General features: G+C 63.6%; 52 protein-coding genes, 4 tRNA genes and 2 pseudogenes (2 of these 58 only partly in view). 42 read left to right on the top strand and 16 right to left on the bottom strand.

What is annotated here, in order from left to right:
- Positions 1 to 754: the 3' portion of a class C sortase gene (locus CKV91_RS00580; RefSeq protein ID WP_021104176.1), read on the top strand. 77 nt of this gene lie to the left of the window's left edge; the window shows 754 of its 831 coding nt (coding positions 78–831); the start codon falls outside the window, past its left edge; its stop codon occupies positions 752 to 754.
- Between the two features lie 87 nt (positions 755 to 841).
- On the opposite strand, the gene CKV91_RS09945 is transcribed toward CKV91_RS00580, so the two are convergent.
- Together CKV91_RS09945 and CKV91_RS00570 are read right to left on the bottom strand one after the other, a co-directional pair.
- A complete protein-coding gene (locus CKV91_RS09945) occupies positions 842 to 2851 on the bottom strand; it encodes a TM0106 family RecB-like putative nuclease (RefSeq protein ID WP_325168510.1) in 2010 nt (669 codons plus the stop codon).
- Positions 2852 to 2861: 10 nt separating this feature from the next.
- Positions 2862 to 3509 carry a demethylmenaquinone methyltransferase gene (locus CKV91_RS00570; protein WP_231933814.1) on the bottom strand — a complete coding sequence of 216 codons (648 nt, stop codon included), beginning with the start codon at positions 3507 to 3509 and terminating at the stop codon, positions 2862 to 2864.
- Positions 3510 to 3807: 298 nt separating this feature from the next.
- Between CKV91_RS00570 and CKV91_RS00560 the strand changes: the two genes are divergently transcribed.
- Positions 3808 to 4452 carry an ABC transporter ATP-binding protein gene (locus tag CKV91_RS00560; RefSeq protein ID WP_021104179.1) on the top strand — a complete coding sequence of 215 codons (645 nt, stop codon included), beginning with the start codon at positions 3808 to 3810 and terminating at the stop codon, positions 4450 to 4452.
- A complete protein-coding gene (locus tag CKV91_RS00555) occupies positions 4449 to 6194 on the top strand; it encodes a DUF6297 family protein (protein ID WP_021104180.1) in 1746 nt (581 codons plus the stop codon). Before CKV91_RS00560 ends, CKV91_RS00555 begins: the two co-directional genes overlap by 4 nt.
- A 44-nt stretch (positions 6195 to 6238) precedes the next feature.
- Here the strand turns inward: CKV91_RS00555 and CKV91_RS00550 are convergent, their stop codons facing one another.
- Positions 6239 to 7405, bottom strand: coding sequence for a chorismate-binding protein (locus tag CKV91_RS00550; RefSeq protein WP_169712407.1), 1167 nt, complete (start codon positions 7403 to 7405; stop codon positions 6239 to 6241).
- A gap of 391 nt (positions 7406 to 7796) precedes the next feature.
- Here CKV91_RS00550 and CKV91_RS00545 point away from each other — a divergent pair, with 391 nt between their 5' ends.
- From CKV91_RS00545 to CKV91_RS00450, 20 genes are all read left to right on the top strand, one after another.
- A complete protein-coding gene (locus CKV91_RS00545; RefSeq protein WP_065860420.1) occupies positions 7797 to 9074 on the top strand; it encodes a geranylgeranyl reductase family protein in 1278 nt (425 codons plus the stop codon).
- A gap of 106 nt (positions 9075 to 9180) precedes the next feature.
- Complete coding sequence (locus CKV91_RS00540) at positions 9181 to 9540, top strand: NADH-quinone oxidoreductase subunit A (RefSeq protein ID WP_021105047.1); 360 nt, start codon at positions 9181 to 9183, stop codon at positions 9538 to 9540.
- A 19-nt stretch (positions 9541 to 9559) separates the two neighbouring features.
- Positions 9560 to 10117 carry an NADH-quinone oxidoreductase subunit B gene (locus CKV91_RS00535; protein ID WP_021105046.1) on the top strand — a complete coding sequence of 186 codons (558 nt, stop codon included), beginning with the start codon at positions 9560 to 9562 and terminating at the stop codon, positions 10115 to 10117.
- Complete coding sequence (locus CKV91_RS00530) at positions 10114 to 10833, top strand: NADH-quinone oxidoreductase subunit C (RefSeq protein WP_065860421.1); 720 nt, start codon at positions 10114 to 10116, stop codon at positions 10831 to 10833. Before CKV91_RS00535 ends, CKV91_RS00530 begins: the two co-directional genes overlap by 4 nt.
- The gene (locus tag CKV91_RS00525; RefSeq protein ID WP_065860422.1) at positions 10833 to 12143 is read left to right on the top strand and encodes an NADH-quinone oxidoreductase subunit D; all 1311 of its coding nucleotides are present in this window, start codon (positions 10833 to 10835) and stop codon (positions 12141 to 12143) included. Before CKV91_RS00530 ends, CKV91_RS00525 begins: the two co-directional genes overlap by 1 nt.
- Positions 12140 to 12907, top strand: a complete 768-nt coding sequence (nuoE, locus tag CKV91_RS00520; protein WP_021104188.1) for an NADH-quinone oxidoreductase subunit NuoE — start codon at positions 12140 to 12142, stop codon at positions 12905 to 12907. The genes CKV91_RS00525 and nuoE overlap by 4 nt, the downstream gene beginning before the upstream one ends.
- Positions 12908 to 12936: 29 nt before the next feature.
- Positions 12937 to 14271, top strand: a complete 1335-nt coding sequence (gene nuoF / locus CKV91_RS00515) for an NADH-quinone oxidoreductase subunit NuoF (RefSeq protein ID WP_152332777.1) — start codon at positions 12937 to 12939, stop codon at positions 14269 to 14271.
- Positions 14268 to 16691, top strand: a complete 2424-nt coding sequence (locus CKV91_RS00510; RefSeq protein WP_021105043.1) for an NADH-quinone oxidoreductase subunit G — start codon at positions 14268 to 14270, stop codon at positions 16689 to 16691. The genes nuoF and CKV91_RS00510 overlap by 4 nt, the downstream gene beginning before the upstream one ends.
- Complete coding sequence (nuoH, locus tag CKV91_RS00505) at positions 16688 to 18058, top strand: NADH-quinone oxidoreductase subunit NuoH (RefSeq protein WP_021104192.1); 1371 nt, start codon at positions 16688 to 16690, stop codon at positions 18056 to 18058. The genes CKV91_RS00510 and nuoH overlap by 4 nt, the downstream gene beginning before the upstream one ends.
- Positions 18058 to 18609 (top strand): NADH-quinone oxidoreductase subunit NuoI, encoded by a 552-nt coding sequence (gene nuoI / locus CKV91_RS00500; protein ID WP_021104193.1) that lies wholly within the window; start codon positions 18058 to 18060, stop codon positions 18607 to 18609. Before nuoH ends, nuoI begins: the two co-directional genes overlap by 1 nt.
- An 11-nt stretch (positions 18610 to 18620) precedes the next feature.
- Positions 18621 to 19472, top strand: coding sequence for an NADH-quinone oxidoreductase subunit J (locus tag CKV91_RS00495; RefSeq protein WP_036956918.1), 852 nt, complete (start codon positions 18621 to 18623; stop codon positions 19470 to 19472).
- Positions 19469 to 19768: an NADH-quinone oxidoreductase subunit NuoK gene (gene nuoK / locus CKV91_RS00490; protein WP_021104196.1), complete on the top strand. Its 300-nt coding sequence runs from the start codon at positions 19469 to 19471 to the stop codon at positions 19766 to 19768. Before CKV91_RS00495 ends, nuoK begins: the two co-directional genes overlap by 4 nt.
- A gap of 74 nt (positions 19769 to 19842) precedes the next feature.
- Positions 19843 to 21687 carry an NADH-quinone oxidoreductase subunit L gene (gene nuoL / locus CKV91_RS00485; protein WP_065860569.1) on the top strand — a complete coding sequence of 615 codons (1845 nt, stop codon included), beginning with the start codon at positions 19843 to 19845 and terminating at the stop codon, positions 21685 to 21687.
- 13 nt (positions 21688 to 21700) lie between these two features.
- Positions 21701 to 23212 carry an NADH-quinone oxidoreductase subunit M gene (locus CKV91_RS00480; RefSeq protein ID WP_065860423.1) on the top strand — a complete coding sequence of 504 codons (1512 nt, stop codon included), beginning with the start codon at positions 21701 to 21703 and terminating at the stop codon, positions 23210 to 23212.
- Positions 23212 to 24822 carry an NADH-quinone oxidoreductase subunit NuoN gene (gene nuoN, locus CKV91_RS00475; protein WP_065860570.1) on the top strand — a complete coding sequence of 537 codons (1611 nt, stop codon included), beginning with the start codon at positions 23212 to 23214 and terminating at the stop codon, positions 24820 to 24822. The genes CKV91_RS00480 and nuoN overlap by 1 nt, the downstream gene beginning before the upstream one ends.
- A 236-nt stretch (positions 24823 to 25058) precedes the next feature.
- The gene (locus CKV91_RS00470) at positions 25059 to 26033 is read left to right on the top strand and encodes a polyprenyl synthetase family protein (protein WP_065860424.1); all 975 of its coding nucleotides are present in this window, start codon (positions 25059 to 25061) and stop codon (positions 26031 to 26033) included.
- A 99-nt stretch (positions 26034 to 26132) separates the two neighbouring features.
- Positions 26133 to 26927, top strand: a complete 795-nt coding sequence (gene cobF / locus CKV91_RS00465) for a precorrin-6A synthase (deacetylating) (RefSeq protein WP_021104201.1) — start codon at positions 26133 to 26135, stop codon at positions 26925 to 26927.
- 242 nt (positions 26928 to 27169) lie between these two features.
- Positions 27170 to 28039: an HpcH/HpaI aldolase/citrate lyase family protein gene (locus CKV91_RS00460; RefSeq protein ID WP_231933764.1), complete on the top strand. Its 870-nt coding sequence runs from the start codon at positions 27170 to 27172 to the stop codon at positions 28037 to 28039.
- A 306-nt stretch (positions 28040 to 28345) separates the two neighbouring features.
- A complete protein-coding gene (gene aspA / locus CKV91_RS00455) occupies positions 28346 to 29839 on the top strand; it encodes an aspartate ammonia-lyase (protein ID WP_065860425.1) in 1494 nt (497 codons plus the stop codon).
- A 5-nt stretch (positions 29840 to 29844) separates the two neighbouring features.
- Complete coding sequence (locus CKV91_RS00450) at positions 29845 to 31140, top strand: anaerobic C4-dicarboxylate transporter (protein ID WP_095141037.1); 1296 nt, start codon at positions 29845 to 29847, stop codon at positions 31138 to 31140.
- Positions 31141 to 31219: 79 nt separating this feature from the next.
- Here the strand turns inward: CKV91_RS00450 and CKV91_RS00445 are convergent, their stop codons facing one another.
- The 11 genes and pseudogenes from CKV91_RS00445 to CKV91_RS00400 all read right to left on the bottom strand — a co-directional run bounded on the left by CKV91_RS00445 (position 31220) and on the right by CKV91_RS00400 (position 42678).
- Positions 31220 to 33208 carry a M13 family metallopeptidase gene (locus CKV91_RS00445; RefSeq protein WP_065860426.1) on the bottom strand — a complete coding sequence of 663 codons (1989 nt, stop codon included), beginning with the start codon at positions 33206 to 33208 and terminating at the stop codon, positions 31220 to 31222.
- 65 nt (positions 33209 to 33273) lie between these two features.
- Positions 33274 to 33852 carry a hypothetical protein gene (locus CKV91_RS00440; RefSeq protein ID WP_065860573.1) on the bottom strand — a complete coding sequence of 193 codons (579 nt, stop codon included), beginning with the start codon at positions 33850 to 33852 and terminating at the stop codon, positions 33274 to 33276.
- A gap of 178 nt (positions 33853 to 34030) precedes the next feature.
- On the bottom strand, positions 34031 to 34597 hold the full coding sequence (locus CKV91_RS00435) for an adhesin (protein ID WP_231933762.1): 567 nt from the start codon (positions 34595 to 34597) through the stop codon (positions 34031 to 34033).
- Between the two features lie 455 nt (positions 34598 to 35052).
- Complete coding sequence (locus tag CKV91_RS00430) at positions 35053 to 35631, bottom strand: hypothetical protein (RefSeq protein ID WP_065860427.1); 579 nt, start codon at positions 35629 to 35631, stop codon at positions 35053 to 35055.
- Positions 35628 to 35726 (bottom strand): annotated as a pseudogene (locus tag CKV91_RS10135) (PKD domain-containing protein); the annotation flags it as partial. The gene CKV91_RS00430 and the pseudogene CKV91_RS10135, both read right to left, overlap by 4 nt.
- 117 nt (positions 35727 to 35843) lie before the next feature.
- Positions 35844 to 36401: a hypothetical protein gene (locus CKV91_RS00425; protein ID WP_065860428.1), complete on the bottom strand. Its 558-nt coding sequence runs from the start codon at positions 36399 to 36401 to the stop codon at positions 35844 to 35846.
- Positions 36398 to 38542 carry a PKD domain-containing protein gene (locus CKV91_RS00420; RefSeq protein ID WP_065860575.1) on the bottom strand — a complete coding sequence of 715 codons (2145 nt, stop codon included), beginning with the start codon at positions 38540 to 38542 and terminating at the stop codon, positions 36398 to 36400. The genes CKV91_RS00425 and CKV91_RS00420 overlap by 4 nt, the downstream gene beginning before the upstream one ends.
- A 345-nt stretch (positions 38543 to 38887) precedes the next feature.
- Positions 38888 to 39007, bottom strand: coding sequence for a PIN domain-containing protein (locus CKV91_RS09540; RefSeq protein ID WP_197691369.1), 120 nt, complete (start codon positions 39005 to 39007; stop codon positions 38888 to 38890).
- Between the two features lie 256 nt (positions 39008 to 39263).
- Positions 39264 to 39506, bottom strand: coding sequence for a type II toxin-antitoxin system Phd/YefM family antitoxin (locus CKV91_RS00410; RefSeq protein WP_095140893.1), 243 nt, complete (start codon positions 39504 to 39506; stop codon positions 39264 to 39266).
- 164 nt (positions 39507 to 39670) lie between these two features.
- Positions 39671 to 40780: a 2-oxoacid:ferredoxin oxidoreductase subunit beta gene (locus CKV91_RS00405; protein WP_065860429.1), complete on the bottom strand. Its 1110-nt coding sequence runs from the start codon at positions 40778 to 40780 to the stop codon at positions 39671 to 39673.
- Positions 40780 to 42678 (bottom strand): 2-oxoacid:acceptor oxidoreductase subunit alpha, encoded by a 1899-nt coding sequence (locus tag CKV91_RS00400; protein WP_065860430.1) that lies wholly within the window; start codon positions 42676 to 42678, stop codon positions 40780 to 40782. The genes CKV91_RS00405 and CKV91_RS00400 overlap by 1 nt, the downstream gene beginning before the upstream one ends.
- A 195-nt stretch (positions 42679 to 42873) precedes the next feature.
- Between CKV91_RS00400 and CKV91_RS00395 the strand changes: the two genes are divergently transcribed.
- The 5 genes and pseudogenes from CKV91_RS00395 (at position 42874) to CKV91_RS00375 (ending at position 46963) form a co-directional block, all read left to right on the top strand.
- Positions 42874 to 43392 carry an NADH-quinone oxidoreductase subunit B family protein gene (locus CKV91_RS00395; RefSeq protein ID WP_065860578.1) on the top strand — a complete coding sequence of 173 codons (519 nt, stop codon included), beginning with the start codon at positions 42874 to 42876 and terminating at the stop codon, positions 43390 to 43392.
- Positions 43389 to 44024, top strand: a complete 636-nt coding sequence (locus tag CKV91_RS00390; protein ID WP_065860431.1) for an NADH-quinone oxidoreductase subunit C — start codon at positions 43389 to 43391, stop codon at positions 44022 to 44024. Before CKV91_RS00395 ends, CKV91_RS00390 begins: the two co-directional genes overlap by 4 nt.
- Positions 44021 to 44263, top strand: a pseudogene (locus tag CKV91_RS09620) (4Fe-4S dicluster domain-containing protein); the annotation flags it as partial. The gene CKV91_RS00390 and the pseudogene CKV91_RS09620, both read left to right, overlap by 4 nt.
- 319 nt (positions 44264 to 44582) lie before the next feature.
- A complete protein-coding gene (gene mptB / locus CKV91_RS00380) occupies positions 44583 to 46010 on the top strand; it encodes a polyprenol phosphomannose-dependent alpha 1,6 mannosyltransferase MptB (RefSeq protein WP_021104854.1) in 1428 nt (475 codons plus the stop codon).
- The gene (locus tag CKV91_RS00375; RefSeq protein ID WP_021104855.1) at positions 46007 to 46963 is read left to right on the top strand and encodes an enoyl-CoA hydratase/isomerase family protein; all 957 of its coding nucleotides are present in this window, start codon (positions 46007 to 46009) and stop codon (positions 46961 to 46963) included. Before mptB ends, CKV91_RS00375 begins: the two co-directional genes overlap by 4 nt.
- Before the next feature lie 82 nt (positions 46964 to 47045).
- On the opposite strand, the gene CKV91_RS00370 is transcribed toward CKV91_RS00375, so the two are convergent.
- Complete coding sequence (locus CKV91_RS00370) at positions 47046 to 47933, bottom strand: exodeoxyribonuclease III (protein ID WP_021105023.1); 888 nt, start codon at positions 47931 to 47933, stop codon at positions 47046 to 47048.
- 93 nt (positions 47934 to 48026) lie between these two features.
- Between CKV91_RS00370 and CKV91_RS00365 the strand changes: the two genes are divergently transcribed.
- Positions 48027 to 48108, top strand: a tRNA-Tyr gene (locus tag CKV91_RS00365).
- An 86-nt stretch (positions 48109 to 48194) separates the two neighbouring features.
- On the opposite strand, the gene deoD is transcribed toward CKV91_RS00365, so the two are convergent.
- Positions 48195 to 48905: a purine-nucleoside phosphorylase gene (gene deoD / locus CKV91_RS00360; protein ID WP_065860433.1), complete on the bottom strand. Its 711-nt coding sequence runs from the start codon at positions 48903 to 48905 to the stop codon at positions 48195 to 48197.
- Between the two features lie 151 nt (positions 48906 to 49056).
- Here deoD and CKV91_RS00355 point away from each other — a divergent pair.
- The 13 genes from CKV91_RS00355 to rplJ form a co-directional block, all read left to right on the top strand.
- Positions 49057 to 49129 (top strand) — tRNA-Thr (locus tag CKV91_RS00355).
- A gap of 61 nt (positions 49130 to 49190) precedes the next feature.
- Positions 49191 to 49262 (top strand) — tRNA-Met (locus tag CKV91_RS00350).
- Positions 49263 to 49331: 69 nt separating this feature from the next.
- Positions 49332 to 49502: a 50S ribosomal protein L33 gene (gene rpmG / locus CKV91_RS00345; RefSeq protein WP_021104858.1), complete on the top strand. Its 171-nt coding sequence runs from the start codon at positions 49332 to 49334 to the stop codon at positions 49500 to 49502.
- Between the two features lie 124 nt (positions 49503 to 49626).
- On the top strand, positions 49627 to 50055 hold the full coding sequence (locus CKV91_RS00340) for an FAS1-like dehydratase domain-containing protein (RefSeq protein WP_021104859.1): 429 nt from the start codon (positions 49627 to 49629) through the stop codon (positions 50053 to 50055).
- Positions 50048 to 50491 (top strand): MaoC family dehydratase, encoded by a 444-nt coding sequence (locus CKV91_RS00335; RefSeq protein WP_065860434.1) that lies wholly within the window; start codon positions 50048 to 50050, stop codon positions 50489 to 50491. Before CKV91_RS00340 ends, CKV91_RS00335 begins: the two co-directional genes overlap by 8 nt.
- Positions 50488 to 51648 carry a UDP-N-acetylmuramate dehydrogenase gene (locus tag CKV91_RS00330; protein WP_065860435.1) on the top strand — a complete coding sequence of 387 codons (1161 nt, stop codon included), beginning with the start codon at positions 50488 to 50490 and terminating at the stop codon, positions 51646 to 51648. The genes CKV91_RS00335 and CKV91_RS00330 overlap by 4 nt, the downstream gene beginning before the upstream one ends.
- A 125-nt stretch (positions 51649 to 51773) precedes the next feature.
- Positions 51774 to 53045, top strand: coding sequence for an aminotransferase class I/II-fold pyridoxal phosphate-dependent enzyme (locus CKV91_RS00325; protein ID WP_021104862.1), 1272 nt, complete (start codon positions 51774 to 51776; stop codon positions 53043 to 53045).
- Positions 53046 to 53161: 116 nt separating this feature from the next.
- Positions 53162 to 53234 (top strand) — tRNA-Trp (locus tag CKV91_RS00320).
- 73 nt (positions 53235 to 53307) lie between these two features.
- The gene (secE, locus tag CKV91_RS09615) at positions 53308 to 53991 is read left to right on the top strand and encodes a preprotein translocase subunit SecE (RefSeq protein WP_021104863.1); all 684 of its coding nucleotides are present in this window, start codon (positions 53308 to 53310) and stop codon (positions 53989 to 53991) included.
- Positions 53992 to 54016: 25 nt separating this feature from the next.
- Entirely contained in the window at positions 54017 to 54949 is a 933-nt protein-coding gene (gene nusG, locus CKV91_RS00310) for a transcription termination/antitermination protein NusG (RefSeq protein WP_065860436.1), read from the top strand.
- 262 nt (positions 54950 to 55211) lie between these two features.
- Positions 55212 to 55643: a 50S ribosomal protein L11 gene (gene rplK, locus CKV91_RS00305; protein ID WP_065860437.1), complete on the top strand. Its 432-nt coding sequence runs from the start codon at positions 55212 to 55214 to the stop codon at positions 55641 to 55643.
- Positions 55644 to 55729: 86 nt separating this feature from the next.
- Entirely contained in the window at positions 55730 to 56428 is a 699-nt protein-coding gene (gene rplA, locus CKV91_RS00300) for a 50S ribosomal protein L1 (RefSeq protein WP_021104866.1), read from the top strand.
- A 434-nt stretch (positions 56429 to 56862) separates the two neighbouring features.
- On the top strand, positions 56863 to 57346 hold the 5' portion of the coding sequence (gene rplJ / locus CKV91_RS00295) for a 50S ribosomal protein L10 (RefSeq protein WP_021105018.1). It continues 128 nt past the right edge of the window; 484 of the gene's 612 nt are visible here — the first part of the coding sequence; the start codon lies at positions 56863 to 56865; the stop codon falls past the right edge of the window.

Below are 57346 nucleotides of genomic sequence, written 5' to 3'. Positions count from 1 at the left end.
GGGCCTCATCCAGTTCCCGAAGAACGTGGAACAGGGCGGACGTACTCACCACATTGGCCTGTGGCGCGGATACTTGGTGGCGCTGATGGTACTGGCCATCTCATCGTTCGTCCTTCCGACGGCGAGTCAGTACCTCAGCAACGCCAAGGCTCGGCATCGGATTGAGGCCGTGCAGGCAAGGACCACGGCGGCGCAGCAGGCCCGGATCGATCGGCTTCTGGCTGATGCGCATGACTACAACCGGTCGTTGCCATTGGACTCGTACTTGCGCATCGGTGATCCCGCAGCTGGGAACCCGGCTCGGGGGACCACCACCCAGAACCGCTACGACCAACTGCTCTCCCTCGACGGTGAGGCAGTGATGGGTGGTCTGTCCATCCCCGCGATTGACGTGCAGCTACCAATTCTGCACGGTACGGACCCCGATGCCCTCAGCGACGGTGCTGCTCATGTGTACGGGACGGCACTGCCCGTGGGGGGTGAGAGTACCCATACCGTACTGACGTCTCATGCGGGATGGTCTGGTCGGCGTCTGTTCACCGATCTCGACCGACTGACGATCGGTGACTCTTGGACGGTGACCGTGGCTGGTGAGAAGCTCACCTACAAGGTGGTGGCGCGCAAGGTCGTCGTCCCGACGGATCTCACGAGTCTCAAGCCCCAGCCGGGTCGGGATCTGATGTCCTTGGTGACATGTACACCGGTGGGCGTCAACTCGCACCGGCTGATCGTCACAGGCGAACGCGTCTCGTAGTCGACGACCCGAGTGCTGGAGTCGGAACCAGGTCATCGGGCGCGGCGGTGGACTGCTGGAGCATGACTTTGGTAAGCGTCCGGGACGCTACCTCCTGCCGTATTCCTTCCGCAGCCAGCCACGCACCGCGTGGGTGGCACGCACGTCGTCCTCGTTGTACTGGAGAACTCGGGTGCGTGAACTCTCACGCACCTGCGGATCGGGGGAGTGGACGGCCTCGTCCCACCAGGTCTGCGAGTTGAGACCGCCAGGTTCGGGGTCACGCCAGTGGAAACCGGCCCCTTCCTGGGCGACGGCCTTCAACCCGATCCCGTGCACCCCGAAGAAGTGCTGACGTATGACGCGAAAGATGTCGACGAAACATCCGGAGTGCAGCAGGTGTTCCACCGAGGCTGCCATGTGCGGATCGGTCGCCACCGCGCCGAAATGACGCAGATGAGTGATCTCGTAGTCCGAGTAGTGCACGATGATGCAGTCGGGAACCCGCTGGACGACGTGGTCCAGCCACGAGATCGCCTCCTTCGCGAGGCTGATCTCGGCTGCATCGTCCTGGTCGGAGAAGCTGGAGAAATGCACGTAGTAGCAGATGCTCGGATCCGCGGTCTCCGGCAGGAGGCCCTGCGGATCATCCACCCACATGCCCCACAGGTAGACCCGGTCGTCGAAGGAGGTCTCGATGTCGAAGTCGATCTCGACCTGCCCGGAAGGCAGGACGATGGGGTCATCGTTCCTTCGGGCCAGTGTGCGTCCCTGGTGCAACAGGGTGGCGCGTTGGGCAGCCAGTCGCAGTCGGGTCTCGGCGCGTGGCCGATGCTGCACCTGCGGCAGGTAGAGCGGTAGGACGACGTCCAGATCCGCCGCGGCGAGATCGTGAATGGTCTCGATGCCGAGGTCGCGCAGTGTCGTGATCTCGCGCACGTCCAGGGGTGCTTTCGTGACACGCAACGATATGTCGTCGGGATCGAGCTGGGACTCACACACCGGCCACCACGGGCACTGTGCGCACTCCGGTACCACGATCGGACGAAGCATCGGTGCCCGGCGAGGAGAGGTGGAGCTGTCCGCGGTGGGCTCGGACGTGACGCCAGGTTGGTTGGTCGGGTGGCTCGCTGGCGCGTCCCCGCTCGGCGTCGAGTCATGCCTGGTGGCCGTGCGTCTGCTCCGAACGGAGTCGCTCGAGGCGCCCCGAACGGAGTCGCTCGAGGCGGTACGTGCCATGGCGTGTCTCGCGACGCTCACCCGGAAACTGTGCTCATGGTCGTAACGATCCAGCACACTGCGTCGTCTCCAGTGCTGGGATGCGGATTCTGCCGCCGACGAGCTCGTTGGTGCGGGAACGTAGGTGCGGATGAAGCGATGATCGAGGTCCAGCCAGCAGACAGCGAGGTGGGGGGAGTCCTCCGCGCACGTGGGCAGGTTTGCCAGCATGGTGACGTCGTCGGTTCCGATGAACCCGGCCAGACGACGTCGGCCAGACATCCCATCTGGTGGGCTCGCCACCAGACCAAGGTCGTCCAGCAGGCGCCAGTGGTGCGCCCCCTGCAACAGGGTGTGTTCCCGTCCGGGGCGAAACACCTGGGTGGTGCTGAGGTGGGCTTGACGCGGATCGGGCTCCTGCAGCGGCGTCACCCAGGTGAATTCCGCAGTGGTGGTGTTGCGTTGCAGCAACGACTCGTGCGCGATGACCACCGGTAGATAACCCGGCTGGCCGTCGGGGCGATCCGCCACTCGCACCAGCACGTCGGGACTTCCCGAGCGGTGCCCCTGCAGCGACGAGGGCAGCTGCGGGTCGATGATCAGTGCTGCCCCCCGCTCGAGCACCTTGCGGGTCATGGCGCGGTGATGCTGTGGCGAGGAGCCGCGCCACTTTCGCAGGTCCACCGCGTGCGGAATCTTGGCCAGTTCGTCGCACACGGATGTCACGAATCCCCGGGCGGCGTCGCTGAGGGGTGATGGCTGTGATTGCGGCTGGGCGTCCTGGGTGGGCGGCAGTGTGATGCTCGGGTCGAAGGCGTGCTGCGTCCTCACCGGACAGGAGCGCGCCGCCCAGGAATCCAGCAGGATCGGTGTGGGATTGGGATGTGTTGCAGAGCTCACCTGGCGGACCTCAGGCTTTCCAGGCCCGGTGCAGAGCCAACACACCGCCAGCCACATTGCGCCACGAGACGGCCCTCCAGCCACATTGCGCCATGAGATCTGCCAGGTGCTGCTGATCGGGCCAGGCCAGGATCGACTCGGCAAGGTAGTCGTAGGCGTCCCGGTTCGAACTCGCCAGTCGTGCCAACGCAGGGATTGCGGCCAGGAGGTAGTCCCGGTACAGATGGCGAAACACCTTTGCCGTGGGGGTGGAGAACTCACACACCACCAGCCGTCCACCGGGTCTGGTGACGCGCAGCATCTCCCGAAGTGCCCCCTCGGTGTCCTCGACATTGCGCAGCCCGTAGGAGATGGTCACGGCATCGAAGGTGTCGTCGGCATAGGGCAGGGCAGTGGCGTCACCGGCGACGAAGTGCAGATCGGGCTGACGTTGGTGGCCCACCTCGAGCATTCCCAGGGAGATGTCGGTGGGGTAGACCTCGGCGCCGCAGGCGGCGAATGTGGCGGACGAGGTGCCGGTTCCCGCTGCCAGGTCCAGGATCTTCTGCCCGGGGCCCGGCTCCACCGCGTCAACCACGTACTGACGCCATTGATCGACCGCTCCCAGGGTCATGAGGGTGTTCATGAGGTCGTAACGTCGCGCCACGCCGTCGAACATGGAGGCGACGTCGGCGTGATGTTTGTCCAAGGTGGCCCGGGTGGTATGCACTCATCCAGTCTCGCACACGAACGTGCCGGCAGTCTTCCACACGAACGTGCCGGCAGGCCTGCACCGAAGGCCCCGGACCGGTGGATGGTGGTCACCGTCCATCAGGATCCCCAGATCATGATCGACGGTCCTGGTCGTGTGCAGGTGGGTGGCAGCTGTCCACAGGGGAGGTGTCATCTGCTGACGGCGATCGGATCACCTGTGGATGAGTTTTTGGTTCCCGTGGGGATGGTTGGAGAATAACGCCATGGCTTCTCGCAACGCAGTCCTGGTCGCCAAGGACGTCACCAAGTCCTATGGGGATCACACCATCGTCAACTCGTTCTCCCTGACCGTGCATCCGGGGCAGGTCGTCGCCCTCACGGGACGCAACGGTGCAGGAAAGTCGACCGTGCTGCGTTGCCTCGTCGGGGCCGATCGGCCCACCTCCGGCACCATCGAGGTGCTGGGTCGCCCAGTCTCCGAGACCGATCCCGAGTTCCGACGCAGTGTCGCCACGGTCATCGACGACCTCGACTTCTTCCCCGACCTGTCCGTCGTGGAACATCTGGACCTGCTCGCTCGTGCCCACGGGCTCGTCGATGCCGACGAACTCGTCGACGAGGTGCTCGAGGAGGTGCAGTTGGTGGCGCAGTCGGGGCAACTGCCCGGAACCCTGTCGTCGGGTCAACGTCGACGACTTGCGTTGGCCACTGCCCTGGTGCGCCCCCGCAAATTGCTCGTCCTCGACGAGCCCGAGGCAAGACTTGACGTCGAAGGTGTTGCCTGGCTCTCCCAACGTCTCAAGAAGGAACTCTCCCAGGGGCTGGCCATCGTCATGGCCAGCCACGAGCCCGCCCTGGTCGACGAACTCGGGGCTCAGGTCGTCGAGTTGGGAGGACAGCGCGGATGAGTAGGCACAATCGTCACCGTAGGTCCGGCAAGAAGGCTCAACACACGTCCACCGCGGCTGCGACACCCGCCCCCAAGGACGTCCCCACCGTCAGCGACGTTCCTGCTGTCACACTCGTCGTCTCACACAGCCCTGACGAGTACTGGCAGGGGCAGGCCGACGAACGTCAGCTTGAACTGCTCATGGGCGATTGGCGTCGGGGCCGAACCACACGCAACATCTGGCAGGCCCTGGGGGATGCCTACGTCCTGTTGTTCTCGCTCGCCATCATCCTCGCCATGCTCATCAGCCTCATCGTGCAGGCCCAGGGGCAGGCCGCTGGATGTTCCAGCTCGGGTTGTCAGGCAGCACGAAACGTCCTGCCACTGGCTGTCGTCACCGCCGTCATGGGCTTCGCCCTGGTCGTCTCGCGGATCTTCGGTCCGGTCCTGGCATCGACGGCGGAAGGATTCTGGCTGTTCGACGCACCGGTCGACAGGTCCCGCTTCCTGCGCAAGCGGCTACGGATCGCCGAGATCGTGAGCCTGATCGGTGGGGCCATCGCAGGTGCCCTGGTCTCGGCACTGTCCGGACTCAGCGCCCGGGCCATCATCGCCTGGACCGTCGCCACCGGGTTGAGTGCAGCGGCGCTGGTGGCCTTTGCCGCTGCAGAGCAGGGGGCAGAACGGGTACGTACCGTGCGGGTGCTGCAGAGCGTTGCCATGGTTCTGGCTGGGTTGCTCCTGCTCGCCCTGGTGTCCACCGCCACCGGCTGGTACCCGATGAGCATCTCGGCCGAGTTGTCGGTGCTGATCGCCTGGTCCGTCGTGGCCGGAGCTGCCCTGGTGCTCATCGTGGCACTCGTCGTGGCCAACGGACGGCTCAACTCGATCAGGCGGGCCCGTCTCATGTCGGGTGGGTCACTGGTCTCTGGTATGCAGGGTGCCGCCTTCGCCCTGGACTTCGCCCTCATCCGCGACATCCTTCAGGAGCGAGAAGCCGTCGAACGCGGTCAGGTGCGCGCCACTCGAGGCCGTGGCATGGGGCTTCATGCCCTGGTTTGGCGAGATGTGCAGCGGTTGTTGCGTTTCCCCAAGCCCCTGGTGACGTTGGCCGCGACGATCGTCGTCCCCTACGCCCTGCAGGCCTTGGGGCTTGGGCGGCTCACCTCGCCGTTGTCGGCCTTGGTCCTGGTTGCTGCCATGGTGCCCTTCTTCACCAGCCTGCGCGTACTCAGCCGCACCAAGGGGCTCATGAGGATGATGCCGTTCACCACGTCCCAGGTGCGTACTGCGGCGTCCATCGTGCCAGCGATCCTTGCCCTCGTCTGGGCCCTGGCCACCATCCCCGCCTTCCACGGGATCGGTGATGCCGCTCGGATGGACTGGTTCCACGCCGTGCTCCACGCCCTGGTGACGGCTGCTGCCGGATTCATCGGTGCCATCCGCTGGGTCTCGGCCAAACCAGCTGACTACTCGACACCGATGGTCGCCACCCAGGCTGGCGCCATGCCGCCCAGCCTCATGTTCAACCTGTTGCGTGGGTTGGACATGGTGGCCCTCATCACCATCTGGCTCGTGCTCGGCCTGTCCCCGTGGATCGGTGTGGTCGCCGCGATCCTCGCCTACTCCTTCCTGCGTATGGGAGGCCTTGACCAGCAGGAGCTGCAACAGATGCAGGAGGAGTCCCGCCGCCAGCTCGCCGAGCAGAAGCGGATCGCCCAGAACGAACGTCCCGTCAGGAAGAAGGTTGTGCGCCGCTGACCACGGCGCATCGTGGTGGATACCGTGTGGTGAGAAGGCCAGCGTCAGTGCGCGTTGAGCACATCCATGAGGACTCTGACCCGGGTGCGCAGATCCTCGGCCATGTCCTCGGGGGTGGTGGACGAGGAAATGGGAATCCCGGTGAACAGGTGAATACGGCTGGGATCCGTGGCGTCGATCTGGCCACCACGGGTGTCGGAGAGCCACTGGCCGTTGCCCATGGTGTCGATCCAGCCCACCGGGCCGCTGACTCGGCCTCGATCCACTTCCTCCGCCTCCGACAGCACGGCTCGTGCTCGATCCGCAGGGGTCCCCGTGACGAACGCGGTGGGGTGGATGTTGGCTGCCACCGACAGGGAGGAGGCTGATCCGTCCGCCACGCCGGTGATGTCGGAGGCGAGGTAGTTTCCGTCCGGTGCGGTGACGATCCCGGGGTGTTGGGGGCGATGCCACGACTTGCTGAACGACGCCAGCGTCCTGCGTACGGATTCCACGGTCTGGGTATGTTCGGCGGCGATCGGCCCCTGACCAGTCAGGGCGTCGAGGATGTGGCACTCGGTGGAATCATGTTGGCGTGGAGCGTGGGTGAGCGCTCGAGACGTGATGAGATCGTCACGGACCTGTGCCAGGAGTTTTGACGTCGTCCCAATGGTTCCTGAGACGAGATAGGTCCACGACTGGGGAAACAGTTTGGTGAGCAGTGCGACTGGCCATCGAGGGTCGATGGGTGCCGTACAGCCGACCAACAGATCACGCATGATGATGAGCTGCTCTATACCGCCGGAGAAGAACAGCTCCTGGGCCTGACGAGCGAGCTGCAACCAGCGATCGTCGTCGATGGTGCCTGGGTGGGTGTCGTCAATGTGTGGTCGTGACGGGAGCATCTGGCGCATGGGTGGGTCGTCGTCGACGTCGCCATAGGAGAGCTGGGTGATCCAGCTGATTCCGTAGCGGCGGCCGACGATGGTGCGTGGAACGATCATCACCGAGCGAGCCGAGGTGCGATCCGGGTCGAAGACGAACGAGCCGAAGGCAACCGGTCCGGTGCCGTAGACGCCGGGAAGCTCGGTCTCGTTCTCCAGGTCGGCGCAGAACTCCTCCCACCACACGTCGGCGGCGAGCATGCTGTCGGGTGCGAACCGGGCGATGTGCCCGATACCGACAACCCCATCCCCTCTGTGGAGGATGCACGTGCTGTCCCTCGGCGTCATGAACGACTCCAAGGAGCCTGGATCGTCAATGACCACCGTTCGAGCGCGAAGATGACTGCTGTCCGGGTTGAGGATCACGCGGTCGAGGATACCCGCGGCTGTTTCGCACAACGGAATTGGGCACCGCGTGCCCCGCAGGCGATGGGGTGCCGCAGAGGATGGGATTCGGGGCCGGATGGATGGATTGGCTCGGGTGGAACGCCGGGACTGGCTTTCCGAGGGTCGAATGGACATGGCTCCAGCACACGAGCCCTACCATTAACCCAATTATGAAACAATTTCCTTTCTAAAATAGAGGAGAGGGAATCCGGGCACATGTGAAAATGCCATGATTGTGACGAATCGCTCATTTCACCATAGACTTTCATGGACGAGTGACGAGGAGGTTTTCATGGCGGATGTGGACGGCCGTGGGGTGTGCGCCGACGCCCTCGTCGTGGGCGCTGGACCTGGCGGATCGGCCACTGCTGCGCATCTTGCCCGCCAGGGACTGCACGTCGTGCTCCTGGAGAAGGCCACCTTTCCCCGTGACAAGGTCTGTGGTGACGGGTTGACACCGCGTGCTGTCCGACAGCTCATCAGGCTGGGTATTGACGTCAGCGAGGAAGCTGGGTGGAAGCACACCCAGGGGCTGCGTATTCACGGTGGAACCGTGCCTCCCTTCGTCCTTCCATGGCCGGAGCTGGCCGACTACCCGAACTTCGGTATGGTGTGTCGGCGTGCCAAGCTCGACGAGATGCTTGCCCGGCATGCCGAGTCGCTCGGAGCCGAACTCATCACGGGGGCCAACGTCAGGACCCCGATCATGGACGAACGCACTGGTCGCATCGTCGGCGTGCGGACCACTGATGGGCGTGAGTTCCATGCCCCCGTCGTCGTTGCTGCCGATGGCAACTCCTCACGCCTGGCCCTGGCCATGGGGCGCGAGCGCCGCCCAGATCGACCCATGGGTGTGGCGGTGCGCGCCTACTTCACCTCGCCACTCTCCCAGGGGGACCACCTGGAGAGCTGGCTGGAGCTGTGGGACGGCAAACCCCACGAGTCGGATCTGCTGCCCGGTTACGGCTGGGCGTTTCCGGTGGGGGACGGCACCGTCAACGTCGGGCTCGGAATGCTCAATTCCTCCGACGCCTTCCAGAAGACCGATTACCGATCCCTCATGACGCGCTGGCTGTCCCACCTGCCTGCGCAGTGGGGTCTCACCCCCGACAATCAGGAGGGGCCGATCCGTGGGGCTGCCCTGCCGATGGCCTTCAACCGCACCCCTGCCTACGATCGTGGTCTGTTGCTCGTCGGTGACGCAGGTGGCATGGTCAATCCCTTCAATGGCGAGGGCATCGATTACGCCATGGAGGCCGGTGAGCTTGCTGCCACGGCCATCGCCCAGGCCCACTACCGTGGCATGGGGTCCCGATCTGCCGAACGTGCCCTTCAGGGATACTCCATCGCACTGCGTGAGCGCTTCGGTGGCTACTTCCGGCTGGGAACGATCTTCGTCAAGCTCATCGGAGACCCACGAGTCATGCGACTGTGCACCACGTATGGGTTGCCGCATGCCGCACTCATGAGATTCGTCAACAAGCTTCTCGCGAATCTCACCGACTCGCGAGGTGGGGACGTTTCTGACCACGTCATCAATGCCCTCACCAGATTGGCACCGTCAACATGAGAGAATGTGCCAAAAATGCAGCGCTCACGCCTAAAGTATTGCTGGCCGGATCCCATGGCTCGTGCTCCGGTCACAGACATCATGTCGGACGAGGTGGTACCAACCGATGAACGAATACCTGCCCTTGGTGGGCCTTCCCATTCTTGCCCTGCTGTTCGTGGTGGTGACGATTTCCGTCAACCTGCTGCTGAGCCCCACCCGGAAGAACGCCTCGAAGCACCAGACCTTCGAGTGCGGCATCCAGCCCACCCCGCAGCCGCCGGGTGGTGGACGTTTCCCGGTGAAGTACTACGTCATCGCGATGCTCTACATCGTCTTCGACATCGAAATCGTGTTCCTGTACCCCTGGGCCGTGACCTTCAACCAGCTCGGTGCATTCGGCCTGATCGAGATGCTGCTGTTCATTGCAACGGTCTTCGTCTCTTACATCTACATCTTCCGTCGCGGCGGACTTGACTGGGACTGAGCAGGAGAGGAAGGAAAACATGGCCGAGTACGACGCCGACGTCCCCGCCGGCATCATGATGACCTCGTTGGAGGCTGTCGTGGGATGGCTGCGCAAGACCTCCTTCTGGCCGCTGACGATGGGTCTGGCCTGCTGCGCCATCGAGATGATCTCCTACGGTGGTCCTCGTCAGGATGCGGCCCGCTGGGGCCATGAGGTGTTTCGCGCCTCGCCGCGTCAGGCCGATCTCATGATCGTGTCGGGACGGGTGAGCCAGAAGATGGCCCCGGTCGTGCGCCAGCTCTACGACCAGATGCCCAATCCCAAGTGGGTCATCTCGATGGGCGCCTGCGCCTCCTCCGGTGGCATCTTCAACAACTACGCCATCATCCAGGGCTGCGACCACATCGTCCCGGTCGACGTCTACCTCCCCGGTTGCCCGCCGAGCCCCGACATGCTCATCGACGCCGTGTTCAAGATCCGTGAGCAGATTCAGCACTGGCCACTGCTGGGACACATGGCCGAGGTGGAGAAGACCAAGGAGAAGAACGCGCTGGAGGCCCCAGCCACCATCGAGATGAAGGGACTCATGCGATGAGCTCCAACGATGTCGAGCACACCGACGGTGCCGAGGTTGCCGCAGCCGAAGCGGGTATCATCAGCCCGGTGATGCGTACCACCACGGGGATGTGGGGGTCGGACTCCGGTCCGAGCGACACCTCGGGCTACGGCGGCACGGTCCAGGAGTTCAGCCTGCCCGGTGCCTCCGAGCGTCCGTTCGGCGGCTGGTTCGACGAGGTTGCCGATCGGATGGAGCAGCTCGTCCCGGGATTCTCCACCGGACTCACGACGATCCACCGCGGCGAGATCACCTTCTTCGTCCACTCTGGGAAACTGCTGGAACTCGTCAAGCAGCTGCGCGACGACGAGCAGCTGCGCTTCGAGAACTGCGCCTGTCTCACATGCGTGCACTACCCACAGATGGAAGGTGAGGAGTTGCACGTCATCTACAACCTGCGCTCCTACACCTACAACCGTGAAATTCGTCTCGAGGTGGGGCTGGCCGATCCGCAGGACGAGCATCCGCACATCGACTCGGTGACGGGGGTGTACCCGCACGCCGACTTCCAGGAGCGTGAGGTCTGGGACATGTTCGGTGTCATCTTCGACGGGCACCCGGCACTGACTCGCATCCTCATGCCGGACGACTGGGTCGGGCACCCCCAGCGCAAGGACTATCCGCTTGGCGGCATCCCGGTGGAGTACAAGGGTGCCATCGTTGCGCCGCCGGATCAGCGCAGGAGCTACAACTGATGAGTGAGAACATTGCGGCCAAGGAGTACCTGGCCCAGGGCGGTGACTGGCAGCAGATCGTCTCCGAGGCTGCCGAGCGAGGTGACGAGACCGTCGTCATCAACTTCGGGCCGACCCACCCCTCGACCCACGGAGTGATGCGCCTGGTCATCGAACTTGACGGCGAGACCGTCAAGGACATGCGTGTGGGCATCGGATTCCTCCACACCGGGATCGAGAAGTCCATGGAGTACCGCACCTGGACCCAGGGCGTCGCCTATGCCACCCGCGCCAACTACGTCGCGAACTTCTTCAACGAGCTGGTCTACTGCTTGGCCGTGGAGAAACTGCTCGGCATCACCGATGAGGTCACCGAGCGTGCCAACGCGCTGCGCGTCATGATCACCGAGGTGAACCGGATCTCCTCGCACCTGGTCGCCGTGGGCACCGGGTCGATGGAGCTGGGTGCCACCTCGGTCACCGAGGTCGGTCTGAGGGAGCGTGAGATCTGTCTGGAGTTCAACCAGGCCGTCACCGGCCTGCGCATGAACAACGCGTGGATCCGCCCCGGTGGTACCGCCACGGATCTGCCGGACAACGGGATGGATCTGCTTCGCGACCTCATCGCCCGTATGGAGGACAATCTCCACGAGCTCTCCGAGTTCACCCTGCAGAACCCGATCTTCAAGTCGCGCATGAAGGGCATTGCCCGCATGGAACTGGCGCAGTGCATGGCGCTGGGCATCACCGGGCCCACCCTGCGCGCCACCGGCCTGCCCTGGGACCTGCGCAAGACGAACCCCTACATTGGCTACGAGGACTACGAGTTCGACGTGCCGACCGCCGACACCGCCGACTGCTACGGACGATTCGTCATCCGTCTGGAGGAGATGAACCAGTCGGTCCGTATCCTCAAGCAGGTCGTCAAGAAGCTCGAGGACACCCAGGGCCAGCGTCACATGGTCGACGATCCCCACATCGCCTGGCCCGCCGAACTGGCCATCGGACCCGACGGGCAGGGCAACTCCCACGAACACATCAAGCACATCATGGGGGAGTCCATGGAAGCCCTCATCCACCACTTCAAGGTGATCACCGAGGGCTTCAAGGTGCCGACCGGCGAGGTCTACCAGTCCATCGAGGGCGTGGCCGGTGAGCTCGGCTGCCACCTCGTCTCCGACGGGGGAGTGCGCCCCTACCGCGCCCACATCCGCGACACCGGATTCATCAACGTGCAGTCTCTGCCGGCGATGTGCGAGGGTGGCATGCTCTCCGACGTCGTGCCGGCGCTGGCATCCATCGATCCCGTGATGGGAGGAGTTGACCGATGAGCGAGGAGTTCGACTTCCCGTACGCCGAGGAGTTCCGCTCGGACTTCACCGGATCCGGTGGCGTCGACCAGACGGACCGGTCCACGAACATCACCGACGAGACGATCGAGGAGATGCGCTCGTTGGCGGCCCGGTACCCCGAGCCGCGCTCGGCCCTGTTGCCGATCCTGCACCTGGTGCAGTCGGTGGACGGACGGGTCTCTCCCGCCGGCATCGAGGCCGCTGCCGAGGTGCTGGGCATCACCGAGGCCCAGGTCTCCGGTGCTGCGACGTTCTACACCATGTACAAGCGTCGTCCGGCTGGCCAACACCACATCGGGGTGTGCACCACCGCCCTGTGCGCCATCATGGGCGGCGACATCCTCATGGATCGGGTCGAGAAGAAGCTCGGCGTCAAGGAGGGGCAGACGACCCCCGACGGCAAGTTCTCCCTGGAACGCATCGAGTGCAACGCTGCCTGCGACTTCGCCCCGATCATGATGGTCAACTGGGAGTTCATGGACAACATGACCCCGGCCAAGGCCGACGAGCTGCTCGACAGGCTCGCCGCCGATCAGGAGGTTCATTCCACGCGTGGGGCGAGGATCACCAGCTGGCGCGACTCCGAACGGGTGCTGGCCGGGTTCCCCGACGGGCGGGCCGACGAGGGCCCGAGCGCCGGGGAGGCATCCCTGCGTGGCGTCACGGTGGCCAAGGAGCGTGGCTGGAGCGCCCCCGATCCCGCCAGGATCAGCGTTCCGCAGCAGACCGAGGAGGGCAAGTGAGCATCGACACAGCATCTGGCCCAGCCCGTGTGACCCCCGTCCTGTCCGCCCACTGGGGTGAGGAGAGGTCGTGGAAGCTCGTCAACTACGAGCGCACCGGTGGCTACGTCGGCCTGCGCAATGCCCTGCAGATGGCACCGGAGGAGGTTGCCGGTCAGGTCAAGGAGGCCAACCTCCGTGGCCGTGGTGGCGCCGGGTTCCCCTCGGGCGTCAAGTGGGGATTCGTCCCCAAGGACAATCCCAACCCCACCTATCTGGTGGTCAACGGTGACGAGTCCGAGCCGGGCACCTGCAAGGACATGCCCCTCATGATGGCCTCCCCCCACACCTTGGTGGAGGGGGCGATCATCGCTTCCTACGCCATCCGCGCGAAGATGGCCTTCCTCTACATCCGCGGAGAGGTGCTGCACGTCATCCGACGGGTGCAGCAGGCAGTACGCGAGGCGTACTCGGCCGGATACCTGGGCAAGAACATCCTGGGCTCGGGCTACGACCTGGACATCGTCGTGCACTCCGGTGCCGGCGCCTACATCTGTGGCGAGGAGACCGCCCTGCTGGACTCCCTGGAAGGACGGCGTGGCCAACCCCGACTGCGTCCACCGTTCCCGGCCGTCGCCGGCCTGTACGCCTCCCCGACGGTCATCAACAACGTCGAGTCCATCTCGTCGGTGCCCTCGATCCTGGCCAACGGTGCCGCATGGTACAAGTCGATGGGCAGTGAGAAGTCCAGCGGTTTCACCATGTACTCGGTCTCGGGCCACGTTGCCCACCCCGGCCAGTACGAGGCCCCGATGGGGGTCACCTTGCGCGAACTCATCGATCTTTCCGGGGGCATGCGTGCCGGCCACGAGTTGAAGTTCTTCACCCCGGGCGGTTCGTCCACCCCGATGCTCACTCCCGAGCACCTGGACACCCCGCTGGACTACGAGAACCTCGCGGCGGCGAAGACCATGCTGGGCACCAAGGCGCTGCAGTGCTTCGACGAGACCACCTCGGTGGTGCGTGCCACCTTGCGTTGGGTGGAGTTCTACAAGCACGAGTCGTGTGGGAAATGCACCCCGTGCCGCGAGGGCACCTGGTGGCTGGTGCAGATGCTGCGCAAGATCGAGGCCGGTGAGGGTGAACCCGGCGACGTCGACAAGCTCATGGACGTCGTCGACAACATCGGTGGCAAGTCGTTCTGTGCCCTGGCCGATGGTGCCGTGGGCTGCGTACGTGGCGCCGTCGGCAATTTCCGCGATGAGTTCGAGGCAGGGTGCAAGGGCATTCCCGCCTGGCAGCTGCTGCCCTATGAGAGGAGCGCCATCTTCTCCGCCGAGGACATGGGCAGTGGCGTCTCCAGCGAGTTCGGAGTGAAGGCATGAGTGTGGACACGAAGAACGACGAGGTCGTCGCCAAGGAGAATCTCGTCACCCTCACGATCGACGGCGAGCCGGTGAGCGTGCCGAAGGGCACCCTCATCATTCGAGCCGCCGAGCAGAACGGCACCGTCATCCCAAGGTTCTGCGACCATCCGCTGCTGGACCCGGCCGGAGCCTGCCGTGAGTGTCTGGTGGAGATCCCCGACGCCGGAAATGGCCGCGGATTTCCCAAGCCACAGCCAGCCTGCACGATGCCGGTGGCCGAGGGCATGATCGTCAAGACGGCGGAGTCCTCCGAACTGGCCCGCAAGTCCCAGGCGGGAATCCTCGAGCTGCTGCTCATCAACCATCCGCTGGACTGCCCCATCTGCGACAAGGGCGGTGAGTGCCCGTTGCAGAACCAGGCCATGTCACACGGACGTGGTGAGTCACGGTACGAAGGCGTCAAACGCACCTACCCCAAGCCCATCAACATCTCGGCCCAGATCCTGCTGGACCGGGAGCGGTGCGTGCTGTGCCAGCGCTGCACCCGGTTCTCCGACCAGATCTCCGGTGACCCGCTCATCCATCTGCTGGAGCGCGGTGCCGTCTCCCAGATCGGGCCGTACACCGAGACCCCCTACGACTCGTACTTCTCGGGCAACGTCATCCAGATCTGCCCGGTGGGAGCGCTCACCAGCGCCGAGTACCGATTCCGCAGCCGCCCGTTCGACCTCGTCTCCACGACGACGACGTGCGAGAACTGTGCTGCCGGGTGCGAGCTGCGCACCGATCACCGGCACTACCAGGTCAAACGTCGCAATGCCGGCAACCGCCCCGAGGTCAACGAGGAGTGGAACTGTGACCGTGGCCGGTTCGGGTTCCTCTCCGCGCGCGGTGACGACCGCATCACCACTCCGATGGTGCGTCGGAACGGCACGCTGGAGCCAGCCTCCTGGGCCGAGGCCATTGACGCAGCCGTCGCCGGACTGACGAGGGCAAGGTCTGCCGGTGTGCTCACCGGTGGACGTCTCACCGTCGAGACGAACCTGGCCTGGTCGCGTTTCGCACGCACCGTGCTGGGCACCAACGACATCGACTTCCGGGCTCGCGCCACCAGCACCGAGGAGGATGCCTTCCTCGCCAGCCAGGTTGCCGGGGCAACGTTGGAGGGGTCGGTGACCTATGCAGACCTGCAGAAGGCCGGCAAGGTCGTCCTGGTGGATCTCGAGCCCGAGGACGAGTGCCCGATGATCTTCCTGCGTCTGCGCAAGGCATGGCGCAAGATGAAGCTGCCGGTGCTCACCGTGGGCAGTCATCTCAGCCGGGGTTCCCGCAAGCTCGGCGCCACTCTGGTGCCGACTGCGCCCGGTGACGAGGCCGCGTCGCTGGTACGTCTTGCCGAACAGGGAACCATTGACGAGGACACCGTCATCCTCGTCGGTGAGCGCGCCGCGACTGCACCAGGAGCACTCGCCACCGTCATCGACCTGTGCCGTACCCGCGACGCCCGGATGGCCTGGGTGCCACGCCGCGCCGGTGAGGTCGGTGCCGTGGAGGCTGGCTGTCTGCCCACCCTGCTGCCCGGCGGACGTCCTGTCACCGACGCCAAGGCTCGGGTGGACGTCGCAGCTGCATGGGGGGTCGAGTCGCTGCCCGATCAGCCCGGCCGCACCACTCCCCAGATGCTCGATGCCCTGGTTGATGGCAGTCTCGAGGCGGTCATGGTCTCCAGTGTCCAGCTGTCCGACCTGCCCGATCCACAGGCCGCCCGACAGGCATTTGACAAGGCTGGCTTCGTCGTCAGCCTGGAGCAGCGTTGCAGCGAGGTGACCGAGCGTGCCGACGTCGTCTTCCCGGTGTGTCTGCTGGAGGAGACCTCTGGGACCTTCCTCGACTGGGAGCACCGCCCCGGTCGGGTGCGCGTCATCAACAAGCAGCCTCGCACCCCGATGAACGAGATTCGCGTGTTGGCAGCCCTGGCCGACGCGATGGGCACCCCGTTGGGGATGCGCACCGTCAGCCAGGCCCATCAGGCCTGGCTCGAGCTGGGTGACTGGGAAGGACGCGGACAGTCCGAGTCCACCGTGGTCGCCCCGCCCGCCCCCGAACGACATGGTGGTCTCGTCCTCGACACGTGGCGGGAACTGCTCGACGACTCCGCCTGCCTCGATGGCTCGCAGGCCCTGCGCCGGACTGCCCGTCCGCTGGTGGCGCGCGTGAGCCCGAGGACCGCCTCCGATCACGACCTCGGCAATGCTGACGTGTTGAATGTCACGTTTGCCGCCGGTGACTCGGTGGAGGTGCCCGTGAGCATCGAGGAGTCCATGATCGACGGCGTCGTGTGGGTGCCTGCGCACTGCGGCACCGGTTCGGCTCCGGCTCGAGCTGGGCAATCCGTTCAGATCGACAAGGTCCATGGTGACAAGGGAGGTGTGGCATGAATCCGTTCGCAGTAGCCCCATTCGGACAGGACCCGTGGTGGCTCGTGCTGGTCAAGGTGGTCCTTCTCTTCGTCATCCTGTTGGCGTGGACCATCGTCAACGTGTGGTTCGAGCGTCGCGTTCTGGCGAAGATGCAGAACCGCATCGGTCCCGTCATGAACTCGGCGTGGGCCGGCGGTGTGTTCCAGGCCGTCGGTGACGGGCTGAAACTCGTCTTCAAGGAGATCGTCAAGCCCAAGGGGGCGGACAGCTTCGTCTTCAGCCTGGCGCCGATCATTGCCGGCGTCGCGGCATTCAGCTCGTGGGCGGTGATCCCGCTGGGCGGTCAGGTGTCGATGTTCGGGCACCAGACCAATCTGCAGATCACCGACGTGCCGGTCGCCGTGCTGTTCATCCTGGCCATCTCGTCCATCGGTGTGTACGGCATCGTGCTGGCTGGATGGTCGTCGGCCGGCAGTTACTCGATGCTTGGCTCGCTGCGGTCCTCGGCGTCGATGATCTCCTACGAGGTCGCGATGAGCCTCACGCTCGTGTCGGTGTTCATGTTCTCCGGGACGATGTCCACCTCGGGAATCGTCGAGGCCCAGGCCACCCCGATCATGTTCGGTGATGCGAGCCTCGGAGTCCCCGGCCACTACTGGCTCATGCTCCTGCCCAGCTTCCTCATCTACGTCATCACGATGTTCGGCGAGTCGAACCGACTGCCCTTCGACATGCCCGAATGTGAGTCCGAGCTCGTCTCCGGCTACAGCACCGAGTACTCCGGTTTCCCCTACGGCATGTACTACCTGGCCGAGTACATCAACATGGCCACCCTGTCAGCCGTGTGCGTCACCCTGTTCCTCGGTGGCTACCGTGCCCCGTGGCCGTTCAACCACATCGGCGTCATCGACTCCGGCTGGTGGGGGCTGTTGTGGTTCTTCATCAAGGTGCAGCTGGTCATCTTCTTCTTCGTGTGGGTGCGCGCCGCGATTCCGCGGTTCCGGTACGACCACTACATGCAGATGGGGTGGAAGGCACTCATCCCGATCGCCCTCGTGTGGCTCGTCATCGTGGCCGCACTGCGCTCGATCGGCTCCCAGGGTGCCTCCTACAACCCGCTGTTCATGGTGTTCGCCGGTATCGGCGTGGCAGCCCTCATCGCGTGGGCCTTCGGTGGGGACGCAGGTGAGCCCGAGAAACAGTCGGTCAGTGAGGAGTTCGACGCCTTCGCCGGTGGCTACCCGGTGCCTCCGCTGCCTGGTCAGAAACTGGTGACGGCCAATGCCATCGTCTCCGGTGAGACCGTCTCGGCACCTGGTGGCGAGAACGTGCCGCTGGCCGGAGCCACGTCGAACGTGCCCGAGACCCCGAAGGGAGACAACTGATGGGAGCCTGGTCAGGGTTCGGAATCACCTTCCGGACGATGTTCCGCAAGACCTTCACCCAGGAGTATCCGAAGAAGGGCAAGGAGAAGGTCATGGCGCCCCGGTTCCACGGGCGTCATCAACTCAACCGCTGGCCCGACGGGCTGGAGAAGTGTGTCGGCTGCGAGCTGTGCGCCTGGGCCTGCCCAGCCGACGCCATCTACGTCGAGGCCGGTGCCAACACCGACGAGGAGCGCTACTCCCCGGGTGAACGGTACGGACGCGTCTACCAGATCAACTATCTGCGCTGCATCCTGTGCGGGATGTGCATCGAGGCGTGCCCCACCAGGGCGTTGACGATGACCAACGACTTCAAGATGGCAGACACCACTCGCGCCAAGCACATCTGGACCAAGGATGAGTTGCTGGCCCCGCTGGTCTCCGGCATGGAGCAGCCCCCGCATCCACGTCGTCTCGGTGACGACGAGAAGGACTACTTCCTGGGGTTGCCTGCCACCGGAAAGCCGGACACTCGTACGGCACGTCATGACTCGCAGGGGGCCGTGAAATGAACACATTGACGATGGCCCTCACGCCGTGCACCGTGGCCGTGCCCATGGTGACGGCGTCGCACTGGGCCTTCTGGACGCTCGCACCCATCATGGTGCTGGCCGCGCTCGGTATGGTCGTGGCCAGGAAGCCGGTGCACTCGGCACTGTTCCTGGCCGTCATCATGATCAGCCTCGCCGTGCAGTATGCCAGCATGCAGGCACCCTTCCTCTTCGTGGTGCAGATCATCGTCTACACCGGTGCGATCCTCATGCTGTTCCTCTTCGTCGTGATGCTCGTCGGCGTCGACACCTCGGAATCGTTGGCCGACACCCTGCGTTCCCACCGCGTGGCGTCGACCATCGCCGCCATCGGCATCGGTGCCATGCTCGTCGTTGCCGTGGGACATGCCGTGACGGTGGGCAACATCGGTACCGACGCCGCAGTCGGTCTGGAGAAGGCCAATGCGGCCCACGGCGACAACGTCCACTCGCTGGCCGTGCTCATCTTCACCCAGTACGTCATCCCCTTCGAGGCGACCTCGGCGCTGCTCATCACCGCTGCGCTCGGCACGATGGTGCTGGCCCACGGCGAGCGTCTGCACCGCAAGAAGGGGCAGCCGGAGCGCATGTCCGATCGTATGGATGCCTACCTCAACGACGGCGCCCAGCTGGCTTCCCACCCGGCCCCGGGCGTGTACGCCCGAAGCAATGAGATCGGTGCCCCCGCCCTGCTGCCCGATGGCACGGTGGCCCAGGCCTCGGTCTCCGAGGCCCTGGCCAGCCGTGGCGGCATCATTGACGCCGGTGAGCTCAAGGCTCCCACGGCCAGCGCATTCGCCACGATCAGTGCCTCTCGTCGTGAGGTCGAAGGAGAGCTGGAATGAACCCGAACTACTACCTGATCCTCTCGGCGATCCTCTTCGCCTTCGGGGTGCTGGGCTTCCTGCTGCGTCGCAACGCGATCCTGTCGCTGATGTCCGTGGAGCTCATGCTCAATGCTGCGAACTTGGTGCTCGTGACGTTCTCGCACGTCCACGGTGCCCTTGACGGCCAGATCGGGGCGTTCTTCGTCATGATCGTGGCTGCTGCCGAGGTGACGGTCGGCCTGGCCATCATCGTCACCATCTACCGATCTCGTCGCTCGACCTCGGTCGACGACGTCAACCTACTGAAGTACTGAGGAGTGTCGGCGTGTACTTGTTGGAAACCGTTGCTCCGGTGCCGGCCGATGGTCTGTTCAGCCTTGCCTGGCTGATGATCGCCGTGCCGCTGGTCATCGCCGGGCTCCTGCTCGTGCTGGGCAGGCGCTCCGACGCCTGGGGGCACGTCCTCGCGACCCTGGCCCTCATCTTCTCGTTCGTCGTCGGGCTGGTGCTCTTCATCCAGCTGCTGGGGCGTGACGAGGGCCGGCGTGCCGTGTCCGTCCCGGTCTACTCGCTCATCGACACGGGCGCCTGGGACCTCAAGGTGGGCCTGCTCGTCGATCAGCTGTCGATCCTCTTCGTCCTGCTGGTCACGTTCGTGGGATCCCTCATTCACATCTACTCGATCGGTTACATGGCGCAGGATCCCGACCGCCGTCGGTTCTTCGCCTACCTCAACCTCTTCATCGCCTCGATGCTGACGTTGGTGCTGGCCGACAACTACCTTCTCGTCTTCTTCGGATGGGAGGGCGTGGGGCTGTGCTCCTACCTGCTCATCGGCTTCTGGTTCCAGAAGCCGAGCGCAGCGGCTGCCGGCAACAAGGCCTTCATCATGAACCGCATCGGTGACCTCGGCATGGTCATGGCGATGTTCACCTTCCTGGCCCAGCTGGGGACGCTGAACTTCGCCGAGGTGAGTGCCAAGGCTTCGAGCCTGTCAAGTGGGTACGCCACCCTGCTGGGCTTCCTCCTGCTGCTGGCTGCCTGTGGAAAGTCTGCCCAGGTGCCGTTGCAGGCCTGGCTCATGGATGCCATGGAGGGCCCGACCCCGGTGTCGGCGCTCATCCACGCGGCGACGATGGTCACTGCCGGCGTCTACCTCGTGGTGCGGTCACACGCCGTCTACGCACAGACCGAGGCAGCCTCCCTGGCCGTGGCGATCGTCGGCACTGTCACCCTGCTGTTCGGCGCCTGGATCGGTTCGGCGCACAAGGACATCAAGCGTGTCCTCGCCGGTTCGACCATGTCGCAGATCGGCTACATGATGCTTGCCGCGGGTCTGGGACCGGCCGGTGCCGCGCTGGCCATCTTCCACCTGCTCACCCACGGGGCCTTCAAGGCCAACATGTTCCTCGGCTCCGGGTCGGTGATGCATGGCATGGGTGAGGACACGGACATGTACCACTTCGGTGCCCTGCGCAAGGCCATGCCGATCACCTTCTGGACGTTCGCCTGTGGTTACCTCGCCATCATCGGCTTCCCGGGCTTCGCCGGATTCTTCTCCAAGGACCCGATCATCGAGGCCGCGTGGGAACGTGGTTGGGCATTCGGCCTGCTCGCCCTCGTCGGTGCCGGGATCACCGCGTTCTACATGACCCGACTCATGGTGCTCACCTTCGGAGGCGAGAAGCGCTGGAGGAGTGACGTTCACCCGCACGAGTCGCCCAGCACGATGACGATCCCGCTCATCGTCCTGGCCATCCTCTCGGTGGTCGCTGGATTCGCCATGAACGGGTGGATCGCTGGCTGGCTCGCCCCTGCCACGGGTGCTGAGGTGCCCGAGGGCGGTGTGTTCCACTGGAGCCTCATCGGCATCATCAACCTCGTCGTCGTGGCCGTGGGCATCCTGCTCGGATGGTTCCTCAACCGAGCCAGGGTTCCCGGCGAGGAGCCGGCAACCAGCAATCCGTTCGCGCTGGCCAGCCGTCACTACCTCTACGGTGATGCCATCAACAATGCCGTCGTCATTCAGCCGGCTCGTGGCATCGGTCGCGGTGTCGGGCTCTTTGACAAGGGCATCATCGATGGGCTGGTCATGGGCGGCAGCGCCGTCGTGGCTGCCTGTTCCCAGGGGCTGCGCAAACTGCAGAACGGTGCCGTGCGTACCTATGGCCTGACGATGGCGTACGGCGTCATCATCGTGTGCCTCGTCGTGATCCTCGGTCGGATGGCCTGAGGGAGGAGATGAGATGAGTTTCCCGATCCTGACGATCCTGGCCCTGCTGCCCCTCATCGGCGGTGCCATCGTCCTTGGTGTCAAGGGCCGCAGCGGACGTGCCACCGGCTTGGTGATCTCAATCGTCACCGCCGTGCTGGGCGTCATCGCGTTCATCGCAGCTGCCAACGGCACCGACGTCTCCGAGAACTACCACTGGATCAAGGCCATCGGTGCCTGGTACGCGCTCAGCTCCGACGGGCTGGGCATGACCCTGGTGCTCATGACGGTGATCCTGGTCCCCGTGGTCCTGCTGGCCGAGTGGAACATTGGTGAGAAGAAGCCCAGCGACGGCACCCAGACCTGGGGAGCCAACGTCTTCTCCGGGCTCGCCCTCATGACCGAGGGATTGGCGATCTACTGCTTCACCGCGGTCGACGTCCTGTTCTTCTACCTCATCTTCGAGGCCTCGCTGGTGCCGATGTACTTCCTCATCTCCGGATGGGGCGGTGCGCGACGCCGCAGGGCAGCCATCAAGTTCCTCATCTACTCCCTGGCTGGCGGTCTCGTCATGCTCTTCGGCGTCATCGGCGTCGGGGTGCACGGCAACAGCTTCCTCCTCGGCGAACTGGTGAAGGTGAACTTCGACGGGTCGATCGGCAAGTTTCTCTTCGTGGCCTTCTTCATCGCCTTCGCGATCAAGGCCCCGATGGTCCCGGTGCACACCTGGCTGCCCGATGCCGCCGAGCAGGCGACGCCCGGTGCCTCCACCCTGCTGGTGGGTCTGCTGGACAAGATCGGCACCCTCGGAATGATCCGCATCTGCCTGGGCCTGTTCCCGCAGGCCTCGCAGTGGGCCACCCCGTTCGTCCTCGTGCTCGCCGTCATCTCGGTGCTCTGGGGTGCGACGATGGCCGTCACCTCCAAGGACCTCATGAGGTTGGTGTCGTACACCTCGGTGAGCCACTTCGGGTTCATGATCATCGGCATCTTCGCCGTGACGACGACCTCGCTCACCGGATCGATCTTCTACATGTTCAACCACGGCTTCTCCACCGCAGCGCTGTTCCTGGTGCTCGGATTCCTGGTGAAGCGTCGTGGATCGGCCCAGGTCGACGCCTTCGGTGGCGTGCAGAAGACGGCCCCCGTGCTCGCCGGAATGTTCCTTTTCGCAGGTTTGGCGACGATGTCCCTGCCCGGTATCTCGAACTTCATCGGCGAGTTCATGGTGTTGGCCGGGGCATGGTCCAGGCATCCGGTGTACGTCGCGGTGGCCACCCTGGGCATGGTGCTCGGTGCGGTCTACATCCTCCTCACCTACAAGAGGACGATGACCGGCCCGCTCACCCAGGCCACCAAGGAGCACGTCACCACGGACCTCACTGGTTTGGAGAAGGCTGCGCTGACACCATTGGTGATCCTGCTGCTGGTCTTCGGTTTCTTCCCACGACCCATGCTGCACGTAATTGAACCCGTGGCCCACCAGACCATGTCGATCGTCGGCGTGACTGATCCGGCTCCGGCTGCTGAGGAGGGTGTGAAGTGATTTCCCCTACCATGACCGGCGCTGTGACGGCGTCCCCACTGGTGCTTCCGGCACCGCAGATCGAGTGGTCGAACCTGGTCGCGATCTTCGTACTCTTCGGTGGTGCTGCCCTGTCGGTGTTGCTGGAGGCGCTGGTACCGCGTCGGGCCCGTCGCACTGTGCAGATTGCCCTCACCATACTGGTGCTCATCGCCGCGCTCGTCGCGGTGATCGTGCCGTGGAGCAGGGGAGACCACCTGCTGGCTGGCGAGAGTGCGCTCGCCCTTGACGGTCCAACCTGTGCCACGTGGTCGATGCTCATGGTGTTCGGGCTGGGAACGGTGCTGCTCTTCGCCGAGCGTATGGGTGGGGCTCAGACCTCATTCGTCGCCAATGCCTCATCGGTGCCCGGTTCCGCCCTGGAACGTGAGTCCGAGGAGGCTCGTCGTGAGCACACCGAGGTCTTCCCGCTGCTGCTGTTCTGCCTGTTCGGCATGATGCTCTTCGCTGCGAGCAATGACCTCATCCTCATGTTCGTCGCCCTGGAGATCTTCTCCCTGCCGCTCTACCTGCTCACCGGCCTGTCCCGGCGACGCCGCCTGGTGTCCCAGGAGGCCTCGGTGAAGTACTTCCTGCTCGGGGCCCTGAGCTCGGCGATCTTCCTGTACGGCATCGCCTTGGTCTATGGGGCGGCTGGTTCGTTCCAGTTGGGCATCATCGCCCAGGCGAGCATGACCCAGATCAGTGGATCCAAGATCTTTGCGGCCGGCATGATCCTGTTGGCCGTCGGACTGCTGTTCAAGGTGGGTGCCGTTCCGTTCCACAACTGGACCCCGGACGTCTACACCGGTGCCCCGTCCCCGGTGACGGCCTTCATGTCGATCGCCACGAAGATGGTGGCCGTCCTCGGGCTCATGCGCGTCATGTACGTCGCCCTGGGTGCCATGCGGTGGGACTGGCAGCTCCTGCTCGCCGTGGTTGCGGTGGCCTCCATGGCGGTTGGCGCCATTGTCGGTCTCTCCCAGACCGACATGAAGCGCATGCTCGCCTACTCCTCGATCGCCCACGCCGGGTTCATCATGGTCGGCGTCGTCGGGGCCTACACCCTGCAGACCGGGCAGCGCCCCGACCAGACTGGTTCGGTCTCCTCGGTGCTCATCTACCTGGCCGGCTATGGTCTGGCGACCATCGGATTCTTCATGGTCATCCTCATGGTGCGCAAGGCTGGTGGCGAGTCCACCGAGATCGACTCCTGGGCAGGTCTGGGACGCCGTCACCCGATGCTGGGTGCCCTCATCGTGCTCTTCATGCTGAGCTTCGCGGGTATCCCGGCCACTGCCGGGTTCACGGGCAAACTGTTCGTGTTCCTTGCCGGTTGGCGCGGCGGGTACGCCTGGCTGGTGCTGCTCGGTGTGATCTTCTCGCTGGTGGCCGCCTACTTCTACCTGCACGTCATCTACGTCGTCTTCTTCAAGACGCCGGGCGAGCAGGCGCAGGACGTCGAGGTCGGTGACCCGAGCGTCGGCGGCTGGATCGTCCTGGTCGTCTGCGCCCTGGGCACCCTGATCCTGGGTCTGTACCCCCAGCCGATCATCGAGATGGTCAACCACGCGAGCGTCTTCCTCCGCTGACGTCCCACGCGAGCACAGGGCCGATACGGATCAGAGGTCGATACGGATACAGGGCTCGATATGAATACAGGGGCCGGAGCCTTCGGGCTCTGGCCCCTGTCTTGTGCCTTGCAACGGGCATTCCCGGCAACCGTTGAGTGTACGCGGGGCCCGCTGAGGGATTAGGCTAGAAGAACCGGCGTCCACCGACGTCACCCCGACTACACCCGCTGGGTCTCCCGGCGACGAGGAGTACCGTGTCGCAGAACGTGAGTAACGAGTTCACCGACAACGTCACCGCGAAGCTCGCACTGGTCGAGGAGGAGCTGTCTCGGCAGGCAGGCGCTGACACCCCGTTCGTCACCGAGGCCGCCAACCACATCATCTCCGCTGGGGGCAAACGTTTTCGCCCGTTGCTGGTGACGCTGTGTTCCCAGTTCGGCAAGACCGTGGCCGACGTCGATCTGGTACGTGCCGCCGTCGTCATGGAACTCACCCATGTGGCCTCCCTCTACCACGACGACGTCATGGACGAGGCCTCGATACGCCGGGGTGCGGAGTCGGCCAACTCCCGCTGGGGCAACTCGGTGGCCATCATGGTCGGAGACTTCCTCTTCGCTCGGGCCTCCGAGACGGTCGCCAAACTTGGCACCGAGTACGTCGCCCTGCAGGCACGGACCTTCTCCCGGCTCGTCCAGGGACAGATTGCCGAGACCCGCGGCCCCCAGCCCGACGAGGACCCATTGGAACACTATCTGCAGGTGGTGTCCGACAAGACCGCCTCGCTCATCTCGGCCGCTGCCGTCTTCGGGGCCATGGTCTCCGACGCCTCGGCCGAGATCGTCGAGTCACTGCGTGAGTTCGGCGAACAGATCGGTTCGGTGTTCCAGCTCTCCGACGACATCATCGACATCACGTCGACACGGACCGGCAAGACACCGGGCACCGATCTGCGTGAGGGGGTTGCCACCCTGCCCACACTCATGCTGCAGGCCTCCACCGACCCGGCGGACGACGAGCTCAAGGATCTGTTGACGGCCGACCTCATGGACCAGCACAACCTCGACCGTGCCCTGGCAGGGTTGCGTGCCAGTCACGTCATCGACGAGGCTCGAGCTGTGGTGCAGCGGCGTGCCGATCTCGCCCGTGGCCATCTTGCCATCCTTCCCGCAGGCGATGCCCGTACGGCGTTGGAGACCCTGTGCGACGAGGTGGTTTCCCGGTCGTCCTGAACCCGGACCTTGCCAGTCTGCGTCCCATCTCCTCGCCGTGACCGCTCCAGCGTCTGCCCTCTGACAGCTCATCGTTCTTCCGACACCAAGGAGTTTCTCGTGGCCCGTCATCTCGATCTCATCGGCATTGGTCCCGGCAATCCGGACTGGATCACCCTGGCTGCCGTCAAGGCCATCCAGTCATTGGACGTGCTCTTCGTCGTCCTCAAGGAGCGTGAGGTCGACGACCTCGTCGAGTTTCGACGAGAGGTGCTCAGGCGGCACCGCCCGGACGCCGAGGATCCCTCGGCGCCGCACCCGCTGCGCCTTGTCGAACTGCAGGACCCACCTCGTCCCTGGCAGTCCACCCCGGACTATCCCAAGGCTGTCGCCACGTGGCGTGCCCAGCGCCTTGGGCAGTGGACCCAAGCCGTCGAAGGAGCTCTGGAGGACGGGCAACGGGGCGGATTCCTCGTGTGGGGAGATCCCAGCCTGTTCGAGTCGACCCTGGCCATCGTCAACCGGCTCATCGCCGAGGTGGACTCCCGCGGCGGTGTGCCGATCGAGCTCAACGTCATCCCAGGCATCTCCAGCTCCCTGTCGTTGGCCACCCGTCACCAGATCGCCCTCAATCGGCAGGGCAGGGCCGTGCAGATCAGTCCGGCTCGTCTGCTTGAGGAGGGCATGCCCGAGGGTGTGGACGACGTCGTCGTCATGCTGGATGGCAAGCAGACCTTCAGCCTCATCGACCCCACTGGTCTCGACATCTACTGGGCGGCCTACATCGGCAGCCCCGACGAGATCCTCATCAGTGGGCCGTTGGCGGACGTCAAGGATGAGATCCTGCGGGTGCGCGCTCAGGCCAAGGAGGAGCACGGTTGGCTCTTCGACACCTACCTGCTGCGACGCCGCTGAGCGATTGACCGGGCGCCGCCACTTCCGGCGGCTTTTGCAGGAAGAACCCACCACGGCAGAACGTGGTCTGGGGGGCGATGGGCTCTCCCGAGTCCCAGGAGGACGGGCTCTCCAGCCCTTGCCTGCTCCGATGACTCGTCATCGCAGAGCGCACCGTGTCATGCGGTCGACTACTCGTCATGCTCCCGGCACACGTGATGTGCACTCCAGCTCCGGGCCGGGGATGCGGCACAATGAGAACCATGGATCCTGTGTTGCGTCCCCGTCGTTCCGTCCTCTTCATGCCCGGTGCCAACCAGCGCGCGTTGGAGAAGGCCAAGTCACTGCCATGTGACGGCATCATCATCGATCTGGAGGACGCCGTTGCCCCCGATGCGAAGGTGACTGCCCGCAGCAATGCCGTGGCAGCCGTCGAGAGTCGCAGTTACGGCTATCGTGAAGTCGTCGTGCGCGTCAACGGCATGGACACCCCGTGGTACGCCGATGACCTTGCCGCCGCCGTTGCCGCCCGGCCGGACGGCATCGCCGTACCCAAGGTGAGTTCCGCCGATCAGGTACGCCGCATCGCAGCAGACCTGGACGCTGCCGGCGCTGACCCGCAGCTCGCCATCTGGGCCATGATCGAGACCCCGCAGGCCGTTCTGGACGCCCGTGAGATCGCCCAGGCCTCCGAACGGCTGGCCGTGCTCGTCATGGGTACCAATGACCTCGTCAAGGAGCTGCACTCGCGACACGTGCCTGGGCGTGCCCCCCTGACGACTGCCCTGCAGCTGTGCGTCCTGGCTGCCCGTGCCGCCGACGTCATCATTCTGGACGGCGTCTACAACGACGTGCGAGGCGCGGAGGGATTCGCTGCCCAGGTGAACGAGGCCGTCCTCATGGGATTCGACGGCAAGACCCTCATCCACCCTTCCCAGGTGGCACCTGCCAACGACGGGTTCGCCCCCAGCCCGGCCGAGGTCGAGGACGCACGTGCCCTCATCGCAGCGTGGCAGGAGGGCAATGGGGGAGTGGCCACATATCGCGGCCGGATGATCGAGCAGCTGCACGTTGACGAAGCCGAGCGAGCCCTGGCCATGGCCGACGCCATTGCCGGACGTGATCAGGGGTAGGAGCTTCGTCTCTCAGCTGTACGACAACGAGTACACGGGTTGTACGTCACACATTTCGTGTTGCGTGCAGCTCGTGTTTCTTGGCTGCCCCCCGGCAGGGGCGTACTGCTGATCGGAGGCGAATCTCCGGGATCCATACAACATATCAAAGTCGTCTTGGACAATCCACACCACGGGCCTCATGTTTCCTTGTCGGCTACTCCCACAGTTCTCGCTCCGTCTTTGATCCTCGTCAGGAATTACTTAGGCTTGGCTCTGGTTTCAATAAACCTGAATCCTGTGTTTCACCGATGAGAGGACGAGAAGTTGAAGACTGGAGCTAATCGGGTCGAAGTCGATCTACTAGGGGAAAGGGAAGTCCCGGCAGAGAAGTACTACGGAGTGCATACTCTGCGTGCTCTGGAGAATTTCCAAATTTCTTCAGGATGCATGAACAATGAGCCCGAATTCATCCGGGGAATGGTTCAGGTAAAAAAGGCTGCTGCCTTGGCAAACCGCGAATTGCGCGTTCTCTCCGAAGATGTTGCCGACGCAATTGTTGCCTCCTGTGATGCGATTCTCGAGGAGGGGCGCTGCATGGACCAGTTCCCTCTCGACTTCTTCCAGGGCGGTGCTGGCACCTCCGTCAACATGAACACCAATGAGGTTGTGGCCAATCTCGCGCTGGAGCTGTTGGGGTATAAGAAGGGACGTTATGACCTGATTCATCCCAATGATCATGTCAATAAATCACAGTCGACGAATGACTCCTACCCGACTGGTTTCCGGCTGGCAGTCTTTGCGCTGCTCAAGGAGCTTTCCCAGGCCATTGAGAACCTTGCTGCAGCCTTCGAGGCCAAGGGCAAGGAGTTCTCCCACGTGCTCAAGATGGGCCGTACCCAGCTCCAGGACGCCGTACCGATGAGCCTGGGAGATGAGTTCATCGCCTATGCGACGACTCTGCGTCATGAGGTCGAGCGCATCGCCGTCGCCGGTGAGCTGCTGCTCAAGGTCAACCTTGGTGGTACTGCCATCGGCACCGGCATCAACACCCCGGAAGGTTACGCGGCCACGGCATGCCGCAAGCTCGCCGAGGTGACTGGCTACGAGATCGAACCGGCCGATGACCTCATCGAGTCCTCGTCGGACAACGGTGCCTACATCACCGTGCACTCCGCCATCAAGCGAGCTGCCGCCAAACTGTCGAAGATCTGCAACGACCTTCGTCTGCTGTCGTCCGGGCCGCGGGCAGGGCTCAACGAGATCAATCTTCCCGAGATGCAGGCTGGATCCTCGATCATGCCGGCGAAGGTGAATCCGGTGATCCCCGAGGTCGTCAACCAGGTCTGCTTCAAGGTCTTCGGCAACGACGTCACGGTGACGTTCGCCGCCGAGGCTGGCCAGCTCGAACTCAACGTCATGGAGCCGGCACTGGCCCAGTCGTTGTTCGAGTCGATCCATCTGCTCACGCGAGCCTGCGACACGCTGCGTACTCGTTGTGTCGACGGTATCACCGCCAATGAGGAGCGCTGCCGCGACAGCGTCATGAACTCCATCGGGATCGTCACCTACCTCAACGACGTCATCGGTCACCACAACGGTGACCTCGTTGGTCGGGAGGCGGCGCGCAGTGGCCGTTCCGTGCGTGACGTCGTCATCGACATGGGACTGCTGACGTCTGAGCAGTTGGACAAGATCATGACTCCACAGAGCTTCCGTCACCCCGTCTACACCGGGCGTCGTTATGAGCCCGGTGAGAGGGAGCTGCCGGAGAGGACCGGAGCAGAAGCCAGTCCTGGCGCGGCGGAAGGCCAAGAGTGACTCTGCTGACATTTCTGGCCCAACTTGCCGTCGTCCTGGCATTCATCTTCCTTGGTGCCAAGGTTGGTGGGTTGGGAATTGGGCTGGCAGGTGGCGCAGGCGTCATCATCCTCGGTCTGCTGGGATGCAAGGTTGATCCTGCCACCGGCATTCCGTGGGAAGTCGTGGGGATCATCATGTCGGTCATCTGTGCGGTGGCTGTCATGGAGAAAGCCGGTGGCCTTGACGTCCTCGTCGCTGCCAGTGAGAAGATCCTTCGCGCCAATCCGCAGCGGATCACGTACGTGGGACCCATCGTCACCTTCATCATGACCGTGCTGTGCGGCACGGGGAACGTGGCATTCGCAGTGCTCCCGGTCATTGCCGAGGTGGCCAAGGAACAGGGCATCCGGCCCTCGAAACCGCTTGCGGCGTCGTCGGTCGCATCACAGATGGCGCTTGTCGCCTCACCGATCTCGGCTGCCACCGTCATCATGGCCGGAGCCGTCGAACCGATGGGGATCAGCTATCCGAAGCTTGTCGCCGTGACCCTGTGCACGACCTTCGTCGGTTGCATGGCGGCGGCGTTCGTCTCGAGCAAGCAGGGATGTGATCTTCAGGACGACCCCGTCTACCAGCAGCGAAAGGCCGCTGGGAAGGTGCATCTGCGTGAGGCCGGCACCTACCACATCGACCGACGGGCCAAACTGTCCCTGGGGATCTTCCTCTCGGCATTGGGCGTGCTCATGGTCTACGCCGTCGCGATCAGCAAGATCGACAATCCGCCCCTGCCGCGGGGAGCAGCCATCATGTGTGCAATGCTCGGTGCAGCTCTGCTCATCTGCCTGACGTGCAAGGTGCCGATGTCGGAGGTCAACGATCAGCCGACCTTCAAGGCCGGTATGAGTGCGGCGACCTGCATCATCGGTGTGGCCTGGCTGGGCAACTGCTTCGTGGCCTCCAACATGGGGCTCATCAAGTCCTACGGTGCCGACGCGCTCAGCGGGGCTCCGTGGCTGCTCGCAGTGGTGTTCTTCCTCGGCTCGACCCTGCTCTACTCGCAGGCAGCGACCCTGGCCACCTTCCTGCCAGCAGCCACTGCACTGGGTGTGGGGACGACGGTGCTGGTGGCCTCCTACTCGGCCGCGGCAGCATTGTTCGTCCTGCCCACCTATCCGACGACGGTCGCCTCGATCGAACTTGACGACACCGGCTCCACCCGGATCGGTTCGTTCATCTTCAATCATCCGTTCCTGTTGCCCGGATTGACTGCCATCGTGGTCTCGGTGTTGCTGGGTTACGGAGTGCTCACACTGCTGTGACCTGATGTTCCACGGCAGATGGCCAGTGAGGTGCCGCGTCACGGATTTTCCGGACACGGCACCTCACTGGTGTGCTGGTTCACCAGATGCTCACCCGCTGACTGGGGTCCAACCACAGGGCGTCGTCGGGCGTCACGTCGAAGGCGTCGTAGAAGGCGTCGACGTTGCGCACGATCTGGTTGCAGCGGAACTGTGTGGGCGAGTGCGGGTCGGTGGCGAGCTGGGTGCGGCAGGCCTCGTCACGGACCTTCTCACGCCAGATGGCGGCGTACGACAGGAAGAATCGTTGCTGCCAGCTGAGCCCGTCGACCGGCTCGGGGGCACCACCGGCATCCTGGTAGGAGATCTGCAGGGCCCGGTAGGCGATGCTCAGCCCGCCCAGGTCTCCGATGTTCTCCCCGATCGTCAGGGCCCCGTTGACGTGCGGGCCGTCCGGCTGCAGCTGCCGGGGCACCAGGGCGTCGTACTGGCTGATGAGGGCCTTGGTGCGCTCCTCGAAGGCGGCTCGGTCGTCGGCGCTCCACCAGTCGCGCAGCGCACCGTGGCCGTCGTAGGTGGATCCCTGGTCGTCGAACCCGTGACCGATCTCGTGCCCGATCACCGCACCGATCCCACCGTAGTTGACGGCGTCGTCGGCCGTCATGTCGAAGAACGGTGGCTGCAGGATGGCTGCCGGGAAGACGATCTCGTTGCGCAGCGGATGGTAGTAGGCGTTGACCGTCTGGGGGAACATGAGCCACTCGTCGGGATCGATCGGCCCCGAGAGCTTCTCGATCATGCGGTCCAGCTGGAAGGACGACACGGCAGCCACCGCGTCCACCAGGGATCCCTCGGGGATCAGCAGGCCGGAGAAGTCTCGCCACCTGTCGGGGTACCCGATCTTGGGGCGGAAGTTCGTGAGCTTCTCCAGGGCTTCGGTGCGGGTCTGCTCACCCATCCAGTCCAGGGAGCCGATCGACTGTCGGTAGGCCGCCAGCAGATTGGCGACGAGGTCGTCCATCCGCTCCTTGGCGGCTGGCGGGAAGTGCCGTGCCACGTACAGTTTCCCGACGGCCTCGCCGATGGCCGACTCGACGAATCCCACTGCCCGTTTCCAGCGCTCCCGCAGCTGCTGGGCGCCAGAGAGGGTGCGTCCGTGGAAGTCGAAATTGGCCTCGACGAACTCACTGGGTAGGAACGGTGCGAGGTCCGAGATGACGTGCCAGGTGGCCCAGTCGCGCCACTGCTCGATGGGGGAGCTGGCCAGCAGGCGCTCGATCCCCTCGAAGAAGGAGGGCTGATTGTCGATGACGTGGCAGACGGCCTCGGCGGGAATCCGGGCCGCCGTCAGCCAGGTGCGCAGGTGCAGGCCGGGGTGGGCGTCGGCCAGATCGTCGAACGTCGTGGGATTGAACGACGCCCGCGAGTCGCGAGTGCGCACCTGATCCCAGTGGTGGCTGGCGATCCGGGTCTCCAGATCGACGACGCCGTGTGCCCGGGTCTCGGGCTCGTCCAACCCGGCCAGGGTGAGCATGCGGGTCACGTGGGCCTGGTACTTCGTGCGAATCTCGGCCTTGTCGTCGTCGCGGTAGTAGGCCTCGTCGGGCAGACCCAGACCACTCTGACCCATCCAGGCGACGTAGTGGGTCGAATCGGCGGGATCGGACTCGTTCTCCAGGTAGAACAGCCCACCCACACCCTGACGATGCTGGGCGCCCAGGACTGCCATGAGATCGGCGGCGTCGGTGATCGCGTCGATCTGGGCCAGATACGGGCGCAGCGGTGTGGTGCCGGCGGCGTCCACGGCGTCGACGTCCATGAACCGCCGGTACAGTTCGGCCATGACCTCGATCTCGTGATCGGTGGCCTCTGGTGCCAGGGCACGCAGCTGCGTGGCCCCACCCGAGCTCAGATCCGCCAGGATCTGGTGGACGGCAGCCTCGGAATTGTCACGCAACACCCGGAACGATCCGGTGCTCGCCTGATCCGAGGGGATCTCGGTCACACGCTCCCAAGCGCCGTTGACGTGCTGGTACAGGTCATCGCCGGGACGAATGCTCTCGTCGCGGTCGGGGAAGAGTTCTGCCATGGGCCCACCCTAGTGGGCCTGACAACGAGGGAAGCTTCAAGTGGCATGGACCTGTTCATCCCATGTCATGCTCCGAAGAACAAAAGGATACTGAGAAATGCGGTGAGCAAATACCATATGGCCACAGAACCTGCTAGCGCAACCACTGCTTCAAAACTCATTTTCGAGACGAGTGAACGATCATCTTGGGGGATGTTTCCTCTGGCGACACCGAGAGACCATCCGGCAGGGGGAAACATGATCAGGGGAACGAGATAGACGACAAACGCTCTACTGCTGAAAGTGGCGCCATCTGGTATGAATTTATGTGGATCCGCTGTACAAATAAAGGTATGGTAAATGATTGTCATGGCCAACCCGGTGAGGGTAGCCATGGTGACGCCGATTGTTGTGATTTTGTGCTTCCTCTTCTTTGGAGTTTCACATGTTTTTATGGTCCTTCCCCACAGCCCGGTGATCCAGCCAACCAAGGGGAAGATGAAACACATGAGGGAAATTCTTGCATAAGCATGATGACGCCCCGTTGTCACATGAATGATCAAGAGGACGACTGCCCAGACGGCTCCGATGATGGCGCCGATGAGGAGGCCGTTGAGGGGTGCGCGGTGGTACTGGTCCTTGGGTGTGTTGTTGTGGGTGGTCATCGTGGTGCCTTCCCCTTGACTCTTGGTCTGTCTCTCGCTGGCAGCCGAGTGGCTGTCTGGTAATGGGAACATCGTGGTCTCTGTGGTAAGGGGAGCTTCCTAAAGCTCGTGTCACCGGTAAGAATTGTGCACGCGTGGTCGCATCCATCGACACGTCTCACGGGGACAGTGTGGGGCGTCAAGAATGAGAGGATAGGGATAGTTCTGTAATGCCGAAAACATAAAACCATACCGCCACGGTTATGAACAGTATGATCACTGAAGCAATACTCATGCTAAGGATAAAAGGTGTTTTACTGTTTTTGGGTCTGATACCGATATCACTGAGGACCAGTCCAGCGCAAGGAAACACTGCCAACGGAAGCGGGTGTATTGCGGCCTTGATGTTGAGGAGGAGGTCGTCATCTACGAGAGCAAGGCGAGTCGAGAACATGAGCATGCCAGCGAAAGTCGCCATGGCAGCACCTATGATTTTGGTTTTGAGTCTCCGCTTCTTCGAGTCATCGCATGCGTACATTTTTCGTTCCCACAAGCCAGTGAGCCACCCAATCAGAGGGAACATGAGCGACATGATAAATACGGGGGGATACTCCTTGGGGGCGAGAACTAGCGTTTTTCGCACATGAAGTATCCCGAATACCGTAGGCCAAGCAGCCCCGACGATGGTGCCGATGATGAGGCCGGTGAAGGGTGTGCTACGGTAATCTTTGTCAAACGTGTCACCACTTTTGGTTGTCATCATCATGCTGATTCTCCTTGAAAGCGTTTCAATGTGAGATCTCCGGATGGTGTAGCGACTGATTTCCACCAACTTTCCCGCGCCACTCGGGCATCAATCTCCTCTAGCATGCCGATATCGAGCATGATACCCCTGCCCTGGTGCGCTGGGTGCCGGGTTCGAATGGGGGCGGTGTGCCTTGGCTGAGATTGGTCTGTGAGGGGCCGCTTTCCAGATGCGAATGCGGTTGGGCTGGTTCAGCTCAGTTTCCCCGCCTGGTCGCAACGCTTCATGGCGAGGAGATCGTGAGTGATGACGGGTTTGGCTACTCCCCGGGTGGAGGCCCAGAGTCGTCCATGGGGGCCTCGGGAGCCTCCACGTCTACATGGTTGATGGACGCATCAGCAGTTTTCACGAGAACGCCAAAGAAAATCACAGAGCAAACAAAGGAATATACAGAAGAAAACTAATTCAAGAGTTTATCAATGAAATCCTAAGATGAGAACTCCATGAATAAATTCCCAACCTAGTATTGTGAAGAACAATATGGATACTGTCATGAGGCTCATTCCACGAATAACATGTCTGCCGGTGCAGTAGACGTATGTCCGGAGAGCGCCGAGTATCCACCCGGCAACGGGAAATACAATTAAGGGGACTAAGTAGACAACGAATGCTTGCTTACTGAGAGTCAAGTGCCCCGGTATGTCGTGACGACCTAGAGATTGGAGAAAGACATAGTAGATGATTGTCAGGAGAACTCCACTCAGGGTCGCCATGACGGTGTCTATCAGTCTGATTCTGCGTTTTCTTCTTGCTGGGTTCTTGTATTTTTGCACGGTTTTCACCCACGTGCCGGTAAACCATCCAGATAAAGGGAATACGAATGATATGATGAAGATAAATATATCATATGGCCAATTATCCTTTGGTGTCTCGAAGGCCACGTAACGCAGCAAGAAAAAAAGTACCCAGACGGTTCCAGTGATGGCGCCCACGGCAAGGCCTTCAACAGGGGCGCGATGGTATTGCTGTTCGGTTGTGTTGTCGCGGGTGGTCATCGTGGTGCCTTCGTGGTGTTGGGGTCGCAGGCGTCTCCCATACCGTTGTGGTTGGTGTCAGTCTGGTCCTGGTTGACGATGGTGGGGAAATTGTTTGAACAACTATTCGTTAATGACAGGTCCCTCCGCGAGGTCCATTATCGCACACAATGAGCATACATGAATTTAGATAAGCCTATCCATGTCTTGCGAATGAGAGAAAACTAAGTTTATCAAGATCCAAAGAAAAAAATTGTACCGATTATCATATAGAAGAACCACCAGATTGCCACTGATATAAATAACACAATAATTGTGACAGTGCTCATGCTCGGAATGAATGGGAATCTGCTATCCCTGATTTCGATGCAGAAAGTACTAAGAACTAAGCCAGCCAAGGGGAAAATAGCTAATAAGAACAAATGGAATATCGCCTCCTTGATACTGAAAATCCTGTCACTCGCAAAAAGCGATGCGACAAAAAGCATTAGGATTCCAGTGAGGGTAGACATCATGGCGCCAAGAATTTTGTTCTTATATCGCTTTCTCTTTATATTGTCATGTTTTGAAATTTTCCTTCCTTGTAATCCAGTGAACCATCCAACCAAAGGGAAAATGAATGACATGACAAATATGGAGGTATACGCTCGGGTATCCTTTGGCCCTTCCGACGTCATGTAGTGTACTAGGAATACGAGTCCCCAGACGGCTCCGGTGATGGCACCTATGGCAAGGCCTTCAACAGGGGCGCGATGGTATTGCTGTTCGGTTGTGTTGTCGTGGGTGGTCATCGTGGTGCCTTCGTGGTGTTGGGGTCGCAGGCGTCTCCTACACCGTTGTGGTTGGTGTCGGTCTGGTCTTGGTTGGCGATGGTGGGGCAGTTGTCTTGGTCATCGGGCACGCCGTCGCCGTCTCGGGTGACGTGGATGGGGAAGGTCAGGGTGTCATTGGTTCCGGTGGTGTCGGTGATGCGTAGGTGTGCCTGGTATTTCCCCAGTCGGGTCAGGGTCCGGCTGATCTCGGGGGTGGCACTGTCGATTTCGTAGTGTCCATCCCCGTCAAGGTCCCACTGCCAGCGTCTGATGTGTCCGGTTGAGGTAAATGACGACGATGCATCCAAGCCGAGCGGCTCGCCTGCACGCACCAGGTTCTGTCCGATGACGTCGGCGCGCATCCGTACCCCCGGTACCGACGCCACCTGCGCAGCACTGGCAGACAGACCATACATCCTCGGAGACTTGACCAAGGGGCGCACCATCTTGGCGATCTGCTCATGACCAATCACATTCGGATGATAGGAATTTGCTAAATACCGTAAAGGATGTATCCACTGGCTTGTGAACTTTGTTGCATGGGTTGTTCCGTCCTCTCCGAGCTCTCCTGCTGTTTCTCCGAAAGCATTAATCCAACGATATAGATTTTGTGGATATCCAACTGGTTCTGGCTCATGGGTTGTGAAGAGGCTAGTAGTAGGAGCGTAGACCACATGGAGGTTGTGAGTATGGTTCCACCTGTTGACGATCATTCTTTGTTTATTAAGAAATTCGTTCTCGGCGACTCGTACTCGTGTGGATGGCACATCCCTTCCATTTCTGTCACGTCCTGACTGGATAAGATAGGGATATCCGACTAAAATAACAACAGTATGTTTTGGATCTGCTAATCGATTTTGGATATGTGTCAATAGTGTAGTCGTGTTTTTAAGCGCAGAATCAATTTTTTCTTTTGCCTCGTCAACTGATTCGCCACATTTATAGAATGCCCATGTGGAGTCGAGAAAGCAATTTTCGACAATGCTAGTGAAGTTGAGGTCGTTGCCTCCGGCGGTCATGAGGACCATGCCGGTGTGGGGATTCATGGTATCGGCTTGGCTGATGATGTTGTGGTCTCCGGTGGCGATCTGGGCGCCACTCCAGGCTTTCACGTCGAGTTGGTAGGTTGTGTCCGTGCTTTTCTGGTTGAGCATGCCGGTGAGTACCGAGCCGTAGTTCTTGGGGCTGCGATACGATCCATCGGCCGGATACCCATCGACCAGGGTTCCGTTGCCTGCCGAGTACGAGTCGCCCAGGACGGTCATTGTCACCAGCCTACGGGGCTGATGGGTCCCGATGGTGTCGAAGGACTGCAGACCACGCAACACCGGAACCGCCTGTATCGTCGCCAGCATCGGGGAGTAGTATGCCGGGAATGATCCGTCAGACCGCTGCTGGGCGGCAAGCCATTTCTGGCCGGCCACGGCCTGCGCCCTGTGGGCGGCGTCTGCGGCCCGGTACAGTCCCGGTGCCACCCGCGTGGTCGCACGCACATTCGCACCGTGATCAGGCCAGCCCCACCCGTCACCTTGCCGGTCGTCGTCGAGACGCTTGACAAGACTCGTGACAGCCTTCTGCTTGTCCGGGGCCTCCACATGAGACAAGGCGGTGAGCATGACCCCATCAGTACTGACCAGTCCCGCCATGTGCTTCGGCTGTGTCACCGCATAATCGGCCACCTTGTCGAGCAGGGCCTCGGGGATGGGTTTGCCCAACCGCTCCAGGGCAATCACGTCCAACGCCTGATTCATTGGACGCTCAGTGAACTGGGACGCATCGGTCACCGGCCTGGCATAGTCAACCCCGCCATAGGTGGTCGACTCACCAAGAGCCAGCAGGGTGATCGTCACCTTCGCACATCCACCCACATTCTTCGGGGTGCAGTAGCTTGGCCCCTTGGTCTTGATGTTGTCCTTGACCTTGGCGACGGTAGGCGAATCCTTCCTGCCCGCCGCCACCAACGCCAGAGCCCCATCCAACTGCGGCCCCAGATCGCCCTTGGTCAGATCGGCCTGGTGACCATCGATGTAGTCGGCCGCCCTGCCGGCCTGGGCGGCATAATCGGCAGGCCCAGACGCCCCACCTGCCTGGGCAGGAACCGCCCCCACCACGCCTATCATCAGTGCGGCAGCCACCACCGGACCCACCACACGCCTACACATCCCCACCACGGCCACGCGCTCCCCTCGAAAGCACGTTCCGACAGGTTCACGGGACAGCACAGGCGTGACATGCGTCGGTGTCGATCCGTAACCCCAGACGGAACCAGAAACCACTCCCCACCGGTGGCCTGGTACTCCGACTTCCACACACGAAATGTGGTCACGGTTGCGGGACAGCGCCGGATTCCCACCGACTTCCCCACACCACCCGGGCATCAACCCCCCATCAGGCTGACAGCGAACACAATACCCCACACGCACCGACATGACGCATCCGCCTCTCGTGTCTCGGCCATCGGAGGTTCACGAGGGAGCGACAACCGGCATGCCGATTTCGTGCGCCGCCGACTGTAGACGCTGGTCGTAGGTGGCCAACGCGTCAACGCCAAGATCGGTGGTGGCAGCCAGATGCAAGGCGTCCAGTGGGCGCAGGTTCTGGCCGGGGAGGAGTCCGGCATGCGTGAACTGCGCTGGTTCGATGAGGTACAGGGACACTTTTGTGAGCAGTGAGCTGACCATGTCCTGACTGAGCTGTGGGCAGCGATGAACCATTCGACGCAGCTCGGTCTCCAGCAGCAGTGCGGCCACCACATCTGGTTGGGAACGGTTGACCTCGGCAATCAAGGCAGCTGATTCGCTCTGCCACCATGAGCTTGGCGGCAGCCGAGGTGTCAGCGGATCATCGTTCGTCGCGCAGATCGTCGAGAATGGCCCCGGTTGCAGCGGAGCTCGTCACCAGATCATTCACTGCGAAGGTCGCGGGCACACTGGCTGGCCTGATCGCCTTGCGGCAGCCTCCACAGGGCATCACCTGGGCGACCGGCAGGCCGCGTCGTGTGACGACCATGGCCTCCCCGGACTCGACGTCCCGGAGGATCTGGCCACTGTCGTTGCGCATCTCCCGCTGGCTGATGGTTCGCATGCAGCAAACGTGGCAATCATGTGGCAGTGGGGGAAGTGGTGTTGCGGGGTGAGCCACCACCCTCAGGGCCATCAAGACCCCCGGGGACGCCATCCCCGAGGCGTCAAGGCTCAGGGGGCAGCGATGATCCCCGGATCATCGCCCATTATCCGGGGATCCAGTTCTCAGTTGTGCACCTGCCAGGTGTCGTTGCCGCGCAGCAGCTGCTGCAGGGCGGCGTCGCGTGCCGGCTTGTCGTCGGCGGAGCCGCCGGCCAACCGCAGCTGGTCACGCACCATGTCGTCGTAGGTGGGCAGGCTCACCGAACGCAGGATGCCCAGCGGGATCTGGGAGATCTGGCCGGAGTCGTGCAGGTGGGCCAGTTCGAAGGCCAGTGACGGATCGGGGCGCGTCGCGTCGTGGACGACGACGTGGTCCATGCCGACCTGCGCCACCTCGGTCACCGTGAGCGAACCATTCACCGGGTCACGCACGACCCCCTTGGATCGATCGGCACCCAGCAGGATTGGCTCACCGTCCACCAGACGCACGATCCGCTCGGCAGCCTCCGGCCCCTTGTAGCCGTCGAAGGCCCCGTCGTTGAAGATCGGGCAGTTCTGGTAGATCTCCACGAACGAGGTGCCGCGGTGGTGCGCTGCAGTGGTGAGGGTCTCGTCCAAGCCCTTGCGGTCGGAGTCCAGGGCTCGTGCCACGAAGGAGCAGCCTGCCCCCAGGGCCACCGACAGCGGGTTGAACGGGTAGTCCACCGATCCCATCGGCGAGGACTTGGTGACGCTGCCAGCCTCCGAGGTGGGGGAGTACTGGCCCTTCGTCAACCCGTAGATCTGGTTGTTGAACATGAGGATCGTGAGGTTGACGTTGCGGCGCATCGCGTGGATGAGGTGATTGCCGCCGATCGACAGCGCGTCACCATCACCGGTCATGACGAACACCGCCAGATCCGGTCGGCTCACCGCAAGCCCGGTGGCGATCGCCGGGGCACGCCCATGGATGGTGTGCATGCCGTAGGTGTTCATGTAGTAGGGGAACCGAGAGGAGCAGCCGATGCCCGAGATGACGACGGCATTCTCCTTCTTGATGCCGAGCTTGGGCAGCATGCCCTGGAAGGTCGACAGGATCGAGTAGTCACCGCACCCCGGGCACCAGCGAACCTCTTGGTCGGAGGCGAAGTCGCGGCGTTTGAGCGACACATCGGTGACGGGCACACCGGCCAGGCCGGTGTCGGCCCCGGAGAGATCGGCGGCAGGAGCGGAAATCGACGACGTGGTGGACATCATGCCTCCTTGGAGTTGGCAGTGACCTGGCCGCATGTGGCGACGAGCTCGTCGCACAGATCGACCGACGAGATGGGCAGACCGCGCACTCGGCTCACCGACTGCACGTCCACCAGGAACTTGGCGCGCAGCAGCATGGCGAGCTGGCCGGTGTTCATCTCCGGCACGATGACGCGACGGTAGCGGTGCAGCACCTCGTCCAGGTTGGCCGGGAACGGGTTGAGGTGGCGCAGATGGGTCTGGGCGATCGAGCATCCGGCCTCCCGGGCCAGGCGCACCGCAGCCGTGATCGGGCCGTAGCTGGAACCCCAGCCCAGCACGAGCACCTCGGCATCACCGGTGGGATCGTCCACCTCGAGGTCCGGGATCTCACGCACGATCCCGGCAACCTTCTGGGCGCGCAGGTTGACCATGAGCTCGTGGTTGGCCGGTACGTAGGAGATCGAGCCGATCTCGTTGGCCTTCTCCAGGCCGCCCAGGCGATGTTCCAGACCCGGTGTGCCGGGCAGGGCGTAGTCGCGGGCCAGGGTCTGTGGGTCGCGCCTGTAGGGCAGGAACCGGTCGGTGCCGTCGGCTGCCTTGGCATTGGGCGCGGTGGCGAAGTGTGGGTCGATGGCCGGGATCTCGTCCAGATCGGGCACCTGCCACGGTTCGGCGCCGTTGCCCAGATACCCGTCGGAGAGCATGATCACCGGGGTGCGGTAGCGCATCGCGATCGAACAGGCCTCCAGGGCGGTCGTGAAGCAGTCCGATGGGGACTTCGCGGCCAGTACCGGCACCGGGGACTCGCCGTTGCGTCCGAACATGGCCTGCAACAGGTCGGCCTGCTCGGTCTTGGTCGGCATGCCGGTCGACGGGCCGGAGCGCTGCACGTCGACGACGACCAGCGGCAGCTCCGTCATGACCGCCAGACCGATCGCCTCGGACTTGAGGCTCATGCCTGGCCCAGACGTCGTCGTCACGCCGAGCGATCCACCGAACGAGGCCCCGATGGCCGACGACACGCCCGAGATCTCGTCCTCGGCCTGGAAGGTGACGACGTTGTGCGACTTGTGCTTGCTCAGCTCGTGCAGGATGTCGGATGCCGGGGTGATGGGGTAGGAGCCCAGGAACAGCTGCACCCCTGCCCGGTTGGCGCCGGTGATGAGGCCGTAGGCGGTGGCGAGGTTGCCGGTGATCTGACGGTAGGTGCCGGCCGGCATCGGGGCCGGGGCCACCTGATAGCGCACCGCGAACAGTCCACAGGTCTCGCCGTAGGCCGCTCCGGCGTGCAGGGCGGCGACGTTGGCGTCCCGGATGTCGGGCTTGCTCGCGAACTTCGTGGCCAGGAACTGCTCGGTGGATTCCAAGGGGCGTCCGTACAGCCAGCTCAGCAGTCCCAGGGCGAACATGTTCTTGGACCGCTCGGAGTTCTTGCGTCCCAGGTCGAACGACTCCACGGACCCCACCGCCAGGCTGGTGAGCTTGATCGGCACCACCTGGAAGGAGTCCAGGGTGTCGTCGGACAGCGGGTCGGTGGTGTAGCCGGCCTTCTTGAGGTTGCGCGGGGTGAACTCCTCGATGTCGACGAGGATGAGCCCGCCGCGTCGCACGTCCTTGACGTTTGCCGCCAGGGCGGCCGGGTTCATCGCCACCAGGACGTCCGGCTCGTCGCCAGGGGTGGAGATGTCGTAATTGGCGAAGTTCACCTGGAAGCTCGACACGCCCGGGACGGTGCCCTGTGGGGCGCGGATCTCGGCGGGGAAGTTCGGCAGGGTCGAGATGTCGTTGCCGTGACGGGCGGACTCGGCGCTGAATCTGTCGCCGGTGAGCTGCATTCCGTCACCTGAGTCGCCTGCGAATCGAATGACGACCCGGTCGAGGGTCTGAACACTGTGTGGTGCCGAAGTGGAGGGCACGGGGACCTCTTTTCTTGATTCGGTGCCGGCCGTCGCCTGCCGGGGGGATGCTGTGTCATGCTCTGGCACAGAGCTCCGCGAACGGAGCCCGACTCGACCCTCGAGCCTAGCATCGACGCGGGCGTCATCCACCCTGGCCGCACGCTCCACGGAGGCCTCACCGACGACGTTGCCAGCTGCAGTTAGGCTGTGGTGGTGCAGATCATCGATTGGTACGGGGACGGATCCGTGGGAGTCGTCGACCTTGCCCTGGCGTGTTGTGCGGTGGAGTCGGGGTGCGCACGGTGGCTGCCGGCACCCGCAGGCGACCGTTCCGGGAACGATGCGCACCTTCGCCCCACGATGTCGCTGAAGGCATGGTGTGCCGAGACATCGAGTGGGCACGCCGACGCATCGTGCGATGAGGGACATCCGGCCGATGAGCCAGGTCGACTGGTGGCCGTCGTCTCCGGGACGGTTGCCGTCGGGCTGGCCGAGCGCGTCACCCGGATCATCGACGAGCTGCGTGCCACACAGCCGGTACATGTCGTGGCATTCGGGGCCTGTGCCTGCGCCGGCGGACCCTACTGGGACTCCGCGACGGTGGTGCCGGGAGTGAGCATGCTCACCGGGCGAGTCCCCGTCCAGGTTGACGGGTGGATTCCCGGATGCCCACCACCGCCCCAGGCGCTCTGTGCCTATCTGGACCGTCTCACCCACCGGGAGGAGTCATGACCGATTCCCAGGAACGCCGTGTGCGGGCCGAATCGTGGCGCGACGACGTGAGCCAGGCCCTCCAGGAGGGCTACACCTGGTTGTACCAGCTCACCGCCGTCGACGGCATCGGTGGTGAACTCGGCTCGGTGATCGAGATACTGCTGCGACTGGAGGACTCCGCAGGTCGCAGCCTCGTCATCCAGACCGCGGTGCCTCGTGATCGGGCGGAACTACCGGCCATCGACGATCTCATTGCCGGAGCCGCCTGGTACCAGCGCGAGGTGCACGACCAGTTCGGTGTCGTCTTCACCGCAGCCGACATGACGCCCCTCCTCGTCCACCCGCAAGCTCTCGCCGATCATCACCAGCCGCTCGGTGAGCACCAGTCGGCACCAGCCGCACCACTGCGCAAGGACGTCGTCCTCACGGCGCGCGCCACCACCCCTTGGCCCGGCAACGTCGACGATGGCGCCGGCGGCGCAGCAACCTCCAGAGCTGGTGGTCGCAGCGCCCGCAGCGGGAGACGTCGGCGCGGTACGGCACTCGGGGTGCCGGACGCCCAGACCCTCGCCAAGCTCCGTGCCGGGCGAGAGGTCTCGGCCGAGGACATCGTCTCCTCGATGACATCCGGCCGTCGGAGGCGCCGATGAGCACACACCGTTCCATTGCCCTGGACGCCAGCGCATGCACCTGCTGCGACATCTGCGCCCGGGAGTGCCCGGCCTGGTGCATCCACATCCGCTCCCATGCCGAACGCGTGGACGACCCCGCAGCCAGACGCCCCCGCACCATTCAGGTGCTTGACGATTTCGCCCTCGACTGGGGGCAGTGCATGGTCTGTGGCATCTGTGTCGAGCGATGCCCGTACGACGCCCTGACCTGGTCCGAGACGCCACCTCCCGTCGGTGGGTGCACTCGCGTGGCCACGTCCATCGCAGGTGCCGGCATCGACACCATCGGTGACAAGACCTCTGCCCGTGACGCCGCCACGCCCAGCTCACGGGGTGAGGCCCGTCCTGATCGGCCCGGCCACGACGTCCCGATGAATTGCGCTCCGCCGAATCTGGGGACGAATCTGAGTAGGACGAGCCTCGTCACGCACTGGAGCGGCCGTGAGTAGGGGCGCAGTCGCGGCACGTTCCTGCTGGTGCTCCTGGCTGACTGCCTGGCGCTCCCGGACCGGGTGGGAAGGCCTGCTCGCCACGACGATGTTGCTCGTGGGTGCGCTCACGCCTGCCTACCTGCCGGCGAACTCCCCGTGGTGGCCCCGGCTGAGCCGGGTTGGCATGAGCGGTGTCACCTGGCAGGTCATCGGGTCGGCACTGGCGATCACCGGGGTCATCGTGCTGGTCGACGCCTGGCTGCGGCTGCGCCCCGGGCTGCAGGCGAGCACCGTGGATGCACGGGCGAAGCACTGGACCGTACTGGCGGTGTGGATCCTGCCACTGCTCGCCGCGCCGCCGATCTTCAGTCACGACGCCTACTCCTACGCCGCCCAGGGGTGGCTCATGGAGAACGACATCAACCCCTACGAGGGGTACCCGGGGCTGTTGCCCGGTGTCTTCGCCGACCAGGTTGCCCAGGAGTGGCGATTCACGCGCACCCCCTACGGGCCGCTCAGCCTGCAGCTCCAGCACGACATCGTGCGACTGGCTGGGTTCCACCCGTACTGGTCTGCGGTGATGATGCGCATACCGGCGCTCGTCGGCGTCGTCCTCATCGGTGTGTTCCTGCCACGGCTGGCGCGGCGAACCGGTCATGACGCCTCGTTCGCCGCGTGGTTCGGCGCCCTCAACCCGCTGCTCGTCGTCGACTTCGTCGGAGGTGCCCACAACGACTCCTTCATGATGGGTCTCATGGTGTTCGGCCTGTGGCTGGCCACCACGGCCAGCTGGGCGTGGATTCCCGCGGCTGTGGTGATCGGTGCCTCGGCAGCCGTCAAGCAGCCGGCCGTCATGGCTGCCGTGGCCCTGCCGTTCATCGTCCATCCGATGCCCAGCTGGCGTCCTCGGCACGTCGCGACCGCCCTGGGACGCGTCGTGGGCTCACTCGCCGGTGCCGCGGGCTCGTTCGCCCTCATCACCTGGCGCACGGGTCTGGGGTTCGGCTGGTACCACGCCGCCGACGTGCCGGGCAGGGTGATGACGGTGTCGCCGTCCACCCTCATCGGTCTGGCCATCCGATCCGTTCTCACGTGGTTCGGGCGCTATGGTGCCGCCACCTCGGTGGTCGGCGTCACACACACCATCGGTGTCGGCATCGGCGCCGTCATCCTCGTGTGGTTGGCGGTGCGGAAGTTGCCACGGCGTCCGCTGGCTTTCCTGGCTTGGGGGTTCTTCGCCGTGGCTCTCACCGGTCCGGCCCTGCACTCCTGGTACGTCCTGTGGGGGGCGCTTCTGCTCCCGTTGGTGGCCGGAGCGTCACGATACCTGCACGGTGCGGTGTGGGTGACGGTCGGATTGCTGGCCTATGACGCCATCAATCTGTCCTGGCGAAATGGTGTCATCGCCCTGGGAGTGGCGGCAGCCGTCTTTCTCGCGGTGTACCTCACGTGGTACACCCGTCGTAACGGCTCATGGCATCCCGGCCGTCACAACCATGGGCATCATCAACAACATGAGGGAGAGACGTCATGACCCAGCCAACCACCGAGGCTGTTGGCGACGACATTCGCATCGAGCGCACGCACGGCCTCACCCACATCACGCTCACCCGGCCACGAGCCATCAACTCACTCACGACCCAGATGCTGGACGCGGTGCAGCAGGGCACTGCTGGGGCTGACCGGGTCGAGATCCGCGGTGAGGGGGAACGTGGGTTCTGTGCCGGGGCCGACGTGCGCCTGCTGCGGGAGATCGCCATGGACGACCCACATGCGGCGGGTGACTGGTTGGAGCACGAGTACGTGGTCGACGCAACGGTTGCCGCCCTACCCGGTGAGACCCACCTGCACGGGATCAGCATGGGCGGGGGACTGGGAATGTCCATCCGGCAGCACGTGAGTGCGCGGGACGACCTCGTCCTCGCCATGCCGGAGGTGGGTATCGGACTGTGGCCCGATGTCGGCATGACCTTCGAGCTGTCCCGCGCACCGCGTCTGGTCGGACGGCACCTGGCCATGACCGGAGCCAGCATCGACGCACCCTCCGCCCTGTGGGCCGGTCTGGTGGACGAGGTCGTCGACGCCCAGGAGCGTCCGGTGCAGGTCGACGCGTCAGCCAGCCAACTTGCCCGGGACTCGTCATGGATCCAGGAGTGCTACGACTGCGCCGACCCGCTGGAGGTCGTCTCCCGGTTGCAGCAGCACCCCGACCCACGGGCGCACGAGGCTGCGCAGCTCATCGCCACCCGGTGTCCTCTCTCGGTGGCCGTCGCCCTGGAAGCGGTGCTTCGGGCCGAGGAGGCCACCAGCCTGGCCCAGGTGCTCGCCACCGACACCGCACTGGGTCACGCCTTCACAGCCGATTCGGATTTCGCCGAGGGGGTTCGTGCCCAGCTCGTCGACAAGGATCGCACCCCGCACTGGAGCCATGCCAGCCTGGCTGACGTTCCGCGGCGTCGGGTCGAGCAGATGTTCGACGGAGTCTGAGCAGCGACACTGGAGCCCACCCATCCAGGGCCCACACATGAGGCCCTGATGCAGCCCTGGTGCCCACGGGTGAGATTGCTCTTCAGAACTCGTAGTCGACGACCACCGGGGCGTGGTCGGAGATCCGTTCCTCGTAGGAGGGGTCACGGTCAGTGCCAGCTGCGGTGGCCGAGTTGGCGAGATCGGGAGTCGCCAACTGGTAGTCGATGCGCCATCCGGCGTCATTGACGAAGGCCTTGCCCCGCCAGCTCCACCACGAGTAGGGGCCGTTCTCCTCGGGGTGGGCGGCACGCACGACGTCGACGAGGGTGCGTGGGGAGAGGATTGAGCTGAACCACTCGCGTTCCTGGGGAAGGAACCCCTCATTCCTCCGGTTGGACCGCCAGTTCTTGAGGTCGGCGTTCTCGTGGGCAATGTTGAAGTCCCCCATGACGAGGAACTGGCGACCCTCCTTGGCGGCGCGTCTACGGGTTGCCGTGAGATGACGGGCGAAACCGGCAAGGAAGCTTTCCTTGCGAGCCTGCTTGTCCACCGCGGCCTGGTCCTGAGGATCTGGGGTGGCACCCTTGGGCAGGTACAGACAGGCGAGTGTGACTGGAGTCTCGGAGAGGTCGACCTCGACGTAGCGACCCTCCTCGGCGAATGGGTGCAGGGCGCGGGGCAATCCCGCAGTCGTGCCATCGGTCTGCTGGGCGTCACCGTTGGGTGCCATGGTCACCAGGTCAGGACCCCAGGCGCGTACTGCAGCCGGCTCCTCGCGGGTGAGCAGCGCCACGCCATTGCGTCCGGCCCTGCCGCCCGGCTGCCAGGCGACGTGGTAGCCGGAGAAGATTCCTGCTGGCAGATCGGCTGGCCGGCATCGCACCTCCTGCAGGCCCAGGACGTCTGGGCTGCGGTGGGCGATCCACGACTCGAAACCTCGGCGTTGCGCGGCGCGAATCCCGTTGACGTTGAACGTTGCAATGCGCATGACATCCATTGTGCATGACTCGGTGCGGCTGCCCTGGTTTGGAGCTACCGCTGGCATCTGCTAGTGTTTCTGGTCGCTGGCTCACGTCAGCTTGGCAGGTTGCCCGAGCGGCCAAAGGGAGCGGTCTGTAAAACCGTCGGCATTGCCTACGATGGTTCGAATCCATCACCTGCCACGCAAACCCCTGGATCGAATGGGTCCAGGGGTTTCGTGCATCTGCGTCACCGGCGTCGGGGGCGACGTACGAGCGCCGGCTGCTCCTCACGCCGTCAGTGCTGCAGCGGCGATCTCCAGGGCCGAGGAGAATGAGGTCTCGCGTTGCGCGGCGCTCATGTCCGTCCCGTCCTTGGTGAGATGGTCGGAGACGGTGAGTACGGCCAGGGCCTCCTTGCCCTCGGCCATGGCGCAGCCATAGAGGCCCGCAGCCTCCATCTCCACACCGAGGGTGCCCACCTTGATGAGCCCTTCGGTGACCTCTGGACGTGTCGTGTAGAAGAAGTCGGAGCTGAACACCGAACCGACGTGGGTGGTTGCGCCGCTGGCTCGCGAGGCGTCCACGGCGGCTCGCAGCATGTCGAAGGAGGCCGTCATGGACAGTGAGGCTCCGGGAACCGGCAGGCTCGCGCAGCCATTGTTGGTGTGTGCACTGGCCGCGACGACGACGTCGCGCACGTCGACGTCGGGGGAGAGACCGCCACAGGTCCCCACCCGACAGATGCGTTGGATGCCGTAGAACCGGTACAACTCGGTGGCGTAGATGCTCAGCGAGGCGATGCCCATCCCGGAAGCCATGACGCTCATCGGGGTGCCGTTCCACGTGCCCGTCCATGCCCCGATGCCGCGTACCTCGCTCACCAGGGTGGCGTCGGTGAGAAAGCCCTCGGCAATCCGTGCGGCACGACGGGGGTCGCCGGGCATGAGAACCAGCGGAGCGATGTCTCCGGGTTCCGCGGTGTTGTGTGGGGTGGCCATGTGATTTCCTTTCCTCCCACGATCTGTGGCATATTTGTCGCCACGAGCCTAGAGGACGTATCGCTCGAGGGCGGTTGTCACGGCGCAAGGAGATGTCCGCGACATCTCGATTTGCAACGGGGCTGCACATCGTGTAGTTTTCTGGGTCGTTGCCCCTATAGCTCAGTAGGCAGAGCGTCTCCATGGTAAGGAGAAGGTCAGCAGTTCGATTCTGCTTGGGGGCTCTGGTGCTGCTCGACCCCATCACCCAATGGGTTCGGCCGAACCGGTGTCGGTCAGCACAATGGCGGGGTAGCTCAGGGGTAGAGCAAGCGGCTCATAATCGCTGTGTCGCGGGTTCGATTCCCGCCTCCGCTACCGAGCGTTCAGCTGTGCACCACACATCTGAACCATCTGGCAGCTCTCGACGCCTCGAAAGTAGGAATCATGGCCAAGAAGTCCGGCGATGTTCGCCCGAAGATCACGCTTGCCTGCACCGAGTGCAAGGAGCGTAACTACATCACCAAGAAGAACCGTCGCAACAATCCCGATCGCATGGAACTCGCAAAGTTCTGCCCGCGCTGCGGCAAGCACACCGCGCACCGCGAGACGCGCTGAGGACTTGTGAATCCCTTCCGCTGAAGCGGAGCTTCAATGGTGAGGTCACTCGAGTGGGGTGGCCTCACCTTTTTCATGCGTGTTCTCCCTCGGCGGTCCCTGCGGCCGGACTAGCCTCGACACCATGCCGATCAGCAAAGATCATGTCGGGAGGACATACCCGACGACCGATCCGTATCACGTCAGTGCTGCCAAGATCACCGAGTTCGCCACCGCCATCCGCGACGACAGTCCTGCCTACCAGGGCCCCGACCCAGTGGCACCACCCACCTTCGCCATGGTCATCGCCGCGCACGCCTGGCAGCGACTCTTCGACGACCCGGACCTGGGGCTGCGTCTGGATCACACCATCCACACCGAGCAGTCCTTCACCTGGCGACGCCCGCTGCACGCTGGTGACGAGATCACCGCAACCCTGACGATCACCTCGGTGCGAGTGCGTGGCAACACCGACATGATCGGCCTGGACGTCGTCCTCAGGGATGATGCTGACGAGCACGTCGCCACGGCGTCCAGTACCCTGTGGCACACTCGAGGAGGCCAGGATGGCTGAGAACGTTGCACCTGAGGTGCCTCGCACCAGAATCCACGAGGGGGACGTCCTGGAACCGGTGCAGATCCCGGTGACCCGGGAAACCCTGGTGCGCTATGCCGGGGCATCCACCGATTTCAACCCGATCCACTGGTCGGATCGTGCCGCTCGGGCGGCAGGGATGGACGGCGTCATCGCCCACGGCATGTGGACGATGGGAGCTGCCCTCGGGGTGGTCGTCCACTGGGTCGCGGACCCCGGCCGGATCATCTCCCAGCGGGCCCGGTTCGTCCGGCCGGTCCTGGTCCCCGACACCGACGAGGGCACCCAGGTGATCGTCTCGGGACAGGTGACCAAGGCTGACGACCAGACGGCGACGCTGTCCCTGGACGTCACCCACGAGGGCCAGACCGTTCTGGGACGCGTCGAGATCGTCATCACTCAGGAGAACTCATGACCCAGCCATCCATCGACGTCATCGGCCCCTACGAGGACGACGACCCCACCGAGTCGTGCAGCACCGAGCACTTCAGCTCGTCGGTGACCCATGAGCAGGACCTGCACGACGGCCATGACGTGCCCCTGAAGGACCTCACGACACTACGCATCGGTGGACCGGCTCGTCGCCTCGTCATCGCCTGCACCGAGGAACAACTGGTTCAGACCGTGCGCGACTGTGACCATCGTGGCGAACCCTGTCTGATCCTGGGTGGGGGGTCCAACATCGTCATCGGTGACGACGGCTTCGACGGCACCGTGGTGCGGGTGGACACCAAGGGAATCGACGCCGAGGTCTCCGCCTGCGGTGGGGCGTTCGCCACCATTGCCGCTGGTGAGGTGTGGGACGAATTCGTCATGCACTGCATCGGGCAGGAATGGGTCGGACCCGAGGCGCTGTCCGGGATTCCCGGTCTGGTCGGCTCCACCCCGATCCAGAATGTCGGTGCCTATGGCGTCGAGGTGGGACAGTTCATCGCTCGGGTACGTACCTGGGACCGCAAGGAGGATGCCCAACGCACCTTCACCGCGGATCAGTGCGGGTTCGGCTACCGCTGGAGCCGTTTCAAGGAAGACCTGGGGCGCTATCTCGTCATCGACGTGTCCATGCAGTTCCTGCTTGGGTCGCTCTCGTTGCCCGTCGCCTATGCCCAGCTCGCCGAGCGTCTCGGGGTGGAGCCCGGCCAACGAGCCAACTCCCGCAAGGTGCGCGAGACCGTGCTCGCCATCCGCGGCAGCAAAGGCATGGTCCTCGATCCCGACGACCATGACACGTGGAGTGCCGGGTCATTCTTCACCAACCCGATCATCCCGCCCGACCAGGTGCCAGACGGGGCGCCGGCCTTTCCCCAACCCGATGGACGGGTGAAGACCTCGGCCGCCTGGCTCATCGACCATGCCGGATTCCATCGCGGTTTCGACCTGACCCACGACGCTGCGGCCAGTCTGTCGACCAAGCACGTCCTGGCCCTCACCAACAGGTCCTCGGCCAGCAGCGACGACATCTGCGCCCTGGCGGGAGCAGTCATCGACGGCGTGCACGATCGTTACGGCATCACGCTGGTTCCCGAGCCGCGATTCGTCTCCTGCACTCCCGTACGCGGGGGCCTGGCATGAGGCCCCGACTCCCGCGTCCGCCTCGACTTCCCATCCAGGACTCCGAACTCTCACCTGACCGGTCAAGCCGTCCCACCTGGCAACCCGAACGTGGGGCACGGCACACAATGAGGGAAAATGACACCATGACCACCGATTTGACGCAGATGTCTCCCGAGGAACTCCAGGACGTCCTGGACGAGCAGCGCCGCCTGCACACCGAGCTCGTCGCCCAGGAGCTCAACCTCAACATCACCCGGGGCAAGCCAGCCCCCGAGCAGCTCGACCTCAACCGGCACATGCTCGACATGGACGTGCCCACCAAATCCGCCGATGGCACCGATGTGCGAAACTACGGCGGCAACCGCGGTCTGGTCGACATCCGGCAGATCTTCGCCGAGCTGCTCAACGTCGATCTCGAGGACATCATCGCTGGCGACAACTCCAGCCTGGCCCTCATGCACGACTTCCTCACCTTCGCCATGCTGCACAAGCTGCCAGGAGCGAAGGGCCGATGGGCCGATCAGCAGATCAAGTTCATTGCCCCAGTTCCCGGCTACGATCGCCATTTCACGCTGTGCGAACATCTGGGTGTCGAGATGCTTCCCATCGAGCTGGGGGAGCATGGTCCCGACATGGACGAGGTGGAGAGGCTGGCCGCGGATCCGCAGGTCAAGGGCATGTGGGTCGTGCCGATGTACTCCAATCCCAACGGTGCCGTCTACGACGAGACAACCGTGCGTCGCCTCATGGAGATGCCGGCCGCTCCCGACTTCCGCATCTTGTGGGACAATGCCTACGGTCTGCACCATCTCACCGACAACGAGATCCAGCCGCTGCCGGTGCTCAGGATGGCTCAGGAAGCTGGCAATCCTGATCGCGTCCTGGAGTTCGCCTCGACCTCCAAGATCACCCACGCCGGTGACGGAATAGCCTTCCTGGCCTCGTCCAAGGGCAATCTCGAGTTCTACCTGGCCCACGCCGGGGTGCGCAAGATTGGTCCGGACAAGGTCAACCAGATGCGCCATGCCGCGTACTTCAAGGATGCCGAGGGGGTACGTTCCCTCATGCGGCGGCATCGCGAACTCCTGGCCCCCAAGTTCCATCTGGTGGAGCGCACCCTCCGAGCACGTCTGGGGGGAACCGGAGTTGCCACATGGACCCAGCCGGAGGGTGGCTACTTCGTCAACCTCACCGTCATGGACGGCACGGCCACCCGGGTCGTCGAGCTGGCGAAGGAAGCTGGAATTGCCCTCACCCCGGCTGGTTCCTCACATCCGCTGCACCAGGATCCACGGAACCGATTCATTCGACTCTCACCATCCTTCCCGAGCCAGGGAGAACTCTCCCAGGCGATGGATGGAGTGGCCACGTGCGTGCTTGTCGCTGCAGCCGAGAAACTCCTGGGCAAGAACTGAGAAGCACCGGATCTGGGGGTGTGGGCAACCTCGGCGACGAGCTCAATTCGACCTGTGGACCGTAAACCGCCTATACTTCCTGTGCTGACGGACGCGTTCGGCCGAACCGCCGTCGAAGGGCACTAGCTCAATTGGCAGAGCAGCGGTCTCCAAAACCGCAGGTTGGGGGTTCAAGTCCCTCGTGCCCTGCAAAGTGTCGAGATATTCTCGCAAGAGGTCGTGAAACACGTCACGGCCAGTATCCCGAGCCGATAGGACCAGCGTGAGACACGAGCAGCGACCTGACGGAGACGAGGTGAACACCTCTCCCGAGTACGGAACTGACGCCCGGGGCGAAGATCTTGCCCATGCTGGTGAGGCACCGGGTGAGGATTACACGGTCGTCGACGATGAAGCTGAGGAGCTCACGAACGCCAGCGACGAGGTGGATTCCACCCCGGATCGTGGTGATCCCGAGGACATGGTCGTCGATGATCCCCAGCAGCTGAGTGAGGCCGAGGCGGTTGCCCGTCGGGCCCGCTCGAGCCGGCCGCAGCGGCGGGACGGGGCCAAGAGTTCTGCTGGCTCCGATTCGCCACGCCGAGGCGCTGCCAGGCGATCCGACCGTTCCGGCGCGGACTCCTCGAACGGGGCCAAGGATTTGAAGACTGCGCGGCGGTCTCGCACCTCCGCCAAGGGGACCGATGCCCCGCAGCGCACGATGACCACCGCTCCGGTGCGTCGCAAGAAGGCGCAGGCAGCCAAGAACGACGAGCACAAGCGCGCCAACCCGATCGAGTTCTGCAAGCAGTCCGTCGCGGAGCTCAAGAAGGTCAAGTGGCTCAGCAGTCAGGATCTGGGACAGTACTTCGTCGTCGTCCTGGTCTTCGTGCTGGTCGTCATTGCCTATGTTAGTGGCTTGGACGTCCTCTTCGGCTGGCTTCTGATTAAACTGTTTGGCCAGTGATCAACAGCAATGGAGAATTATCACGGTGAGTGACACCCCAAATGTTTCCGACTCCACTGCAGGCGATGACATCGAACTCAACCTCGATGCTCTGGCACCTGAGGAGTCCCATGACGACGACGTGGACCTCAATCTCGATGCCCTCGCTCCTGACAAGGATGACGAGCATACCGATGAGGCCCCGCTGAACCTCGACTTCGACGCCGACTCCAAGGAGGAGTCCAGCGAGGAGAAGCTCGGCGATTCCGACATCGCCCGCAACCTCGGTCTGGGCCAGGACGCCGATGACGAGCAGCAGGATTCCGCCGGTGAGGAGGAGCAGTCGGCGGACAATCAGGATGCCGTCGACGAGGCCGTGGCCAAGCTGCGCGATGACCTCGACATGAAGTTCGGCCAGTGGTACGTACTGCACACCTACTCCGGCATGGAGAACAAGGTGAAGCAGAATCTCGACGCCCGAGTGCAGAACTTCAACATGGAGGACTACATCTACGAGACGGTCGTCCCCACCGAAGAGGTGGTCGAGATCCGCAATGGAGTTCGCAAGACCATCACCCGCGTGTTCATGCCCGGTTACGTCCTGGTGCGGATGGACCTCACCGAGGAGTCGTGGGGCACCGTGCGACACACCCCGTCGGTGACCGGATTCGTCGGCAATGCCATGGATCCCATCCCGCTCACCCAGGACGAGGTCGTCAAGATGCTCACGCCATCGGTCATCGCCCAGGTGAACCATGACATGGCAGGCCAGGCACCCTCGCCCAAGGCCAAGCGCAAGGTTGAGGTTGCCGATTACGAGGTGGGCGAGTCGGTGCAGATCATCGAGGGTCCCTTTGCCGGCGTCCCGGCCGTCATCGACGAGATCAACGTCAACAGCCAGCGGGTCAAGGCGTCGGTGGAGATCCTGGGTCGGTCCACCCCGGTCGATCTGGAGTTCAACCAGATTCGCAAGGACTGATCGGCTGGCGCACTGCACCAGCTTCGGCAAGTTCATCCCGCTCCTGATGTGAAGTGAGGGTCCACCGCCGTTGAACTGGCGGTGGCGTCGTTCCCCTGCAGCCCAATTGGGTTCTGCAGGGGAATTTGCGTATCATGGGCCAGTGCGTCCTCGTTCGGATCGTTCGTCACGAGCCGAGCAGGCGGTTCGTCATGCCGCTGGACGCATCGGCCCCACCACTCCCGGTGTGGCCGACACTCCGTCACGAGAAGGACCCGATTACATGGCTCCCAAGAAGAAGGTGGCGTCTCTCGTCAAGATCGTCCTCAACGCTGGACAGGCAACTCCTGCTCCGCCAGTTGGTACGGCCCTGGGCCCCACCGGCGTCAACATCATGGAGTTTTGCAAGGCGTACAACGCGCAGACCGAGGGTCAGCGCGGCAACGTCGTCCCCGTTGAGATCACCATCTACGAGGACCGCTCGTTCACGTTCATCCTCAAGACCCCGCCGGCTGCCGAGCTCATCAAGAAGGCTGCCGGGATCAAGAAGGGGACCGAGAACCCGCTGACCCACAAGGTGGGCAAGATCAGCCGCGACCAGGTTCGCGAGATCGCCAACACCAAGATGCCCGACCTCAACGCCAACAGCGTCGAGACCGCGATGAAGATCGTTGAGGGCACCGCTCGCTCGATGGGTGTGACGGTCGAGGGCTGAGCCTTCGCACCTGCACCGTTTTCTCGAGATCAACTCAAGTGGAGGGGCCGCGCAGCCCACACCACTCCTGGTGAAAGGAACCAGACATGAAGCGCAGCAAGGCTTACCGGGCAGCCGCCGAGAAGCGAAACCCGGATCAGCTCTACAGCCCTGACGAGGCACTCCGCCTGGTCAAGGAGAACGCGTCGGCGAAGTTCGACGAGTCCATCGATGTCGCGGTCCGTCTCGGGGTCGACCCCAAGAAGGCCGACCAGATGGTTCGTGGCACTGTCAACCTCCCCAACGGCACTGGTAAGACGGCTCGGGTCCTCGTCTTCGCCACCGGTGAGAAGGCCGATGCAGCCCGCGAGGCGGGCGCCGATGAGGTCGGTGACGACGAGCTCATCGCCAAGGTCCAGGGCGGGTACTTGGACTTCGACTCCGTCGTGGCAACCCCGGACATGATGGGCAAGGTCGGTCGTCTCGGCCGCGTCCTCGGTCCCCGTGGCCTCATGCCGAACCCCAAGACCGGCACCGTGACCATGGACGTCGCCAAGGCCGTCGCAGACATCAAGGGCGGCAAGATCGAGTTCCGTGTGGACCGGTACGCCAACCTGCACTTCCTCATCGGCAAGGCCTCCTTCGACGCCGACAAGCTGGTGGAGAACTACCGTGCCGCCCTCGACGAGATCCTGCGTCTCAAGCCGTCGGCCGCCAAGGGGCGTTACCTGCGCAAGATCGCCGTCTCCTCGACCATGGGGCCGAGCGTGCAGATCGATCCTGCCGACGTCAAGGTTGCCAACTGACGCCTCCACGTCCCTGACGTAGTTTGCGAACACATGAATGGCCGTGGCCCCTTTCGGGGCTGCGGTCATTGCGCATGGTGTGGGGTGAGGTGGTCCTGCGCCGGGGCCACTGCCACGACGTGGAGCAGGTGGCGACGTGTTGACAGATTTTGTTCCGATCGTGCCGTGGCCTATACTCAGACGAGCCGAAGACCGCTGGTCGAGTTTTTCGTCAATCACGATGTCGCGCGTCGACGTCGTGGCCCGCGTAGGTGAACGTATCAACTCCGGAGAGTTCAGATCGCTGGATTCGTGTCGAGTTGCCCCGTTGCGCCTGCGCCTCGGGGCTTTTTTCATGCCCGGGTGCCTGACGAATGCACTGCGACGGCCACGGTCGCGCGGCACCTGTGCGGCCCACCGGTCGCACGTCGTAGCAAACAGTGGGAGGAGACCCAATGGCTAGGCCAGACAAGGCAGCTGCGGTCGCCGAGCTGAAGGAGAAGTTCACTTCAGCACAGGCGACGGTGCTGACCGAGTACCGCGGTCTCTCGGTCGGTGAGCTGAAGGACCTTCGTCGCTCGCTCGGCAATGAGACCACCTATGCCGTTGTGAAGAACACCCTGACCCGTATCGCCGTGCACGAGGCTGGTATCGACGGACTCGACGAGCAACTCGTCGGCCCGACCGCCCTGGCCTTCATCAACGGCGATGTGGCTGATGCCGCCAAGGGTCTGAAGAACTTCGCAAAGGAAAACCCTCTCCTGGTGATCAAGGGTGGCGTCATGGATGGAAAGATCCTCGACGCCGACGCCGTCAAGAAGCTTGCCGATCTTGAGTCTCGCGAGGTTCTGCTCGCCAAGCTCGCCGGCGGCTTGAAGGCCAACCTGACGAAGGCCGCCGTGGTCTTCGACGCCCTGCCCTCCAAGGCCGCTCGTGGCC

The sequence above is a fragment of the Cutibacterium granulosum genome (assembly GCF_900186975.1).
In the GTDB taxonomy this organism is placed as follows: domain Bacteria; phylum Actinomycetota; class Actinomycetes; order Propionibacteriales; family Propionibacteriaceae; genus Cutibacterium; species Cutibacterium granulosum.
This window is presented reverse-complemented; position numbering and strand designations above follow the sequence as displayed.

Bases quoted from the DNA above. Each gene is read 5' to 3' on its own strand.
- rplK (WP_065860437.1), top strand. From the start codon at position 55,212: ATGGCTCCCAAGAAGAAGGTGGCGTCTCTCGTCAAGATCGTCCTCAAC.
- CKV91_RS00425 (WP_065860428.1), bottom strand. From the start codon at position 36,401: ATGACCACCCACGACAACACAACCGAACAGCAATACCATCGCGCCCCT.
- CKV91_RS00560 (WP_021104179.1), top strand. From the start codon at position 3,808: ATGGCTTCTCGCAACGCAGTCCTGGTCGCCAAGGACGTCACCAAGTCC.
- nuoL (WP_065860569.1), top strand. From the start codon at position 19,843: ATGATCGCCGTGCCGCTGGTCATCGCCGGGCTCCTGCTCGTGCTGGGC.
- nuoI (WP_021104193.1), top strand. From the start codon at position 18,058: ATGGGAGCCTGGTCAGGGTTCGGAATCACCTTCCGGACGATGTTCCGC.
- CKV91_RS00510 (WP_021105043.1), top strand. From the start codon at position 14,268: ATGAGTGTGGACACGAAGAACGACGAGGTCGTCGCCAAGGAGAATCTC.
- CKV91_RS00420 (WP_065860575.1), bottom strand. From the start codon at position 38,542: ATGATAGGCGTGGTGGGGGCGGTTCCTGCCCAGGCAGGTGGGGCGTCT.
- CKV91_RS00480 (WP_065860423.1), top strand. From the start codon at position 21,701: ATGAGTTTCCCGATCCTGACGATCCTGGCCCTGCTGCCCCTCATCGGC.
- CKV91_RS00495 (WP_036956918.1), top strand. From the start codon at position 18,621: ATGGCCCTCACGCCGTGCACCGTGGCCGTGCCCATGGTGACGGCGTCG.
- CKV91_RS00440 (WP_065860573.1), bottom strand. From the start codon at position 33,852: ATGACCACCCACAACAACACACCCAAGGACCAGTACCACCGCGCACCC.
- nuoH (WP_021104192.1), top strand. From the start codon at position 16,688: ATGAATCCGTTCGCAGTAGCCCCATTCGGACAGGACCCGTGGTGGCTC.
- CKV91_RS00540 (WP_021105047.1), top strand. From the start codon at position 9,181: ATGAACGAATACCTGCCCTTGGTGGGCCTTCCCATTCTTGCCCTGCTG.
- CKV91_RS00340 (WP_021104859.1), top strand. From the start codon at position 49,627: ATGCCGATCAGCAAAGATCATGTCGGGAGGACATACCCGACGACCGAT.
- CKV91_RS00550 (WP_169712407.1), bottom strand. From the start codon at position 7,405: ATGACGCCGAGGGACAGCACGTGCATCCTCCACAGAGGGGATGGGGTT.
- nuoE (WP_021104188.1), top strand. From the start codon at position 12,140: ATGAGCGAGGAGTTCGACTTCCCGTACGCCGAGGAGTTCCGCTCGGAC.
- rpmG (WP_021104858.1), top strand. From the start codon at position 49,332: ATGGCCAAGAAGTCCGGCGATGTTCGCCCGAAGATCACGCTTGCCTGC.
- CKV91_RS00430 (WP_065860427.1), bottom strand. From the start codon at position 35,631: ATGACCACCCGCGACAACACAACCGAACAGCAATACCATCGCGCCCCT.
- mptB (WP_021104854.1), top strand. From the start codon at position 44,583: ATGTTGCTCGTGGGTGCGCTCACGCCTGCCTACCTGCCGGCGAACTCC.
- nuoK (WP_021104196.1), top strand. From the start codon at position 19,469: ATGAACCCGAACTACTACCTGATCCTCTCGGCGATCCTCTTCGCCTTC.
- CKV91_RS00460 (WP_231933764.1), top strand. From the start codon at position 27,170: ATGGATCCTGTGTTGCGTCCCCGTCGTTCCGTCCTCTTCATGCCCGGT.
- deoD (WP_065860433.1), bottom strand. From the start codon at position 48,905: ATGGCCACCCCACACAACACCGCGGAACCCGGAGACATCGCTCCGCTG.
- CKV91_RS00555 (WP_021104180.1), top strand. From the start codon at position 4,449: ATGAGTAGGCACAATCGTCACCGTAGGTCCGGCAAGAAGGCTCAACAC.
- CKV91_RS00335 (WP_065860434.1), top strand. From the start codon at position 50,048: ATGGCTGAGAACGTTGCACCTGAGGTGCCTCGCACCAGAATCCACGAG.
- CKV91_RS00405 (WP_065860429.1), bottom strand. From the start codon at position 40,780: ATGTCCACCACGTCGTCGATTTCCGCTCCTGCCGCCGATCTCTCCGGG.
- CKV91_RS00375 (WP_021104855.1), top strand. From the start codon at position 46,007: ATGACCCAGCCAACCACCGAGGCTGTTGGCGACGACATTCGCATCGAG.
- CKV91_RS00530 (WP_065860421.1), top strand. From the start codon at position 10,114: ATGAGCTCCAACGATGTCGAGCACACCGACGGTGCCGAGGTTGCCGCA.
- CKV91_RS00410 (WP_095140893.1), bottom strand. From the start codon at position 39,506: ATGCGAACCATCAGCCAGCGGGAGATGCGCAACGACAGTGGCCAGATC.
- rplA (WP_021104866.1), top strand. From the start codon at position 55,730: ATGAAGCGCAGCAAGGCTTACCGGGCAGCCGCCGAGAAGCGAAACCCG.
- CKV91_RS00445 (WP_065860426.1), bottom strand. From the start codon at position 33,208: ATGGCAGAACTCTTCCCCGACCGCGACGAGAGCATTCGTCCCGGCGAT.
- CKV91_RS00330 (WP_065860435.1), top strand. From the start codon at position 50,488: ATGACCCAGCCATCCATCGACGTCATCGGCCCCTACGAGGACGACGAC.
- CKV91_RS00525 (WP_065860422.1), top strand. From the start codon at position 10,833: ATGAGTGAGAACATTGCGGCCAAGGAGTACCTGGCCCAGGGCGGTGAC.
- CKV91_RS00325 (WP_021104862.1), top strand. From the start codon at position 51,774: ATGACCACCGATTTGACGCAGATGTCTCCCGAGGAACTCCAGGACGTC.
- CKV91_RS00545 (WP_065860420.1), top strand. From the start codon at position 7,797: ATGGCGGATGTGGACGGCCGTGGGGTGTGCGCCGACGCCCTCGTCGTG.
- CKV91_RS00390 (WP_065860431.1), top strand. From the start codon at position 43,389: ATGACCGATTCCCAGGAACGCCGTGTGCGGGCCGAATCGTGGCGCGAC.
- CKV91_RS00535 (WP_021105046.1), top strand. From the start codon at position 9,560: ATGGCCGAGTACGACGCCGACGTCCCCGCCGGCATCATGATGACCTCG.
- CKV91_RS00435 (WP_231933762.1), bottom strand. From the start codon at position 34,597: ATGATGATGACAACCAAAAGTGGTGACACGTTTGACAAAGATTACCGT.
- CKV91_RS00570 (WP_231933814.1), bottom strand. From the start codon at position 3,509: ATGTTCGACGGCGTGGCGCGACGTTACGACCTCATGAACACCCTCATG.
- CKV91_RS00370 (WP_021105023.1), bottom strand. From the start codon at position 47,933: ATGCGCATTGCAACGTTCAACGTCAACGGGATTCGCGCCGCGCAACGC.